Here is a 56,112-nt window from a genome sequence, read left to right as displayed (position 1 = left end):
TCTCATTTGTGCCAAGAACTGATAATTTATCTCAAAGAGAAAAATTAGCGCGGGTTATCATCAGGTTAACCCGCCATTTTCTCACTTTAGCGGCAAATCACCCGGGCGATGTCCTTCGAGTTGGTCAGCGCACGCACTTCGCCGAACAGTTCGGTGGCCTCGGCATACTCTTTGCGTAAATACCCCAGCCACTGTTTGATGCGCGCCACGTGATACAGGCCGGTGTCGCCCTGCTTTTCCAGATGAACGTATTTTTGCAGCAGTTGCACCACCTGCGGCCACGCCATGCGCGGTTCGTTGTATTTCACCACCCGGCTCAAGTTCGGCACATTTAATGCACCGCGCCCCAGCATCACCGCATCACAGCCGGTGGTTTGCAGGCAGTCTTGTGCGCTTTGGTAGTCCCAGATTTCGCCGTTGGCGATCACCGGAATGGTCAGCCGCTGGCGGATCTCACCAATCGCCGCCCAGTTAATACGCTCCGCCTTGTAACCGTCCTCTTTGGTACGGCCGTGTACCGCCAATTCTGTAGCACCCGCCTGCTGCACCGCATCGGCGATTTCAAAACTGCGACTGTCGCTATCCCAGCCCAGCCGTATTTTTACCGTCACCGGCAAATGAGTAGGCACCGCTGCGCGCATGGCCTTGGCGCCCTGGTAAATCAGCTCCGGGTCTTTGAGCAGCGTAGCCCCACCGCCGCTGCCGTTAACCAGCTTGGACGGGCAACCGCAGTTGAGATCGACACCGTAAGAACCCAGTTCCACCGCGCGAGCGGCATTTTCTGCCAGCCACTGCGGGTATTGACCGAGCAATTGGATACGCACCAGCGTGCCAGACGGCGTACGACTGGCGTGATGCAGTTCAGGGCACAGGCGATAGAAAGACTTGGCAGGCAGCAGTTGATCAACCACGCGCAGGAATTCGGTGATGCACAGGTCGTAGTCGTTCACTTCGGTGAGCAGTTCACGCACCAAAGAATCGAGAACGCCCTCCATCGGAGCCAATAATACGCGCATGTTCACCCCTGCTAAAAAAGACGCGCAATGATACGGGGGAATGCCCGCAGCAGACAAGCATCTCGGGGGAATAAAACCGCGCTACGCCAATTGACGCAGCGGAACACCGGCGATAAACGCCTCGATGTTTTCGATCGCTTCGCGGAAATAGATTTGATAGTTGCTGTCGGCCACATAACCCAGATGCGGCGTCGCCAACACGTTGGGCAGTTGGCGGAAGATGTCGTCGCTCGGCAAGGGTTCAATCTCAAACACGTCCAGCCCGGCACCGGCGATCTGCCCTTGCTGCAATGCGTCAATCAACGCGCTGCGATCGACAATCGCCGCACGCGAGGTATTGATCAGATAAGCGGTTTTCTTCATCGCCTGCAGCTCTGGCCGGCCCACCAGCCCACGGCTACGCTCACTGAGCACCAGATGAACCGAAACAAAGTCGCTCTGTTCGAACAGCGCCTGTTTGGATGCTGCCAGCGTCACCCCCACCTCGGCGGCCCTTTCTGCCGTCAGGTTTTGACTCCAGGCCAGCACCCGCATACCAAACGCCTGCGCCACCACCGCCATTTGGCTGCCAATCTTGCCCAACCCCAGCAGGCCCAGCGTCTTGCCCTGCAGGGTCACGCCAACCGCTTGCTGCCAGGGGCCGTTATTCCGCAGGCCATGATTTTCCACCAGTAAATGTTTTGCCAACCCCAGCAGCAGTGCCCAGGCCAGCTCCATCGGTGCTGCTGAGCCGCTGGCGGTACCGCAGACAATAACCCCGCGCTGTGCCGCCGCCGCCAAATCAATAGAGGCATTGCGCATGCCCGAGGTGATCAACAGTTTTAGCTGAGGCAAACGCGCCAGTAGCGAGGCGGTGATTGGCGTGCGTTCACGCATAATCACCAAAATATCGCAGTCCTGCAGATGCACGGCCAGTTCCGCTTCATCACTAAAATGTTGACCGATGCTGAACACCTCAACCCGATCGCCAAGGGCAGACCAGTCGGCCATGCTGAGCGCGACCTGCTGATAATCATCAAGAATGGCACATTTTAGTTTCATCTTCGGCTCCGGGATTAGGCAAAATCAGTCGGCACGCACGTCAACCAGCACCGGGCAATCGGCGTTCTCAATCACCAGGGCGCTGTGCGACCCATTCAACAAACGTCTAAAGGGGGAAAGATGGCGTCGCCCCATAATAATCATCGTCGCATTCAGCTCTTTCGCCTGGGCAACTATGGTTTCTGCCGGTTCACCGGCCACCACCCGCCCACGCGCATTAACCCCTGCCGCCTGCAGTTCGCTCAGTGCCCGGTGCACCACGGTCGCGGCGGCCTGTTGTTCATCCTGCGCGCAACCGAAATCTGCCGGATCTTCACCCGCTTCAATTTCAAACGGCCCCGTCATGGAATAGCTAAGATCGACACAACAAAGCACCACTAGCGCCGCCTGTTGCGCCAATGCCTGTTCGGCAGCCAGTGAAATGACCTTACGAGCATTAGCGGAATTATCAACCGCAACCAACAGCGTTTTCATTATCTTCTCCGGTTAATCTCGCGACGCCACCTTGCCAATCTCATCGATCAACGCGTCTTTACACTTAAGGATCTCCTCGCGGAAGCGAGCTTCATTCTTGGCCAAACGGGTGCTGGGCACTAACAAACTGATGGAGAAACGCCCCAGAATGGTGTCGATAGCCACCGCCATGGTAGAGACGCCTTCCAATGTTTCTTCCCGATCGAAGGACAGGCCGGTACGGCGTATTTCGGTCAGATGCTGCAGCAGTGCCGGAAAATCACGCACCGTCAGATCCGTCACCGCCCTATAGGCCTCACCCAGTAAATCCCGGGCCGCATCATCGCTGTTCAACGCCAGCAGCGCTCGCCCACCGGAGGTGCTGTACAGCGGCAGATTCATGCCGATGCGTGGCACCACTCGCAGCTCACGATCCGCCACAATGTAGTGCACTACCGCCAGTTGCAAACCGCTGGCGCGCCCCAGCGATACCGTCTCGCCGGTGGCGTCACATAAAGCCTGCAACCAGGGGGTCGCAATCGACACCATTTCGGTATGCACGCTGGCAATCAGCCGCAGCAACGACGGCCCGAGGCGCACACCACCGGCACCGCCGCGCACCAATTGCACGGAGTCCAGCGCGTTGACGATACGTTGCACGGTGGAGCGCGGCAGATCGACCGCCAGCGCTATCTCACCCAGGCTCATGCCATTGGGCTTGGCGCCCAGCGCATCGAGGATTTTAGCCGCACGGGTAATGACCTGAATACCGCCGGTTTTTTCATCATCACAACATGTTGAGGGTTCGGACATGGAAGGCTCTTTTCCTTGCTTTTGACCACACTGTAACATTTTTTCCGGTCAGGCGGCACGATGTACCACATTGCAATACAGTGCATCACAATGTAGCATGCGTCACAATGTATCGCTATGCAATACAGTGCATCGTAAGTTTCGTTTCTGGAGTCATACTATGAATGCTCAGCCTGCGCCTGCCGTCGCTGCGCCGCATCCTTTTACCCTGCGTCTGGCTGTGGGGTTGGTGGGTGTGCTGATTGCCGCCCTGACCTCAGGACTCAATGATCGCATCAGCGATTTGGCGCTGGCGGATATCCGCGCGGCTATCGGTATCGGTTTCGACCAGGGGAGCTGGATCACCTCGGCCTATCAGGCCGCGGAAGTGTCGGCCATGATGGTGGCCCCCTGGTTTGCCGTGACCTTTTCGCTACGCCGTTTCGCCCTGGTGATGATCGGCGGTTTTGCCGCCGTCGGCGTACTCCAGCCGTTAACTGCTGATCCCACGCTGTTTATTGCTCTGCGGGTGGTGCAAGGCCTGTTTGGCGGGGCATTGCCGCCGTTGCTGATGACGGTGGCGCTGCGTTTTCTGCCCCCGACCATCAAACTTTACGGGCTGGCCGCCTATGCGCTCACCGCCACCTTTGGCCCCAATGTCGCGGCACCGCTGGCGGCGCTGTGGACCGACAGTCTGGGTTGGCAGTTTGTCTTTTGGCAGGCGATCCCGCTGTGTCTGATAGCCTCCTTACTGATCGGCTGGGGGTTGCCGCAGGATCCCTTGCGGCTGGAGCGTTTCCGCCAGATCGATCTGTTCGGCATGCTGACCGGTTGCAGCGGTATTGCGCTGTTGATCCTTTCGCTGACTCAGGGTGAGCGACTCGACTGGTTCAATTCCCCCTTGATTAGCCTGATGCTGCCGGTTTCCATTGCGTTGCTGGTGACGTTTTTAATCAACGAATGGTTCCATCCGTTGCCACTGTTAAAACTGCAATTACTGCGGCGCATCAATCTTTCTTATAGCCTGCTGACGCTGGCTGGCGTGCTGTTGCTGGCGTTGTCAGGCTCAATGCTGCCGTCGTTTTACTTTTCGCAGGTGGAGGGTTTTCGCACCGTACAATTTGCGCCGCTGGCGTTAGCCGTCGGCCTGCCGCAGTTGGTGATAGCCCCGTTAATCGCCGCCCTGTTGAACCTGCGCTGGATAGACGCCCGTTGGGTGCTGACTATCGGTGCCGCGCTAATCGCCGTCTCCTGCCTGCTGGGAATGCAATTGACCGACGATTGGGCACGAGAAAACTTCTGGCTGATCCAAGGCCTGCAGGCATTTGGCCAGCCGATGATGATTTTACCGGTGTTAATGACCTCTACCAGCGTGATCCTGCCACCGGAAGGGCCTTTTGCCTCGGCAATGTTTAACACCGTGCGCGGTTTTTCCGCCGTGGCGGCGGGCAGCCTGGTTGAGAATTTTATTAGCCACCGGGAGCAATTTCACTCTCATGTGCTGGTTGACCGGCTGGGCAATCGCCCGTGGCTGATGACGGCAGAGAGCTCAGAACACGCCAGCGGGGCTATGCCGCTGTTACCGGACGGCTCGGTCAGTTCAGCGGAAAATCTCGGGCATTTTTCGACGCTGGTAAAGCACCAGGCGGTGATCCTCAGTATCAGTGACGCCTACCTGCTGATTATTGGCTGCGCGCTACTTTTGGTGTTGCTGACCGCCTGGTTGCCGAAGCGTGTCTATCCGCCGCAAACGCTCTTACCTCTAGTTCCAAAAACATCAGGATCATAACCATGAGCTTCACCCCTGCAAAACGAACCTTAACCCTGGCGTTGCTGCTGTTAATCCTGCTGGCGATCGCTTTTTTTGTCCGCTCATCGCTCAATCGCCACCATTTACGTACCGATGATGCGGTCGTAAGCGCCGATTACACGCTGGTGGCCCCCAAGATTTCCGGCTATATCCGTAGCGTCAACGTCAGTGACAACCAGCAGGTAAAAGCCGGTGAAGTTCTGGCCACCCTCGACGATCGGGATTACCGCGTGGCGCTGGAAACGGCGCAGGCCAATCTGCAGATTAGCCAGGCCAAATTGTCCAGTATTCAGGCGCAGCTGGATCAACAGCAGGCCAATATTGCCCAGCAGGAAGCCGGCGTCAGCGCCAGCCAGGCCACGCTCAACTACGCCGGGCAGAACGCCGATCGCTATCGCCGGTTGCTGAAAACCGGCACCGCCACCGCTGATGAGCAGCAGAAATCGGCCTCCGTGATGCAGACCGCCGCCGCACAGCTAAAGCAGAATCAGGCGGCGGTGGTTTCGGCACGTAAAGAAGTCGGGGTGTTGCAGGCCAGCCGCAAACAGGCCGAAGCGAATATTGCCGCCTCGCAGGCCAGCGTTGATCAGGCGCGTCTGAACCTTTCCTATACCCAGATTATTGCGCCGATTGCCGGCAGCGTCGGCCAGCGGGCGGTACGCCAGGGTGCCTGGGTCTCCGCCGGTACGCGTCTGCTGGCGGTGGTGCCGCTACAACAGAGCTACGTGGTCGCCAATTTCCTGGAAACCCAGTTAGCCAACGTGTCTGCCGGCCAGCCGGTATCCATCACCGTCGATGCGCTGCCCGGCGTGACGCTGCGCGGCCACGTTGACAGCATCGCCCCGGCCACCGGCTCGACCTTTGCCGCCATCAGCGCCGATAACGCCACCGGCAACTACACCAAAGTGGTGCAACGCCTGCCGGTGAAGATCCTGCTGGAACCCAACCAGCCGGAACTGGCGCGGCTGCGCGTTGGCATGTCGGTGGTGCCGGAGCTTGAGATGCGCTGATTTTTACGTATAAAAAAGGCCACCCTAAAGGTGGCCTCAGACGGCTGACAAAGTCATTTGTAGCTAAAAGTACTGTTTTAGGTACTAACAAAAACAAAGGATTAAGTCTTCTGCTTTACGCCAAACATCCGAAAACCACGTTTTTCGGGTGTTTGTCACCAAACTAAGGCCACCCTAAAGGTGGCCTCAGACGGCTGACAACAGCGCAATTTATTCAGCCGGGCGGCTGCGCGGACGGCGCGGAGCACCTGAACGCGGCTTGCTATCACCCTGCGGACGCGCACTGCCGCCACCGCGGTTTTCACGCTGACCGCCATTGCCGCCACCGTTGCCACTGCGCTGGCCGCCACCGTTACCGTTACCGGAGCGTTGACCACCGCCGTTGCCGCGTGGCGCACCGCGTCCACCAGCCTGACGGCCGTTGATGATCGGCTCGGCCTTGATGCTCGGATCCGGCTCATAGCCTGGCAGGGCAATACGCGGGATCTCACGTTTGAGCAGGCGTTCGATATCACGCAGCAGTTTGTGTTCATCCACGCACACCAGCGAGATCGCCTCACCGGTACGTTCAGCACGACCGGTACGGCCGATGCGGTGTACGTAGTCTTCCGGCACGTTAGGCAACTCGTAGTTCACCACGTGTGGCAACTGGTCGATGTCCAGACCGCGTGCCGCGATGTCGGTAGCGACCAATACGCGGATTTTGCCGTCTTTAAAATCGGCCAATGCGCGGGTACGAGCGCCCTGGCTTTTGTTGCCGTGGATAGCGGCGGCAGTGATGCCGTCTTTGTTCAGCTGTTCAGCCAGGTGGTTGGCGCCGTGTTTGGTGCGGTTAAACACCAAGACTTGCTTCCAGTCACCTTCGCCGATCATCTGGGACAGCAGTTCCCGCTTACGCTTCTTATCAACGAAGTGCACGCTTTGCTCAATCTGCTCGGACGCGGTGTTGCGCCGCGCCACTTCAACCGATGCCGGGTTGTGCAACAGTTTGTTGGCCAGCCCTTTGATGTCGTCGGAGAAGGTTGCAGAGAACAGCAGGTTCTGACGCTTGGCAGGCAGTTTGGCCAGCACGCGGCGGATATCATGGATAAAGCCCATATCCAGCATGCGGTCTGCTTCGTCCAGCACCAGAATTTCAATTTTGGACAGGTCAACCGCACGCTGGTGTTCCAGATCCAGCAGGCGACCCGGTGTTGCCACCAGCACGTCGACGCCGCCGCGCAGTTTCATCATCTGCGGGTTGATGCTCACGCCACCAAATACCACCAGCGAACGCAGACGCAGGTATTTGCTGTAGGATTCGACGTTTTCGCCGATCTGCGCAGCCAGTTCACGGGTAGGCGTCAGGATCAACGCACGTACCGGACGGCGACCTTTGACCGCATGGTCATGCTTACTCAGCAGCTGTAGCAGCGGCAGGGTAAAGCCAGCGGTTTTACCGGTACCGGTCTGGGCGCTGGCCATCAGGTCACGACCTTCCAATACGACAGGAATAGCCTGGCGCTGAATTGGCGTAGGTTCGCGATAGCCCTGTTCTTCAACAGCGCGCAGAATTTCAGCACTTAAGCCGAGGGTTTCAAATGACATAAAGAGAAAAACTCCAGATCCCCCCTAACCTAACAGTGTTCGGTGCAGTTTCCTGGGAGGATTATCAGACGGGACATTTTGCATGACCACGAGGGATTGGCACAAACTGCAGTGCACCAAGCGGGCGAGTGTAGCAGAAGTCGAACAAGAAAACGCAAATTAAGTGACGCAGAGCACAATATGCCGACAATTCAGCCAAATCCGAAAAGATACCCTTAAATAAACCGCGGTTACTGATTGCATTTCGTGCAATCTGGCATAAAGTTAATCATATGATTGATTAACTTTTATGAGCGCCATCAATAATGCCAAATAATCAGACTGCCGGCCGGGCACGGGGCGAGCAAGCGCGTCAGCAGTTGATCGCCGCCGCCATCGAAATGTTCGGTGAATACGGCATTCAGGGGGCCACCACCCGCGATATTGCCCAGCGTGCCGGGCACAATATCGCCGCCATCACCTACTACTTCAATTCCAAAGAAGGCCTGTATCTGGCCGTCGCCCAGTGGATTGCCGATTTTATCCAGCAGGCGTTTCGCCCGCTGGCCGAAGAGATTGACCGCTTCTGGCAACTCCCGGAAGCCGAACGTCTACCGGAGCATTACCTCGAACATCTGAAACGCGGCCTGCTGGCGTTCAGCGATCTGATGACTCAACCGCAGACGCTGAACCTGAGCAAAATCATGTCGCGCGAGCAGCTCTCCCCCACCGATGCCTATCCGCTGATCCACCAACAGGTGGTGGCGCCGCTGCATAACAAGCTTTGCCGCCTGCTGGCGGCCTACACCGGCATCGATCCGCAGTCGACCAAAATTGTGCTGCATACCCACGCGCTGATCGGCGAAGTGTTGTCGTTTCGCGTGGCACGGGAAACCGTTCGCCGACAGGCTGGCTGGCAGCAGATCGGCGCCGTCGAAGCGGAACAAATCAGCGAGGTGCTGGCTGAACACATTGAGATTCTGGTTAATGGGCTGCGCCAACGCCATGGCGCGTAAACCCTATAGCTTTCAAGTTGCAGCTAGGCGGCCAGCTCGCTCATCCCCAGGCGCTTACTCAAGTAAGTAACTGGGGTGAGCGACAAATCTGTCGGGAACAGATTTGAACGCTGCTTGCAGCGGCCCTGAAAGGGCAAGGACCATGGATGGGCCTTGTAAGCAGGTAACAACGCTGCAACTTGAAAGATGACGGGTATAAATTCAGGCAGGGAGAGTTATGAATAAGAAACGCAGTGCCTTTTTGGTGGCGGTTGTTGTGCTGATCGCCGCGGCCGTTTACGGGGTCTGGTATTACCAACAGCATCAGGATAAACCGCTGACGCTGTACGGTAACGTGGATATTCGCACGGTGAATTTGGGCTTCCGCGTCGATGGCCGTCTGGCGTCGCTGACGGTGGATGAAGGCGATACCCTGCAACCGGGGCAATTACTCGGCAAACTGGACGACGCGCCCTACATCAACGCGCTACAGCAGGCGCAGGCTAACGTCGGCAGTGCTAAAGCCAAGTTGGCGCTGCTGATGGCCGGTTACCGCGCCGAAGAAATAGCCCAGGTACGTTCGGAAATGGCGCAGCGCCTGTCCGCCTTTAGCTATGCCGATAGCTTCCTGAAGCGTCAGCAGGGCCTGTGGGCGAAAAATGCCACCTCAGCCGACGCATTGGAAGATGCCCGAACCTCACGCAATCAGGCGCAGGCCAACCTACAGGCGTCGAAGGACAAGCTGGCGCAATACCTGAGCGGTAATCGCCCGCAAGAAATAGAAGAGGCCAAAGCCAATCTGGCGCAAAGCGAGGCCGCACTGGCGCAGGCCAAGCTTAACCTGCACGACACCACTTTAGTTTCCCCGTCGGCCGGCACGGTGCTGACGCGTGCGGTCGAGCCGGGCACCATGCTCGGCGCCGGTGGCACAGTGTTCACTTTGTCGCTGACCCATCCGGTGTGGGTGCGTGCCTATGTGAATGAAACCAGTCTGAGTAAAGCGACACCCGGTACCGAACTGGAAATTTATACCGATGGCCGGCCAGACAAGCCGTATCACGGCAAAATCGGCTTTGTCTCGCCAACCGCTGAATTCACGCCGAAGAGCGTCGAAACCCCGGACCTGCGTACCGACCTGGTGTACCGCCTGCGGGTGATAGTGACCGACGCCGATGACGCGCTGCGCCAGGGGATGCCGGTCACCGTTCGCTTTGCCCAACCTTGAGGGAGCGGTGATGGAACAGGTCATTGAGCTTGAAGCGTTGGAAAAGCGTTTCCCGTCACTGGCAAAACCGGCTGTCGCCAGCCTGACTACCCGGCTGACCAGCGGCGCGGTCACCGGGCTGGTTGGCCCGGACGGTGCAGGTAAAACCACCCTGCTGCGGATGCTGGCCGGGCTGCTCAAACCCAGCAGCGGTACGCTGCGCGTCGCCGGGTTGGATCCGATCGCTCAGGATCGTCAGTTGCATGCCATTCTCGGCTACATGCCGCAAAAGTTTGGTCTGTATGAAGATCTGACGGTGATGGAAAATCTGACCCTGTACGCCGATCTGCGCGGCGTCACCGGCGATCTCCGCAAGCAGACGTTCGATCGCTTGCTGACATTCACCGATCTCACCCGTTTCACCACCCGACTGGCAGGCAAACTTTCCGGCGGCATGAAGCAAAAACTCGGGCTGGCCTGTACGCTGGTCGGCCAACCGCAGGTGCTGTTGCTCGATGAGCCGGGGGTCGGCGTCGATCCTATCTCGCGTCGCGAGCTGTGGCGCATGGTGCATGAACTGGCCAACGACGGCATGTTGATCCTGTGGAGCACCTCTTATCTGGACGAAGCCGAACAGTGCCGTGAAGTGCTGCTGCTTAACGAAGGGGAACTGCTGTTCAGCGGCGCACCGAAAGATCTTACCCAGAGAATGGCCGGGCGCACGGTGCTGATCGCGCCACCGGCCGGTAGCCACCGCGCCCTGCTGCAACGGGCGATCTGCCTGCCGGCGGTCACCGACGGTGTGATCCAGGGGAAATACCTGCGGCTGATCCTCAAGCAAGGCGAAGATCATCGCCAGCTACTGCAGGCATTGGATCTGCCGGATGCTGAACTGAGCGAAGCGGAACCGCGCTTTGAAGATGCGTTTATCGATCTGCTCGGCGGCGGGCCAAACAGTAAATCGGCGCTGGCGGAGATCATGCCAACCGTCGAGGGAGAAAGCACGGAAACGGTGATCGAAGCGCAAGGGCTGACCAAGAAATTCGGCGACTTTGCCGCCACCGACCACGTTGACTTCAAAGTGCAGCGCGGGGAAATTTTCGGCCTGCTCGGCCCGAACGGTGCCGGTAAATCCACCACCTTTAAAATGATGTGCGGGTTGCTGGTACCCACCGAAGGCAAGGCGCTGGTGCTGGGTATGGATTTGAAAACCAGCTCCGGCAAGGCACGCCAGCATTTGGGTTATATGGCGCAGAAATTCTCGCTGTACGGCAACCTGACGGTGGCGCAAAACCTCAAGTTTTTCTCCGGCGTTTATGGCCTGAGCGGCAAGGCGCAGCGCGATAAAATCAGCGAGATGTCCAACGCCTTCAACTTTGGCCCGATCCTCAACCAGACGCCGGACTCGCTGCCACTGGGCTTCAAACAGCGGCTGGCGCTGGCCTGCGCGCTGATGCACGAGCCGGATATTCTGTTTCTCGACGAACCGACCTCGGGCGTCGATCCCCTGACTCGGCGCGAATTCTGGCTGCATATCAACGGCATGGTGGATAAAGGCGTGACGGTAATGGTCACCACCCACTTTATGGACGAGGCGGAATACTGCGACCGTATCGGGCTGGTGTATCGCGGTAAGATCATCGCCGCCGGCACGCCGGACGATCTCAAGCACCAGGTCGCCAGCAGCGATAACCCCAATCCATCAATGGAACAGGCGTTTATCGAACTGGTGCAGGGTTACGATCAGGAGGAAAAAGCATGAACAGTCAAACCGCCACCCGCGACGACAGTGGTTTTTCCTGGCGACGACTGCGCGCGCTGTGCCTGAAAGAAACGCGGCAAATTCTGCGCGATCCAAGCAGCGGGCTGATCGCCTTTGTCATTCCCCTGATGCTGCTGTTTATCTTTGGCTACGGCATCAACCTGGACTCCAGCAAACTGAGGCTGGGCATCTTGATGGAACAGCAGAGCGAAGAGGCGCGTGATTTGGCCAACGCCTTTGCCGGTTCGCCCTATATCGAGCCGACCATCAGCGACAACCGTCAGCAGTTGATCCAACTGATGCAGGCCGGACGCATCCGCGGGCTGGTGGTGATCCCCAACGATTTTGCCCAACGTATGGGGCGGCCGCACGACAGCGCACCGATTCAAATTATCACCGACGGCAGCGAGCCGAACACCGCCAACTTTGTTCAGGGCTATACCCAGGGGGTGTGGCAAGTGTGGCAACAACAGCGCGCCACCGACCACGGGCGCGAGGAAAAACCCTTAATCGACGTGCAAATGCGCTATTGGTTCAACCCGGCGGCCATCAGCCGGCACTACATCATTCCCGGCGCTATCACCATTATCATGACGGTGATCGGCGCTATCCTCACCTCATTGGTGATTGCCCGCGAGTGGGAGCGCGGCACCATGGAGGCGTTACTTTCCACCCAGGTGACGCGTACTGAGCTGCTGCTGTCCAAACTGGTGCCCTACTATTTCCTCGGCATGATCGCCATGGTGTTATGCATGGCGGTATCGGTGTGGGTGCTCGGCGTGCCCTATCGCGGTTCGCTGCTGATTTTATTCGTTATCAGCAGCCTGTTCCTGGCCAGTACGCTCGGCATGGGGCTGCTGATTTCGACCATTACCCGCAACCAGTTTAACGCAGCGATGGTGGCGCTGAACGCCGCTTTTCTGCCATCGATCATGCTGTCCGGCTTTATCTTCCAGATCGACAGCATGCCGGCCATCGTACGCGCCGTAACCTATATCATTCCGGCGCGTTATTTCGTCAGCACGCTGCAAACGCTGTTCCTGGCGGGCAACGTCGGTACGGTGTTGATGATTAACCTGCTGTTCCTGATCGCTTCGGCGGTGGTGTTTATCGGCCTGACGGCCTGGAAAACCCAGCGGCGGCTGGATTAAGGGGAAAGACGATGTTTCACCGTCTCTGGACGTTAATCATAAAAGAAATGCAGTCGCTGCTGCGCGATCCGCAGACCCGCGCCATTCTTATTTTGCCGGTTATTCTGCAGGTGCTGCTGTTCCCGTTCGCCGCCACGCTGGAGGTGACCAACGCCACCATCGCGGTGTACAGCGAAGACAGCGGCCATGCCTCGGTCGAACTGACCCAGCGCTTTGCCAAAGCTAAGGCCTTCTCGCATGTGTTGCTGTTGCGCAGCCCACAAGAAATACAAACCACCATCGACAACCAAAAAGCGCTGCTGCTGATCCGCTTCCCGGCCCAGTTCTCGCGTGATATCGCGAGCGGCAATACGGCCCCGCTGCAACTGTTGCTTGACGGACGCAACTCCAACAGCGCCCAAATCGCCGCCAACTACGTGCAGCAGATTGTGCAGGACTATCAGAATGAGCTGATCGGTAACCGTGCCAAACCCAACAACAGCGAACTGGTAATACGCAACTGGTATAACCCGAATCTGGATTACAAGTGGTTCGTGGTGCCGTCGCTGATCGCCATGATCACCACCATTGGCGTGCTGATTGTCACCTCGTTGTCGGTGGCGCGAGAACGTGAACAGGGCACGCTGGAGCAGTTGTTGGTGTCACCGCTGACCACCTGGCAGATTTTTATCGGCAAGGCGGTACCGGCGCTGATCGTCGCTACCTTCCAGGCCAGCATCGTGTTGCTGATTGGTATCTTTATCTATCAGATCCCGTTCGCCGGTTCGCTGCTGCTGTTCTATGGCACCATGCTGATTTACGGGCTGTCTTTGGTCGGGTTCGGCCTGCTGATTTCGTCGCTGTGCGCCACTCAGCAACAGGCGTTTATCGGCGTTTTCGTGTTTATGATGCCGGCGATCCTGCTTTCCGGCTATGTCTCGCCGGTAGAAAATATGCCGGTGTGGCTGCAAAACCTCACCTGGGTGAATCCCATCCGCCACTTTACCGACATCACCAAACAGATCTACCTGAAGGACGCCAGCTTCGGCATCATCTGGCACAGCCTGTGGCCGCTGCTGGCAATCACCGCCACCACCGGCAGCGCCGCCTATGCCATGTTCCGCCGTAAAATTGCATAAAAAAAGGGCTCAGCATGCTGAGCCCCTACAAGTCATATAGATTCTTATCTGCGGTTGCCGAAAATTCGCAGCAACATCAGGAACAGGTTGATGAAATCAAGGTACAGCGTCAGCGCGCCAACGATGGCGTACTTGCGGAAACTGTCTTTGTCATCGGCGTTCAACTGTTCGCCCATCGCTTTCAGTTTTTGGGTGTCGTACGCCGTCAGGCCAACAAACACCACCACCCCGATATAGGTAATCGCCCACATCAGCGCGGAGCTTTTCAGCCAGATGTTGACCAGCGAAGCCAGCACGATACCGATCAGCGCCATAAACAGCATGCTGCCGAAACCGCTCAGGTCACGCTTGGTGGTGTAGCCGTACAGGCTCATGGCACCGAACATGCCGGCGGTCACCACGAAGGTACTGGCGATCGAGCTGTAGGTATAGGCGATGAAAATGCTGGAAAGCGTCAACCCGGTCAGCGCCGAATACAGCATAAACAGCGAGGTGGCGACCGTGCCACTGAGACGATTGACCATGCCGGAAATCACGAACACCAGACCCAGCTGCGCGATAATCAGGCCGAAGAAGGTGATCTGGCTGGAGAAGATAAAGTTAAGGATCGCGGGCGTGTTGGCCGCGTACCAGGATACAAACGCCGTCAACAGCATGCCACAGGTCATCCAGCCGTATACCTGCGCCATATAAGCCTGAATGCCGCTGTTGGCACGTTCGACGATTGAACCATTAGAGCGTGGATATCGGTCCATGACGGTTACCTTTTGCGTGTGGAACAAGATTTGAGTCCCATTTTGCGAGACTCGGCCTGCTATAAGCCTACCACATAAAACCTAACCTGAAAGTTGCAAAGGTATTGATATATTTCTGCTGTTTACCGATTATTTAGCCGCTTTATGCCAGCGTTCCGCCGCCTGACGATCGCTGTCGCGCGCGTCAACCCAGCGGTCGCCCTGGCCAACGGCTTCGCGTTTCCAGAACGGGGCGCGGGTTTTCAGGTAGTCCATGATGAACTCGCTGGCCTCAAACGCCATGCTGCGGTGCGCGCTGGTCACGCCGACAAACACAATCTCATCGCCAGGGAACAGCTCACCCACGCGGTGGATCACCGTCGCGCGCTGCAATGGCCAGCGGCTGCGTGCTTCGTCCACGATTTCCGCCAGCGCTTTTTCGGTCATGCCCGGGTAATGTTCCAGCGTCAGCGCACTGACGTTATCGCCCAGATTATGGTTACGTACCTTGCCGGTAAAGGTCACCACGGCACCGTCATCGTCGCACTGCGCCAGCCACTGGTATTCTTCGCCGACGTTGAACGGCGCTTCCCCCACGCGGATACGGGTATTTTCCACCATTAACCCCCGGTTACCGGTGGAAAGAAAGCGACTTCATCACCAGCACGCAGCGGATGTTCCGCCGCCACCAGGGATTGGTTTACCGCCGTCAGCAACTTGCCTGACTCCAGTGCCAGCGCCCAGCGATCGCCACGTTCGCACAGCGCCTTACGCAGCGCCTCTACCGTTGGATAATCCGCCGGCATTGACAGATCGCTGGTGCCAACCAGCTCGCGTACCTGGGCAAAAAACAGAATGTTAATCATAGTTCCACCTTAAAATCACCGGATTTACCGCCGCTTTTCGCCAGCAGCCGCACCGGGCCGATCACCATGTCTTTTTGTACCGCCTTGCACATGTCGTAAATGGTCAATGCGGCCACCGAAGCGGCGGTCAAGGCTTCCATTTCGACGCCGGTCTTGCCGGTCAGCCGGCAGCAGGTTTCAATCCGCACCCGGCTGTGTTCCGGCTGCGCTTCCAATTGCACTTCGACCTTGCTCAGCATCAGCGGGTGACACAGCGGGATCAGCTCCCAGGTGCGTTTCGCCGCCTGAATACCGGCAATGCGCGCCGTGGCAAACACATCACCCTTGTGATGGCTACCCTCGATAATCATCGCCAGCGTGGTCGGTAGCATTTCAACAAAGGCCTCGGCGCGCGCCTCGCGCACCGTCTCTGCCTTGGCGGAAACGTCGACCATATGGGCTTCGCCCGCGGCGTTAATGTGAGTCAGCTGCGTCATAGTTTTTATTTCTTCAAATGTGGCAGGAAGTTGCACGGGCGGTGACGCGCGTCCAACTGCTCTTCAATAATGCGTTCCCAGGCGGTGCGGCAGGCACGAGTCGAGCCAGGCATGGCAAAAATCACCGTCTGATTGGCCATTCCGGCCAGTGCACGCGACTGAATAGTGGCAGTGCCAATCTCTTCATAGGACACCATACGGAACAGTTCACCGAACCCTTCTACTTCACGATCGAACAGTGGCAGCAGCGCTTCCGGGGTGTTGTCCCTGGCGGTAAAACCGGTGCCCCCGGTGATCAGCACGGCCTGAACCTGCTCGTCGGCGATCCACGCGGAGATGCGTGCGCGGATTTGATATTTATCGTCTTTGACGATGGCGCGATCCACCACCTGATGCCCGGCCTCAAGCACCGCTTCCTGCAGATACTGGCCCGAGGTGTCTTCCGCTTCACCGCGACTGTCCGAAACGGTCAGAATAGCGATATGCGCCGGAATGAATTCACTGCTGGCATGACTCATTGCTTGCTCCCGTGCAATTGGAAAAATTTATCCGCCGATAAACGACAAATTCTGCGTGATGCCACTGTTGCCCTGGTGCAGGAAGTGGGTCTGCTTTTTGGTCCGCAGCCCGCCCTGAATGCGATCCTTCAACTCTTCAAGCTGGCCGTCATCCGCCAGCAGATCGCGCAGGTTAATGCCCTGCTCACCGAACAGGCACAGGTGCAGATTACCGATGGCGGAAACCCGCAGCCGGTTGCAGCTGGCACAGAAATCTTTTTCGTACGGCATGATTAAACCCACCTCACCCTGGTAATCCGGGTGGCTAAACACCTGCGCCGGGCCGTCGCTGCGGCCGCGCGGTTGCAGTTGCCAACCCTGCTGTTCCAGTTGGGAACGGATCACTTCACCAGACACGTGGTGTTTGCGGAACAAGTCGCCACCCTCACCGGTTTCCATCAGCTCGATAAAACGCAGTTGGATCGGACGGTCTTTTATCCAGTGCAGGAAAGCGCCCAGTTGCTGATGGTTAACGTCACGCATCAGCACCGCGTTGACCTTGACCTTGCTGAATCCGGCGGTAAAGGCGGCGTCGATGCCCTCCATCACCTGGCGGAATTTGTCCTGGCCGGTAATGGCGTGAAATTGACGGGGGTCCAGGCTGTCGACGCTGACGTTGATCGCCGTCAGGCCGGCGTCGCGCCAGGCGGTAACGTCGCGCGCCAGCCGGTAGCCATTGGTGGTCACGGCAAGCTGGCGAACGGCCGGATTTTCACGCACGGCGGCAATGATCTCGGTAAAATCGCGACGCAGCGAAGGCTCACCGCCGGTCAGGCGCACCTTTTCGGTGCCCAGCTCGGCGAAAGCGCGGCTGACACGTCGGATCTCATCGAGCGACAAGAAGGTTTTCGGGCTGCCGTTAGGGCGATAGCCATCCGGCAAACAATAGGTGCAACGAAAGTTACACACGTCGGTGATCGACAGGCGCAAGTAATAGAATTTGCGCTCATAAGCATCAATGAGTTGCGGCACCATAACACCTTCCAAAGTCGGGAGATGCGAGCGTTTCCGCTCTGCACCCTGGTGGCTGACTTCGCCACGGCCCAAGCGCCATATTGTTCGCAAGAACAACGTAGGCCCAGAGGCTAGGAGTTTTGGTTTCAGTTCCCGCTGCCTGAGTAGCCGGAACGAAACCGTGGTTTTCTCCAGAATTCTAGCGCTAAACAAAGGCGATAGCCAACGCCCAATTTCGCTATATAATTGTGTATACAGCGTTTTTATGCGCTTCTGAATCGGGTAAACCATGATAAACGTCCTTTACGCAGACGAATTGACCGGAATCACGCAAATCACACTCTTTTTCGCGTTTTTACGCCAAATCCGCTACTTTATGCGGGCAGTTAAGCCCCTTTGTAAGGAAATTTATGCGTAATCGTACCCTGGCCGATCTCGATCGGGTGGTGGCATTAGGTGGTGGTCATGGTCTTGGCCGCGTGATGTCTTCCCTGTCGTCTTTAGGATCCCGTTTAACCGGTATTGTCACCACCACCGATAACGGCGGTTCCACTGGCCGTATTCGCCGCTCGGAAGGCGGCATTGCCTGGGGCGATACCCGTAACTGCCTGAATCAGTTGATCACCGAACCGAGCGTGGCCTCGGCGATGTTCGAGTACCGCTTTAGCGGCAATGGCGAACTTTCGGGGCATAACCTCGGTAACCTGATGTTGAAGGCGTTGGATCATCTCAGCGTGCGCCCACTGGAGGCGATCAATCTGGTACGCAGCTTGCTGAAGGTCGACGCGGCGCTGATCCCGATGTCTGAGCAGCCGGTGGATTTGATGGCACACGACCATGAAGGCAACCACGTCTATGGTGAAGTGAACGTCGATCAACTGACTGACATGCCGCAGGAACTGATGCTGTCACCGCGAGTCAACGCGACACGCGAAGCGCTGGATGCCATCGCACAGGCCGACGTGATCCTGATTGGGCCAGGCAGCTTCCTCACCAGCCTGATGCCGCTGCTGCTGCTCGATGACCTGACTCAAGCCTTGCGCCGCAGCAGTGCCAATATGATTTATATCGGCAATCTGGGGCGTGAGCTAAGCGTCGCGGCAGCCGCCCTGACGCTAAAAAACAAGCTGGAGCTGATGGAAGAGAAAATTGGCCGCCGGATGATCGACGCGCTGATTGTTGGGCCGACGGTAGATGCCAGCGAAGTACAGGATCGGGTGGTGATTAAACAACCGCTGGAAGCGACGGATATCCCTTACCGCCACGACCGTCAGTTGCTGCGCCAGGCGCTGGATCAGGCATTAATCGAGTTGGGTGCCCGCGGTTAAGGCTTTACTGGCCGCCGCGCAACCACGGATTATCGCTGGCGGCCTTCTCGACCATATCGATATAAAGATCTTCCACCTGCTTGCGCGCCCACGGCGTGCGGCGCAGAAACTTCAGGCTGGATTTAATGCTGGGATCGCTGCTGAAGCAGTTGATGCGAATGCGTTCAGCCAGCCCTGACCAGCCGTAGCTCTCCACCAGTTTATTTAAAAGTTGTTCCAGAGTGACGCCGTGCATCGGGTCTTTGGACTGGTGTTCGGTCATGGTCTGCGGCTCGTAGTTGTCAATTGGCCGCACACCATAATCAGCTTTGGCGGAGGCGACAAGGATTTTATGTTTGGCAGCGCCACCCTTGGCGGCGCCCCAACCGGTCACGAAATAGCGATAAACTGCTCGCGCAGCTGGTGGATCTCATCACGCAAGCCTGCCGCCAACTCGAACTCCAGATTCTGTGCGTGGGTATACATCTGCGCTTCCAGCTCGCAGATTTTTTGATCCAGGGCTTTTGGCGTGAGATTTTTGTATTGCCCAACGTTTTCCGCCGCCTTGCCCTTCCCTCGGCCCTTGCCGCGATTGCCCGGTTTGCCCAGCTGCAATACATCGGAAACTTTCTTGTTCAGGCCCTGCGGCACGATGCCATTTTCTTCGTTGAACGCCTGCTGTTTGGCGCGACGACGTTCGGTCTCGCTAATCGCCCTGGCCATCGAGTCGGTAATTCTGTCACCGTAGAGGATCGCTTTACCATTGAGGTTACGCGCCGCACGGCCAATGGTCTGGATTAACGAACGTTCGGAACGCAGGAAGCCTTCTTTATCTGCGTCCAGAATCGCCACCAGCGACACCTCAGGCATGTCCAGCCCCTCACGCAACAGGTTGATACCCACCAGCACGTCAAACTCACCCAGGCGCAGGTCACGAATGATTTCGACCCTTTCCACGGTATCGATGTCCGAGTGCAGATAGCGTACCCGCTCGCCGTGCTCTTCGAGATATTCGGTCAGGTCTTCCGCCATGCGTTTGGTCAGGGTGGTGACCAGTACGCGCTCGTTGATTGCCACCCGCTTGCGAATTTCAGACAGCAGGTCATCCACCTGGGTGGTCACCGGCCTGACTTCTATTAGTGGATCCAGCAAGCCGGTAGGGCGCACCACCTGATCGATAATATCGTCGCCGGACTTCTCCAGCTCATATTTGCCCGGCGTGGCAGACACGTAGATCGTCTGTGGGGCCAGCGCTTCGAACTCTTCAAAACGCATCGGGCGGTTGTCCAGCGCCGACGGCAGGCGGAAACCGTATTCCACCAGCGTCTCTTTGCGCGAACGGTCGCCCTTGTACATAGCGCCGATTTGCGGAATGGTGACGTGGGATTCATCGACCACCAGCAGGCCATCCGCCGGTAAATAATCAAACAGCGTCGGCGGTGGCTCGCCCTCTTTACGCCCGGACAGGTAGCGCGAGTAGTTTTCAATGCCGGAGCAGTAGCCCAGTTCGTTCATCATCTCCAGATCAAACTGGGTGCGCTGCGTCAGGCGCTGTTCTTCCAGCAGTTTGTTATTGGCCAACAGCACCTTGCGCCGTTCGGCCAGATCCACTTTGATCTCTTCCATCGCCTGCAGGATCCGCTCACGCGGTGTCACGTAGTGCGACTTCGGATAAATGGTAAAACGCTGGACCACCTGTTCGATCTGGCCGGTCAAAGGATCAAACAGCGAAAGCCGCTCGACCTCCTCATCAAACAGTTCAATACGCAGCGCCAGCTCGTCCGACTCCGCCGGGAAGACGTCGATCACCTCGCCACGCACGCGGAAGGTCGCGCGCTGGAAGGCCTGATCGTTACGGGCATATTGCAGCTCCGCCAAACGACGCAGGATCGAACGCTGATCGATGATCATGCCCTTGGTCAGGTGCAACATCATCTTCAAATACAGATCAGGATCGCCCAGACCGTAGATCGCCGAGACCGACGCCACCACGATCACATCGCGGCGCTCCAGCAATGCTTTGGTCGCGGAAAGACGCATCTGCTCGATGTGTTCGTTCACCGCAGCGTCTTTTTCGATAAAGGTGTCGGAGCTGGGTACGTAGGCTTCCGGCTGATAGTAGTCGTAGTAAGAGACAAAATACTCGACCGCATTCTCGGGAAAGAACTCTTTCATCTCACCGTACAGCTGCGCCGCCAGCGTTTTGTTAGGTGCCAGCACCATGGTGGGCCGGTTCAGATCGGCTATCACATTGGCGACGGTAAATGTCTTGCCCGACCCGGTAACGCCCAGCAGCGTCTGGTGTGCCAGGCCGTCTTCCAGGCCCTCTTCCAGCTTGCTGATGGCCTGCGGCTGATCGCCGGCCGGTTTGAATTCGGAATGCAGTTTGAAAACTTTACTCATGGACTCGGCTACCCTGTGGAGATGTGCGCGCTCAGGCGGCCATTGAGCTAATGCTCAATTGATGGCCTCTAATTATGGAAAGCCCCGGCGATTTTTGCCAGTGCCCATGATACTGGATATAAAACCAGCTTCAAGCGATTCGTCGCTTTAGCGTGCGTCAAATCAGGCTGAATGCACCGTCGGGGTTACAGCCGCGTGACATTTTTATTGTCAATAACAGATTTATCCCCAAAATCCGTCACGAATTAACTTATTGATAGCACTGCGGCCAAAAATCATACATAGAGACTTCATCAATACATTGGCCGCTTGATTTTAGTTAAAATATTGATAATTAATGATTTTACAAAAAAGACGAGATTGCGGACAAAGCGAACACAACCCGCGTCCGCTCTCGCTTTAAACCGGTTTTCTCAATCTAATGCACAAGGTTATCCACAGGAATGGTGGATAACTCTCACCACCCCGCCCCGGCTGGGAGTTGCAGAAAGAGCGCTTTTTGCCGTTTCTGTCCGCCAAGATGGCTTTTTTAGTTATTTTTTCACAATAATATCGCTTTGGTTATGCCGATTAATGCTAAAAAGCCCCATTGCCAAAAACGGATTTATCTCATTGCTGCCGTCACCTGATGCATCTTGCTACAACCGACGAAATAGTTTGCACCATAAGCATTCTTCGCAGCACTGGAAGAGTGCAAAAATCGTCCGCGTTAACTTTCCCCTCTATTTTCACTTGGTCCGCCAGCCCTGTCCTGGCGCGAAAAACCGTTAACAAGGCAATAACAATCCTGTTTTTAACGGTTTTATAAAGTTGGCCCAAGGGTTGCATTACCCTTGGGTGACAAAAGTACGATCGGGATAAATCTCCGGGATGGAATGGCGGAATTATCCGCTGTCATTTAGCGGACAGACGGAAGTAAAACAACCGCTCTTTACTCGATAAAGACCAAAGAGCGCGGGCAAGCCGACAATAACTGCGATTTTTGCCTATGTATCACTTGTTTTACCAGAATTTAAACTGCCTGGTAAAAGGCAGTCATTCGGCACTTTATTCTGGACATTAAAACACTCGGGAAAGAAACCGCTACTGTGAAAACGGTGGCAAGGAGTGGAATACGATTCTTTGAGGAGAATGCCGAATGTTGAGTTTAAGGTCAGTGAATCAGTTTTACGGGCAAACCCATACCCTGTGGGACATCAATCTGGAATTGCCGCGCGGCCAGTGCACGGTGCTTATCGGCCGTAACGGCGTGGGCAAGACCACGCTGGTGAACTGCATCATGGGCCATTTGCCGGTGGTTAGCGGCAGCATGACCTGGCAGTTGGCGGATGAACCGCCACAAAACCTGCTGCAGCAACCGGTGGAAACCCGCACCGCGCTGGGGATCAGCTATGTTCCGCAAGGACGGCAAATCTTTTCGCAGCTCAGCGTAGAGGAAAACCTGCAGGTAGCGCTGATGGCCGGCCGCGATAAAAACCGCCGCATTCCGCCTTTGATTTATAACCTGTTCCCCAACCTGCGAGAAATGCGCAGCCGCAGAGCCGGCGATTTGTGCGACGGTGAGCAGCAGCAACTGGCGATTGGTCGCGCTCTGGTGCTGGAGCCAGAGTTGCTGATCCTCGATGAACCCACCAGCGGTGTGCAGCCCACGATCGCGGCCGATATCGGTAACGTGATCCGTAAGCTTAACCGCGAACTGGGTATGACTATCCTGCTGGTGGAGCACAAGCTGCCGTTTGTCCGTCGCGTGGCGGACCGTTTTTGCCTGATGGACCAGGGCCGCAGCGTCGCCGATGGCACGCTGGAACAGTTGGACGAGGAATTGATTAATGCCTATCTGGCAGTTTGACTGGCAGGGGTGTGCAATATTGCACACCGCTCTCATGGCTTATCCCAGACTAACGCCTTCAGAACCGCACCACTCATTTCGCCTTGTGTTGTATCAGCGAAGACCAAACTCCGTTTGTTGGAAATGACCAAACGCTCCCTCCATATTCAACGGGTTTTCACAACCGTTAACTTGAACTGAGGGATAGACCATGGCCGATAACGATGCAAAATTTATCCAATATAGCGACCTGAACGGGAAGGTCTGGACTTTGCAAGATCGTCTTGATGTTGAGGGGATTTACGTCAAGTCTCGCGATGAACTGCTCAAGGCACAAACCTTTATTACAGGCACATTAAAAAGACCAACAATTGTAAAATTCACCGCGCCGTTTGAGGTGTGGACGGCTCCCAAGACCGATATCGATGTCGGCTACGTTTATATTGACGGCAACGGTGTAAATATCACCACCAATATCCCCAACGGGACTGAAAACGACCACAACTACTTCCTGCGCTGCTATACGTCGGCTGAAACACTGGATATCGGGATCCCCATTCGCCCTGCACCAATCTTAAAGAACTTTACCGTCAAGGGGATTGGGGCAACTCAGTCTGAAGTGCCCGGTCAAAAGACAGCATATAACTTTATAGATGGGATAGTGTTCCAATCACCGGAAAGCCTGTTGGGAAATTTTTCCGTTAATAACGTATATATTTCCGGTTTCTATTACGGCATGTATTTTGGCACCAACGCGTACATTGGGCATCACTATGGCTGTGAGATCGTCCGTTGCTATGAGTGCGTGCATATGCCAGCCGCTAAAACCACTAATGTGCCACCATCACAAACTGGTGATAAAGATCCTACCGATCATAACTTTGGGGAAGGGATCAACTTCTTCGGTGGCACTCTTGGCAACTCTCAGGGGTTGGCTATCGGCAGTCAGAACCAAAATGGCGCATTTCGTTTCTTCGGCACATCAATAGATTATGCGGGTGCGATTGTAAATGTAGAAGCTGGAAGCGTTGAGTTGCACGGCTGCCATATTGAGTTCGGTAATAGTAATAGCCCACTCTCTGATTCCCCCTTCCGCTGTAGCGCCAACCAGAATGCGTCATTACTCATTCAGGGTGGGGAGATCATTACGCTGCAAACCACTCTGGCCCAAGACTACTGTTTTTACGCCGAAGCAGGCAGTAGCGGAATTATCGTAGACAACGTTAAGTTCTATGGGGTGCGAACAGCGACCGGCCGTTATTTTGGCGGTACTGGCGACTTTGTGATTAAAAACAGTCGGCTGGATGGCGGCGGTGGCGGCAAAGGCATTCAAACTTTGACCACCGCCAATAATAACAAACTTAAAGACGGTAATTTCTCGTTTACGACCAAGCCGATAGGTTGGGAAGTTTCCGGTGGAAACGTTAGCAGCCCCTTTATCTCGGACGCCATTACCCTGACTATTGAGGCCGGCGCAGGCGTTAATGGCAGCAATGCGCTAAAAGTGACCAAACTGGGAAATACCAACTCCAGTGCCGGAGTGCGGGTAGTGGTTCCGGTATCGCAATATGAACAGTTGGGAGCCTGTTTTACCCTGAAAACGTTGAATGGGGGATCAGGGAATTTATTCGCCTCGCTGCGCTATGCCTGTATTCAGGAGGCGGAAAGTAACGGCGTATCGATCGTCGCTAAATCAGATGTGGCCGCCTGGGATGGCACTCTCAATGCCAGTGATTATGCCGAGTTTAAGGAATACCGTTTTAACGCCAACCGACGAAAAGTGCCGGTTTGGGCAACCCATGTCATTTTGTCTTTCAATTTGTATGCCTTAGCGAAAAACGGGGTACTTTACTTCGACAATGCTTGCATCACCGCCATGTAAAACAGCAAGTCAGGTTATCTCCGTCCACGGTGAGTCCGCGGACGGAGGATTTAACGCTCAAAGGGATAAAACGCTTAAATCCAGATAATGCCCCAGCGCCTGCCGTTCGGGTTCGGGCAAGTGTGGGATCTCACCGAGCAACGGTGCCGGTAACATACGGCGCAGCGTGGCCAGATATTCCTGATGACGGCGGCCCGGTGGGCTGACGTCATTGGCGATCCAGCCGACCAACGACAACCCCGCCTGTTTGACAGCCTGTGCAGTCAGCAGCGCATGGTTAATGCAACCCAGTTTAATGCCCACCACCAAAATCACCGGCAGTTGCTCCTGCTGTACCCAGTCGGCAAAGGTATGTTGCTCAGAAAGCGGCGTAAACCAGCCCCCGGCGCCTTCGACCAGCAGCCAGTCGGCCTTCTGTTCCAGGTGGCGTAATCCGGCGGAAAGTTGGGCCAGTTCGATCGGCCGCCCTTCATCGGCGCTGACAATATGCGGCGAGGTCGGTTCGGCGAAAACGTAAGGGTTTACTTCCTGGTAACTTAGCGCAACTGAACCGTTAGCCTGTAACGCCAATGCATCACCGTTACGCAAGCCTTCGGCGGTCATCTCACTGCCAGAAGCCACCGGTTTGTAACCAGCAGTGCGGTAACCCGCCAGATTCGCCGCCTGCAACAAGGCGCTGCTGGCCACGGTTTTGCCCACTTCGGTATCGGTACCGGTGACAAACCAACGCTTAATCACGATAAATCACTCCATAAACCAAATGATAACTGAGCGGAAACTGCCCGCGCCGGCAGGGGTAAGCCGCCTGCAAGGCCGCAAGCCGTCGGCGCGACAGCAGCCCGGCATCACGCCCCTGGTGCAAATGGGTCGCCCCGATCCCCTTGAGCGATCGCATCAGCGCCATCACATCCGGGTAATTCAGGGTTTGCCACTCCACTTCCAACTGGTGCCGATAGTCGGCGCAGGCTGCGCTAATCTGCGCCAGCGGCAGAAAATCATTCACATGGCGTTCGCCGTCCACCTGCTGCCAGGCGTCACCCAGTTCGCCCAGCGATCCTTGTGCCAGCGTAGAAAACAGGATCACACCGCCGGGGCGGGTAACCCGGTATAGCTCCGCCAAGGCGCGCGGCAGGTCACTACACCATTGCACTACCAGACTGCTGAAGCAGATATCCACGGCGGCGTCGGGCAAGGGCACATTTTCGATATCCCCCAGCAGATAATGATCCGCCGCCTGCTGCTGACGGGCAAACGCCAGCATGCCCGGTGCCAGATCCAGTGCAGTAACCTGTTTGCCGAGTTCGCGCCAGCGGTGGCTGAAATGGCCGGTGCCACAGCCCGCATCCAGCAGTTGTTCACCCCGGTGATCCCGTCCCATCCCCAGCAAGTGCTCACCAACATCACGCTGCAGCACCGCCGCCGCATCATAGCTGCCAGCGGCACGGCTGAAGGCCGAGGCTACCGCCTGCTTATTGATCGGTTCAAACGCTGACGTCATGCAATACCTCCAGCAGACGATCGATATCCTGCGGCTGATGTGCCGCCGTCAGGGTAATGCGCAAGCGCGCACCGCCCGGTGGCACCGTTGGCGGGCGGATAGCACTCACCCACAGGCCCTGTTCGCGCAGGTTTTGCGCCAGATCGAGCGCTCGTTGGTTATCGCCCACCAGCAAAGGTTGAATGGCGGTCACCGACTCCGTCAGGGTCAGCGACAACTGGGCCGCTCCCTGGCGGAAACGCTGAATGTTATCCTGCAGCCGGGCACGTAATTCGTCACCCTGCCGGATGCAATGCAACGCTGCCTGCAATGCGCTGGCCTGTGCCGGTGGCATCGCGGTGCTGTAAATCAAATGGCGGGCAAACTGCAGCAGATATTCGGCGGTGGGTTCATCGCACAATACCGCCGCACCGCTGAGGCCAAAGGCTTTGCCGAAAGTGACCACCAACAGTTCGGGCCGTACACCCTGCTGCCAGCAACTGCCGCGCCCCTGCTCGCCGTGCACGCCGATACCGTGGGCGTCATCGACCATCAGCCAGGCCCCCGCCGCGCGGGTCAAACGGTGCAGCTCCGCCAGTGGCGCACTGTCGCCGTCCATGCTGAATACCCCTTCGGTCACCGCCAACATTTGGCCGTCGCAGGGTTTGGCGAGCAAATCAGCCAGCGCCTGGGGCTGATTATGACGAAAACGACGCAACTGGGCCGGTGAGTGGGCAGCCGCCTCCAGCAAAGAAGCATGGCTGAGCCGGTCGGCTAAAATGCGATCCTCGGCCTGCATCAGAGCCGCCAGCAGCGCCTGGTTGGCGGCATAGCCAGAGATAAACAGCAACGCACGCGGGTAGCCAAGCCAGTCCGCCAGTTGCTGTTCCAGCACCTGGTGTGCCGTAGAAAAACCGGTAACGTGGCCAGAGCCACCGCTGCCGACCCCATACTGCTGCGCGCCCTGCTGCCAGGCGGCGATCACCTGGGCATTCTGGCTCAAGCCAAGGTAGTCATTGCCGGAGAAATTCAGGTAATGCTCGCCATTAAGCTGAATATGGCGGCCATTGCCACCCTGATTCACCTGACGGCGGCGGTAAGCGGCGCTCTGTTGCCGCTCCTCCAGCGCTTGTTCAATGCGTTGTTGCCAGCTCATTACAGTGCCGCGTTGTAAAACTCAGCGGTATCCGCCTGCATCAACTGCGCAGCCAGCGCCTGCTGTTGCTGGTTGTCGCCGTGCTCGGTTTCGGTCTGCTGCGGGTTCAGGCCCAGTTTGCGGAACAGTTGCAGGTCTTTGTCTTCTTCCGGGTTTGGCGTAGTCAGCAGTTTGCAGCCATAGAAGATCGAGTTGGCACCGGCCATAAAACACATCGCCTGAGTTTGCTCGTTCATCTGCTCACGGCCGGCGGACAGGCGCACGTAAGAAGCCGGCATCATGATGCGTGCCACCGCAATGGTGCGGATGAAGTCAAACGGATCGACGTCTTCGTTATCGGCCAGCGGCGTGCCTTTGACCTTCACCAGCATGTTGATCGGTACGCTCTCCGGCGGCGTCGGCAGATTGGCCAACTGCACCAGCAGCCCGGCACGGTCACGCACCGTTTCACCCAGCCCGACAATGCCGCCGGAACAGACTTTAATGCCCGCGCCGCGCACTTTACCCAGGGTATCCAGACGTTCCTGGTAGCTGCGAGTGGTGATGATATTGCCGTAGAATTCCGGCGAGGTGTCCAGGTTATGGTTGTAGTAATCCAGCCCGGCATCCGCCAGCCGTTCCGCCTGCGTACCATCCAGCGTGCCCAGCGTCATGCAGGTTTCCATGCCCATCGCCTTCACCCCTTGCACCATCTGCTGCAGGTAAGGCATATCGCGCTCGTGCGGGTTTTTCCACGCTGCCCCCATGCAGAAACGGGTCGATCCATTCGCCTTGGCCTTGCGTGCCGACTCCAGCACCTGCTCCACCTGCATCAACCGCTCCGACTCCAGGCCAGTTTTATAGCGCGAGCTTTGCGGGCAATACTTGCAGTCTTCCGGGCATGCGCCGGTCTTGATTGATAACAGCGTGCTCACCTGTACCTGACGCGGGTCAAAGTGCTGACGGTGAACCGTCTGGGCTTCAAATAACAATTCGAGCAAAGGTTTATCAAACAGGGTCTGGGCAAGACCCACTGTCCAGTGAATGCGATCGGCCATCACGGCGTCTCCAAAATGAAAAAAGTGTCGTCAGTTTAGATATTGTGGATATACTGTCAACCATTACGAATATGATTTGGTTTACAAGCATGTCTATCACTGCCTCTGACCTTGAGTTCGACCAACGCCATATCTGGCACCCGTACACCTCCATGAGCCACCCGCTCCCCTGTTACCCGGTAGAAGCCGCCAGCGGGGTTGAATTGCAGTTGGCCGACGGTCGGCGACTGATTGACGGCATGTCCTCCTGGTGGGCGGCAATTCACGGCTATAACCACCCGCAGCTAAACCAGGCTGCCACGCAACAGTTGGAAAAAATGTCGCACGTGATGTTCGGCGGCATTACCCATCCTGCGGCCATTGCCCTGTGCCGCCGTCTGGTGGCAATGACACCGGAGGCGTTGCAATGCGTGTTCCTGGCAGATTCCGGCTCGGTGGCGGTAGAGGTGTCGCTGAAGATGGCGCTGCAATACTGGCAGGCTCGCGGGGAAAGGCGACAACGCATTCTGACCCTGCGCCACGGTTATCACGGCGATACATTTGGCGCGATGTCGGTGTGCGATCCGGACAATTCGATGCACAGCCTTTATCAGGGTTATCTGGCGCCGCACCTGTTCGCCACCGCGCCGCAGTGCGGTTTCGACCAGGTCTGGGATGAAAATGATATTGCGCCGTTCGCCGCGCTGCTGGAGCAGCATGCCGGAGAAGTGGCTGCGGTGATCCTGGAGCCGGTAGTCCAGGGCGCAGGCGGCATGCGCATCTACCACCCGACCTATCTCAAGCGGGTGCGTGAGCTGTGCGATCGTCATCAGGTGCTGCTGATCGCCGACGAGATCGCCACCGGTTTCGGTCGCACTGGCAAGCTGTTTGCCTGTGAACATGCCGACGTGGTGCCGGATATTCTGTGCCTGGGCAAGGCGCTGACCGGCGGCTATATGACGCTATCCGCCACCCTGACCACGCGCCACGTGGCGGAAACCATCAGCAACGGGGCCGCCGGCTGCTTTATGCACGGACCAACCTTTATGGGCAACCCGCTGGCCTGTGCGGTGGCCAACGCCAGCCTGTCGCTGTTGGCGGAAAACCGCTGGCAGCAGCAGGTCGCCGCTATCGAAAGCCAGCTGAAACAGCAGTTATTACCGCTGAAGGCACTGCCTAAAGTGGCGGATGTGAGAGTACTGGGGGCGATTGGCGTAGTAGAAATGCGCGAGTCGGTGGATGTGGCGCAGCTACAGCGTGGTTTTGTCGAGCGCGGCGTGTGGATCCGGCCCTTCGGCAAACTGATTTATTTGATGCCGCCGTATATCATTGAACCTGAACAACTCAGCCGTTTGACCGCCGCCGTAGCGGCCGCAGTAGAGTAATTGCTTACCAATGCTGGTCCAGATAACGGGCCAGCCACACCAGGCACCCCACCCACAGCAAAATGATCATCACCGCCGCCATTCGGCCGGTTGGATTATCGATGCGCCGTTGCGCCTTCTCGCGAAACTCCACCATCAGCGGTTTGGGGATCAGCCGCACCGCCAGCATGATGCCCAGCGGCACGATAATCACATCGTCCAGATAGCCCAATACCGGAACAAAATCCGGGATTAAATCTATCGGCGACACCGCATAACCCGCCACCAGCAGGGCGACCAATTTGGCATACCAGGGCGTGCGCCGGTCGCGAGCTGCCAGCCACAAAGCATATATGTCGCGCTTGATACCCCTGGCCCAGCGGCGCAGCCAGCCAAACCACGGCGTGCGTTTTTTGAATGAAATCATGATTAGTTTATATCGAACTGTGAATGATAATTATCGCGAATGTAGCTTCACGGTTAATTATGGTAACCCATAGATAAGGCTACTGGCGAGATACAATGCTGCTTGTATTGTTGCGGCAAAACGGTCTAGCTTAGGGTTCTGCTTTTACCGACAACAGGGAGTCAGCATGACTTTTCGTTTGTACAGCAATGAGTTGCAGGACGGCGCAAAAATGCCGGAGCGTCAGGTGTTTAACGGCATGGGTTATCACGGCGATAATCTGTCACCGCATCTGGCCTGGGATGGCGTGCCGGAAGGCACCAAGAGCTTCGTGATTTCAGTTTACGATCCCGATGCCCCGACCGGCTCCGGCTGGTGGCACTGGGTGGTCGCCAATATCCCGGCGGCAACGCGTGAACTTCCGCCGGGCGCAGGCTCCGGCAAAGGTGGCTTACCGGCTGGGGCTATCCAGACTCGCACCGACTTTGGTTCCGCCGGTTACGGCGGCGCGGCGCCACCGCAGGGTGAAAGCCACCGCTATCACTTCACCGTGCATGCGCTGGACGTAGCAAGCATTGAGGTGGATGAAGGCTCCAGCGGCGCACTGGTTGGTTTTAACGTGCACTTCCATAGCCTCGGTAGCGCTACGCTGACGGTGAAGTACAGCTGATTTTTGGCAAACTAAGGGGCGAATGTATTCGCCCCTTAGTTTTATTTAGCCAGGATGCTTACCCACATCGGGCCTTTACCCACCGGGTACCTTGCCAGCGTGGTCAGCTTGCCGCTGGCCTGATCAATCTCATACACCCCGATATGACCGGACTTCTGGCCGGACGAAATCACAAAGCGGCCGCTGTGGTCAATATTGAAGCCGCGCGGCTGCTCTTCGGTCGGATGATAGCCGACCACCGACAAGGTACTGCCATCTTCGGACACGCTGAAAATAGTCAGGATACTGGCGGTACGGTCACTGGTGTACAGGAAGCGGCCGTTCGGCGTGATATGAATATCCGCCGCCCAGCGGGTACCGTTGAAATCGGCCGGCATGATATCCAGCGTTTGCACCAGAGTATATTTACCGCCGTTTTCGCTGATGGCGAACACGTCTACCGTGCCATCGAGCTCATTCACGCAGTAAGCATATTTGTCGTTATGGTGGAATGCCATATGACGCGGGCCTGCGCCGCTGGCCGTCGTCACGGCTTCCTGAGCGTGCGGCGTCAGTTCACCTTGCAGATCCAGATTAAACAGGCGGATGCGATCTTCTTTCAGGCAAGGCACCAGCAACAGTTGATTGGTCGGGTCGATATTGGCCGAATGCGGCGCGGTCAAACCGTCGATCTGCTGGATAGGCGCTACCACCACGCCGTCATGGCCGATAGGGCTGACGCTGGCGCAGTTGCCGCTGTAAGAAGCGGAAAACAGATAGCGCCCCTGCAAATCGGTAGAAATATGGGTTGGGCTACCTGGCAGCGGCGCCATACCGGCCTGTTGCAGTGTGCCGTCCGCCTCAATGCGATAGCTGACAATACCGAAAGCCGGGCGCACACCCACGTACAGATGCGTTCTGTCCGGGTGGATCGCCATCGGTTGCACCTGGCCCGGGGCCTCGACGGTCTGCAGCAACTCTAACGCACCCGCGTCGCTTAACTGCCACACGTGAATTTGTTGGCTTTCCGGGCTGGCGACATAAACGATTTGCTTCATGAATTCTCCTTGCATAGGGTAAAAGAGAAACCGGTTTCAGGTTTTTCGGTTTCCCCTAGCTTACCTCACATCCGTGACGCGTTGCAGATGAAATCTGTGCGGTTTTATCCGTTGCTTATCCGGTGTACCATCGGTTTAATTTTGTTGCTAACTATAATGAGATCCCTATGAGCTACCGCGTCATTGCCCTCGATCTGGATGGCACCTTGCTGGACAACCAAAAACGCATTTTACCGCAGTCGCTGGCAGCCCTGGCCCAGGCGCGTGCCGCCGGCGTCAAAGTAGTGGTAGTCACCGGTCGCCATCATGTGGCGATCCACCCGTTCTATCAGGCGCTGGAGATAGACACTCCCGCAATCTGCTGTAACGGCACCTATTTGTATGACTTCCAGCAGAAAAAAGTGCTGGCGGCCGATCCGCTGGAAAAAGCTCAGGCCAAGCTGGTGTTGCAGATGCTGAAACAAAGCGACATCCATGGCCTGATGTACGTGGACGACGCCATGCTGTATCAGGAGCCGAGCGGCCACGTCACCCGTTCATTGGCCTGGGCCGAAACCCTGCCGCCGGCACAGCGCCCAACGCTGTTGCAGGTTAACAGCCTGGTTCAGGCGGCCGATGAGGCACAATCAATCTGGAAGTTCGCCACCTCGCACGCCGATATTCCTGCACTGCGCCGCTTCGCCGAAACGGTAGAAAAAGAGCTGGGGCTGGCCTGCGAATGGTCGTGGCACGATCAGGTCGATATTGCCAAAGGCGGCAACAGCAAAGGGAAACGCCTGCAGCAATGGGTGGAGTCACAGGGTTTAAGCATGAGCCAGGTGGTGGCCTTCGGGGATAACTACAACGATCTCAGCATGCTGGAAGCGGTAGGCCTGGGTGTCGCCATGGGCAACGCCGATGACGCCATCAAACAACGCGCCGATCTGGTGATTGCCGATCACCTGCAGCCGGGCATTGCCGAAGTCATCCGCACTCGAGTCCTGGGTCAGTAATGCCATTGCCCTCCCTGCCGGGAGGGCCGAATTCAACGCGCCTCGCGGCTGATTGACACGCTTTTAACCTGCGCATACAGCCACTGCCCCGGCCGGATCGCCAGTTCGTCTCGTGCCCACGGCGTAATACGCGCCCAGAGCACGCTTTCTCCTACCGCCAGTTTCACCTCCACCTGCCCGTCAACCTCCAGGCACTCGGTCACCCTGGCCGGCAAGACGTTGCGGATACTGCTGTTGACCGGCGGCTGCAATACCAGCGAAACATCGGCCGCGTTGATGCGGATACGCAGTTGGGCACCCAGGGCGGCGTCGACGCCGCTGACCCACAAACGTTGGTCGCCCAACGCCAACGCCGTCATCGCATAACGCGGGGGATGTTCAATCACGCTGACGCGCAGCACGCTGCTCTGATCCTCTCGCTGCAACCAGGGCCGCAACGCGCTGCTGGCCCACACCTCCTCCAGCCCGCCGAACGCCCTCACCTGGCCGTTATCCAGCACCATCACCTGCTCCGCCAGGCGCAGAATTTCGTCCATGCTGTGGCTGACGTAGAGAATGGGGATATTAACGTCCTGCGCCAACCGTTCCAGATAGGGCAACAGCTCGCGCTTGCGCGGCAGGTCCAGCGAGGCCAGCGGCTCGTCCATCAAAAGCAACTCCGGCGCGGTCAGCAGGGCGCGACCAATCGCCACCCGCTGTTTTTCACCGCCGGACAGCGTCAACGGCAGACGATTAAGCAACGGACCGATGCCCAGCAGCTCGACAATACTGTCAAACTGCGCGCGCATACAGGCCGCCATACCGTATTGCAGGTTGCCGCGCACCCGGTAATGCGGGAACAGACGCGCGTCCTGAAACACATAGCCAATACGACGTTTTTCCGGCGGCAGGCACAGGCCACGTTCGGTATCCACCAGCGTGCGGCCATTGAGCACGATCCGCCCCTGTTGCAAGCGCGTCAGGCCGCCGATGGCGTTGATTAGGGAGGTTTTACCGGCGCCGGACAGGCCAAAAATCGCGGTAATGCCCTGAGCAGGCAGATCGGCGCGCACATTGAGGTTCAGATCGCCAAGGCGTTGGGAAAAATCCAGCTCCAACATTTATACGCCCATCCGTTTGCGTCCCCAGCGGGCCAGCCACTCGGAAACCATCAGTGAAACCAGTGACAGCACAATAGCAATCACGCACAGGCGTGCGGCGGCGGATTCCGCCCCCGGCGTTTCAATCAGGGTATACATTGCCGACGGGATGGTGCGCGTCTCGCCGGGAATATTGGAAACAAAGGTAATGGTGGCACCGAACTCACCCAGCGAACGGGCAAAACCCAGCACCACGCCGACGATCAATCCCGGTAACGAAAGCGGCAAGGTAATGGTGAAAAACACCCGCCATGGGTTGGCGCCAAGAGTACGGGCAGCCTGTTCCAGACGGGTATCTACCGCCTCCAGCGCCAGCCGGATGGCGCGTACCATCAGCGGAAACGCCATCACTGCGGAAGCCAGGGCTGCACCGCGCCAGCTAAAGCTGAAACTGAAACCGAACCAGTCATACAGCCATTCACCGACCGCGCCGCGCCGCCCCATGGAGATCAGCAATAAATAGCCCACCACCACCGGCGGCAGCACCAGCGGCAGGTGAATAATACCGTCCAGCAGCGACTTGCCGGGAAACTGACAGCGGACCAACACCCAGGCCATCAGAATGCCAAAAGGTAAGCTGAACACCACCGCCACGCAGGACACTTTCAGGCTCAGCTCAACCGCCTGCCACTCGTACTCGCTCAAAATCATTTACGCGGGGAGAATCCATAATGTTTGAAAATAGCCGCCGCTTCCGGGCTCTTCAGGTAGCTGTAGAACGCGCTGACGGCCGGTGTCTGATGGCCTTTAACGATAGCCATCGGGTATTCAACCGGTTTGTGGCTGTCTTCCGGGAAAATAGCCACTACGCTGACTTTATCACTGGCCACCGCGTCTGAGCCATAAACAATGCCCAGCGGCGCTTCACCACGCTCTACCAGCGTCATGGCACTGCGTACGTTGTTGGCACGCGCCAGTTTAGGCTCCAGGGCAGCCCAGGCCCCCAGATTTTGCATTGCTTCCTTGGCATAGATACCGGCCGGTACGTGATCCGGGTCGCCCACCGACAGCCGGCCGCCATTGAGTAATTTCGTCCAGTCTGTCTGCTTATCGAGCGTGATTTTAGCCTGTTTGGCATCTTTGGCGGCGATCAGCACCAATTCGTTACCCAATAAGGTATAGCGGGTATCTTTAACCATCTGCTGTTTGTCGATGGCATAATCCATCCACTGCTGATCGGCGGAGATGAACAAATCGGCCGGAGCGCCCTGCTCTATCTGGCGTGCCAGCGTGGAAGAGGAAGCGAATGAAGAAACGACCTGAACATCCTTGCCCTTCTGATACTGGGTCGCGATGTCCTGCAAGGCATTAGTCAACGACGCTGCCGCAAAAACGGTCACTTTTTCCGCCGCAGAAGCCTGCATAACCATACCGGACATCAATACGATACCGCCGACCCACTTGGTCCATTGCTGTTTCATTGTTTTCTCCGCAAGTTAACGTGCATTATCACTCTTCGTTATATAAAAAATAATATAACGTCACGCAGAAGCTTGTCATGCGGTTTATCGGCACGGTGGGAGATAACTTGAGAAACACCCACCGAACGATGCCGGCGGGTATATACCCGTCATCTTTCAAGCTGCAGCGTTGTTATCTGCACTTGCTCCCCCCAGTAACTTACTCGAGTAAGCGCCTGGGGATGAGCAAGCTGGCCGCCTAGCTGCAACTTGAAAGCTATAGGGTATTAATAGAGGAAAGGTGGTGCTAGGTGCGGTTCTCTTTAGAATGACCCACTTTGGAGAAGACGTTGAACACCTCACCCAAACCGTAGATCAAACCGAGGATGATGGCCATGACAATCGGCACCATCACTACGGCGAACAGCAAACTTATCAATAATTCCATCATGGTAGCCTCACTTAACTGCCATTGAGCGGTAATGAACACCGCCACGTAATCTTTACTTTAAACCAAAATACACACTAAAACGTGGTTATTTTAAAGACCGTACGAAATTTGTAACCGGCCAAACGTGCCATTTGTGCCGAACGGCCTAATCCTTACGATCAATGAACACTACTGGGCAGGGTAATAGATCAGTGGTGCAACATACTTCTCGACCGTCGCCAGCCGAGCCTCCACACCATATACCTGGTCAATAACCTCCGGCGTCAACACCTCCCTCGGTGAGCCAAATGCGTGCATATTCCCCTGCTTTAACAGCATCAGACGGTCACAGTAACAGGCCGCCAAATTCAGGTCGTGCAGTGACACCACCACGCTGATACCCAGACGTCGCAGTAAGGCCATAAACTGTTGCTGGTGAGCAATATCAAGATGATTGGCAGGCTCATCCAGCAGCAACCACGGGGTTTGCTGTGCCAGTGCCCGCGCCAAATGAACCCGCTGTTGCTCGCCACCGGACAATTGATGCCATTCCCGTTCGGCAAGCCGCGAAATGCCCACTTGCTCCATCGCCAGCCCGGCAATGCGGTAGTCTTCTGCACTAAACCCCACCCAGCGGCTGGCGTAAACCAGGCGCCCGAGCAGCACCACGTCTTTAACCGGTATAGCAAACGCACCCGGCCCGGACTGTTCGAGGAAAGTCATCCTTTTAGCGCGTTCACGCCCTGACAGGCTGGCAATGTCGGTATCTTGCAGATAAACCCGCCCGTGCGCCGGAGGGATCAATCCCGCCAACAGCTTAAGTAAGGTGGATTTTCCGCTGCCGTTGACGCCAAGCACGCCGGTAATTTCGCCGGGACGGGCATGGAAGCTAAGGTTATCCAATATCCTTTTCTCCGGTGTAGACCAGCCCAACCGTTCGGCACGCAGCCCCGGTAAACCCTTTTCAGCCGTCATGCGTTTATTTTCCGATACAGCAATGCCAGAAAAACCGGTACGCCCAACAATGCCGTCAATACCCCCACCGGCAGCTCACGCGGCGCGAACAGGGTTCTGGCCAGGGTATCTGCCGCTACGGCAAACAGTGCGCCGCACAATGCGCTGGCCGGCAGCAGTACCCGATGGCGTGGCCCAACCAACAGCCTGGCGACATGCGGCACCGTCAGGCCGATAAACCCCACCGCGCCGCTGAACGCGACAATAACGGCAGTCAGCGCCATAGTGATGGCATACAACAACAGCTTCAGCGGTGCCACCGCCACCCCCAAAGAGGCTGCCGTCAGGCCGCCGAAGGCCAGGGCATCCAGTTCCCCCGCTCTCATCCAGCAAACCAGCAACGCCAGCGCCAGCAGCAGCGCAACCAAACCGACCTGCGGCCAGCGAGCGTCACTGAAGGATCCCAACAGCCAGAACATCACGCCGCGGGTGGCATTGGCATCCGCCTGCCACAGGGTAATCAGCGAGGTCAGGGCTGAAAGCAACTGCGTGACAGCCACCCCAGCCAGAATAAACAGCGTTGATTCCGCCTGCAGGGAACGCCCGGCAAGCAGCAAAACCAGCGCAAATGCCCCGGCCGCCCCGAGAAACGCCCCACCGGGTACCGACAGCAGGCCACCACCCAGTCCCAACACCAGAACCAACACCGCCCCCACCCCGGCCCCAGAGGAAATCCCCAGCACCCAGGGATCGGCCAACGGGTTACGCGTCAGTGACTGCAGAATAGTGCCGGCCAGTGCCAGCCCGGCCCCCGCCACCGCCGCCAGTAAGGCTCTCGGCATTCTCAGTGACCAAATGATTCGTTGATAAACCTCGGTGTTTTCCTGGGCATTAGCGCCACCGGGGTCAGATAAAATATGCCACGCGTCATGCAGCGATATTGGTGCCGGTCCGTACAGCGAAGCGCCCAGCAAAAACAGCGGCAACGCCAGGAGCAGCAATAACAGCCAGCCCCCGGAGCGCCCCGGCAGCAAGGTAAAATGGCGGCGTACAGACCCGTCCATGCTATTTCCAGCCTGCAATCACGTAGTCATCCAGCAACTGCCAGACCGGCCCCGCCTCGGTGAAACCCGCCTGTATCAAGCTGGCAACCTGAAAGTCCAGCGCGGTCGCCGGGGGGATCGGCCGCCCGGCAAACAGGTTCTCACGCGCTTGTCGATATTGCGCCAGTTCCGGCAACTGCTGCACTTTGGCAAACCACCGATCCCAATCCTCAACACCGTTCTGCCAGGCCCGTTGTTGCGTCTGTTCGTCGTGCCGTTCAGCCAACGCTTTACTGCGCAGGTGCCGATGATCGTAACGCTGATGATCGGCGTTCAGAAAAATGCCGCCGTCAGGCAACAGTTCAGCGATATTGCGGTACAAAACCCCCAAATGCTCCGGCATGAGCCAGTGCAGCGCAGTGCTGGAAACCACCGCCTGCGGTGCCGGATCGTCGAGCGATGAAAGACACGCGGGATCGGCAAGATCGGCCTGAATGATACGGATCCTGTCACCGTATTGCGCCAGTGCACCCCGCGCAATAGCCAGCAATAACGGATCGAGATCCACCGCCGTTACTCTGGCCTGTGGAAAGCGCTGAAGAATTCGCAGGCTAAGCGAACCTGGCCCACAGGCCAGATCCAGCACCTGAAAATCCTGGCCCATCGAGAGCTCCAGCACGTCGAGCTGGGCATTGAAACGCGCCTCCCGCTCGGCAATGTAAGCGCCCTGTTGTTGATCCCACGAGGTCAGCAGTGAAGAGAATGATAACGAGGACATATCAGGGTTCCTTATTGGGAGTGGGTAAACGTAAAGCCTGCTGCTGCAGACCCATTATTAAACGGTGCAAGGACGCAACCGTGCGGGCTGAGGGATCCAGGTCATAGCCGGGCAAAATCACATAGTTTTTTTGCCGCACGGCACGCAGGGTGGCGGTCAGTGGGTGATGCTCTAAAAAATGGATTTTGTCTTTTGCGCTATCGCCGAGCCCGCCACGAGGCAAATCGCCAAGCACAATCAGGTCGGGATCGCGGGCAGCAATGGTTTCCCAGGAAACGGTGGGCCAAAGCTCGGGCAGGTCGCCAAACAGGTTTTCGCTGCCCACCTGCTTGGTCAGCAATGCCGGTGCGCCGCAACATCCCGCCACATAAGGGGTTTGAGTGTCGGCATACCACCAGAGTATTCGTCGATGAGGGAGCGATGCCGCCTGCTGCCCCAGATCGCGCAGTTGAATTTGCAGCTGCTGAATTAAGGTTTCGGCATCGCGGGAAACATTAAAAATGCGGGCGATATCCCGCAGTTCGGCAAAAATGCCGTTAAAACTGGCCGATGAGCTTGCAGCACTTTGCTGACCTCCGCAGACATTGGGCGAGAGATAGGTGGCGATCCCCCACTCTGCCAACCGATCGCGGCTGGGCGTTTCCGGGCTGTTGAACCAGTAATAGCTAGCCGAATAGATAAAATCCGGGTTCAACAACAGCAAGGGCTCCGCCGACGGTGGCGCAGTGGCCGACAGTTGGCTCAGTACCTTGCCCCATCCCGCAGGCGTCGGTGAAGGGGCCGTATCCCGCGCATAGTCATAGCCGATAACCCCGACAATGCGCTGAGCCAACCCCAGAGCCAGCAGGTTTTCCAGCGCGGGGTTGGCGTACACCAGTATACGTTTCGGTACCGCCGGGTAATGGTGTTGTTGGCCACAGTTGTTGAACACAACAGCCCCGGCCTGCACCAGCGCACTAAACAGCAGCCCCAGTACCAGCAGCAGGTGAATTATCGGCTGCATGGCGCTATCAGAACCTCACCGAAATAAAGCTTTCATAAGTCCGCGACGGCGCAATCAGCACCTGATCCGGGTAGGTCCGCTGGTAAGCATAGAGTTGATTGGTGGCGTTTCTGATGCGTACCCCCACGTCGACCACCGGCGTGAGCTGATAGTCTGCAGCCAGATCTAGCGTGGTATAGGCCGGCATTTTGCGTTGGTTGGCATCGTCGTTATAACTGCTGCCCACGTAGCGCAGCGATGACGTGAGCCCCAGTTGCTGGGTCGGTTTGTAACGTGCGGTGAGGTTAGCGGTCCAGTCGGGGATGTAAGCCGGACGGTTGCCGTTATAGCTGCCTACCGGGCTACCACCGCGATATTCGTCATAGCGGGCGTGGGTATAGGCCGCATTGGCAGCCAGCTCCCATTGCCAGCTGGGACGTAGCATCAGGCTTAACTCTACGCCGCGCGAAGTTTGTCGCCCGACCGCATTCAGCGTATCCGGCTGCTGCGCATTGGGCACGAACAGGTTGTCCTTGCGCAGCTCGTACAGTGCCAGCGTGGCCTCTCCCTTGTTATCCCAAAACTGCCCCTTGGCACCGATTTCCCATTGGCGTACCCGGGTGAGCGGCAGGCTGGTTTGCGCCGGGCTTAAAAAGAACAGGTCGTTGCCAGGCTCCTGGCCGGTGGTGTAGTTGGCATAGATATTGAGATTGTCGGTTAACGCGTAGCTGGGGCCCAGGCTCCAGACACTGAAGACGTAGGTGTGCTCATGGGTTTCCTCTTGTGGGCTCTGGAAATGCCAATCCATCTGCATGTGGTTGTAACGTAGCTGCCCCAGCAGGGTTAAGCGGTCAGTAAGGCTAAAACGGTCTTCCAGAAATCCAGCGTACTGGTTTTGCGTGACGTGGCGAACCGGGGTGCGCTGGCGGTCCGTTCCCTGTGAAAAATCTTCTCTGACCGGAGCCAGCAAAGGCACCTTTTCAGAGCCGGGAAAGCCGTTGGAGTAGTACTGAAAGCGCCGTTTGCTCACATCAACGCCAACCACCAGCCGGTTGTCAAAACCGCCCAGCGGCCGGTCGAACACCAGGGAGCTGCGGTTGCCGATCAGGTCATCATCGTGGGCCAATGCCCCGAAAGAATCGCGGTTGACGTAACCGGGCTGAGTCGCCGCCGAGGCTCGAAAGCGTTCTACATTGCGCCACTCACGAAAACCACTGTAGTAGTAGAACTGGTTATGCAACTCGATTTCCGGCGTGGTGTACCAATCCAGACTGGCCTGGAACGAGGTCGCGTTGCTCTGGATCCGGCTGTCGGTCAGGTTGTTGTAGTTAATATCGCGCAGCTCTCGGGCAATCTGCCCTTCCACCAGCGGCGTGCCGTAGTAAGGATTGGTGGTGCGGTTAAGCATGCGATCCAGGCTCAACGTCAGCAAGGCATTCTCCGTCAGCTTAAGCAGCAAGGCGCCGGACACCCGTTTCTGTTTGTCGCGCTCATATTGCACATTGGTGCCGCTGTCGCTACCGCTAACATCCAGCCGATAAGCCGCCACGTCATCCAACAGCGTTCCCCCGGAGCCAAAGTGCAGGCGCTGGCTGTTGTAACTCGACAGCCCGTAGTCGAGCTCAACGGGCTGACGGCTGAAGGTCGGCTGGCGCGAGATCAGATTGACGCTGCCGCCGGCGGCGCTCAGGCCATTCAGCACCGAGCCGGGGCCACGCAGAACCTCTACGCCGTCGTAGTGGGATGGGTCCGCTAACTGGAGGGTACTACCGGGAGTTTCGACACCGTTATACAACCAGGATACCGGCCGAAAACCACGGAGCGAAAAGTCATTGCTGAGCGTCGGCGAGGCCACACCTGACATACCGGGCGCATGCTCAACCACTTCGGCCAGCGTCCGGTCCCCACGCTGCTCAATAGCCTGCTTGCTGATAACATCGACACTGCGCGGCGTTTCCTGGCGGGTCAAGCCCAGGCGTGAAGCCGTCTGGGTGACGACATTCAACCCGCCATAGGGGCTTTGCGGCTGGGTTGATGCCTCAACGGTAACGCTGTCTTCGCAGCGCGGTGAGTTTCCGGTTTTATTGCAGTCTGCGCTGGCCTGTACGGTACCCGACAGGCTGAAAAACAAAGCCGAGGCCAAATAATAAGGTGGTTTTTTGGGCGTGACGAAACGCCGACGTGCAGCACTCATTTACAGCATCCCTGTGGTGAAATAAAAACCCGGCACGGCCGAAGACCGTTATTGTATTTTTGTTATGTTATAACATATCAATAATCAGGTGCCAGTTTTTATTGTCCCTGTGTAACCGCGCCTATCACGGTTGGCGACGCATCATTTGGCGCTTTCGCCACAAATCAGCGACAATAACCCTTTTGCAGCCGACAGGACGTGTTATGCAGGCCGAAATTCTTCTTACTCTAAAACTCCAGCAAAAACTGTTCGCCGATCCGCGCCGTATCGCGCTGCTTAAGCAGGTCCGACACACCGGCTCCATCAGTCAGGGGGCTAAATTGGCAGGCATCAGCTATAAGAGCGCCTGGGATGCGATTAACGAAATGAACCAGTTGGCGGAGCAAACGGTGGTGGAGCGCGCTACCGGCGGCAAAGGTGGCGGCGGTGCTCAGGTAACCCATTATGGTGAACGGCTGATCCAGCTTTACGACCTGCTGGGGCAGATCCAGCAAAAAGCCTTCGACGTACTGCAGCAAGACAACCTGCCACTCGACAGCCTGCTGGCGGCCATCTCACGCTTTTCGCTGCAAACCAGCGCGCGCAACCAATTTTTCGGTACGGTGATCGAACGCGACCATCAGCAAGTGCAGCAACATCTGGATATTTTACTGAACGACGGCAAAACCCGCCTCAGTGCAGCCATTACCCAACAAAGCGCCGATCGACTGCAGCTCTCGCCCGGTAAGGAAGTGCTGGCGCTGATTAAAGCCCCGTGGGTAAAGCTGAACACCGATCCGGCACTGGCCGGCGCGGCGGACAACTCGCTGGCAGGCGTAGTGGCCAGCATCCAGCCAGGTGCCGATCACAGCGAAGTTTTGGTCACGCTCACCGGGGGCGAAACCCTGTGCGCTACCATAACCAACGCAGAACTACAGCAGCTTAAACTGCAGCCCGGCAGTGCGGTGTATGCCTTGTTCAACGCCGATCGGGTGATTGTCGCCACGTTGTGTTAAACGCAACGTAACGTTGCATTTTTGCCGATTGACATCACTCTGCAATGCGCCTATTTCTAAACAAAATAATTGCATAAAAAGGAACAGGTGATGTCGTCGTTGCACATTTCGCAAGGTTCATTCCGCTTAAGCGATACCCGCACCCTGACGCTGGATGCGCTGGATATTCAGGCCGGCGACAGCTGGGCCTTTGTCGGCGCCAACGGCAGCGGTAAATCTGCGCTGGCTCGCGCACTGGCCAATGAGCTGGTGTTATTGAGCGGCGAGCGGCGCAGCGATTTCCGCCATGCGGTACGTATCTCTTTCGAACAGTTGCAAAAACTGGTCAGCGACGAATGGCAACGCAACAATACCGACCTGCTTAGCCCTGGCGAAGAAGATACCGGCCGCACCGTGGCGGAAATCATTCAGGAAGAGCTCAAGGACCCAGCCCGCTGCGCGCAATTGGCCGAACAGTTCGGCATCACCCCGCTGTTGTCACGTCGCTTCAAATATCTTTCTACCGGCGAAACACGCAAAACCTTGCTGTGTCGGGCGCTGATGCCGCAACCCGACCTGCTGATCCTCGATGAGCCTTTTGACGGGCTGGATGTCAATTCACGCGCCCAATTGGCTGCGCTGCTGAGCGACCTTTCAGGGCATGGCTATACCCTGGTGCTGGTACTCAACCGTTTTGACGAGGTGCCGGACTTTATCCGTCAGGTGGGTGTATTGGCGGACTGTACTTTGGCCAGCCAGGGAACGCGGCAGCAGGTGATGGCCGACGCACTGGTCGCTCAACTGGCCCACAGTGAAAACCTGGATGGCCTGGCGCTGCCGGAAACCGAAGATCCCGCGCAAAAAACCACGCTGCCGGCAGACCAGCCGCTCATCATCCTGCGTGATGGCGTGGTCAGTTATAACGATCAACCGATCCTCAATCATCTCGACTGGCAGGTTAACCCCGGCGAGCACTGGCAGATCGTCGGCCCGAACGGCGCCGGTAAATCCACCCTGCTCAGCCTGATCACCGGCGATCATCCCCAAGGATACAGTAACGATCTCACCCTGTTCGGCCGCCGTCGCGGCAGCGGGGAAACCATCTGGGATATCAAACGCCATATCGGCTACGTCAGCAGCAGCCTGCACCTGGACTACCGCGTCAGTGCCAGCGTGCGTACCGTTATCCTGTCCGGTTTCTTCGATTCGATAGGCATTTATCAGGCGGTGTCCGATCGCCAGCGGCAATTGGCCGACCAATGGCTGGCACTGCTGGGGCTGGGTGGCTCAAAGGGAGAAGCGCCGTTCCATAGTCTGTCCTGGGGGCAGCAGCGGTTGGCATTGATTGCCCGCGCACTGGTCAAGCACCCGGCGCTGCTGATCCTCGACGAACCGCTACAGGGGTTGGATCCGCTCAATCGCCAGCTGGTACGCCGTTTTGTCGACGTGTTGATCGGTCAGGGCGCAACCCAGCTGTTGTTTGTTTCGCACCATGCAGAGGACGCGCCACAGAGTATTACCCACCGTCTGAGCTTTGTGCCTGACGGCGACGGCTATAGCTACCAGCACGATACGCTGAACTGAAAAATCCGGATGGGGGGCTTTGCCACTCATCCGATGACATATCCGGCAACACTTCCCCGGTAACACATCCCATTTGGCCTTTTATCATAAGGGGAAAGGATTCGTTTCTGGAGACACTATGTCCGCCGCACTGATTATTATCGATCTTATCGACGATTTGATTGGCCCCAAAGGGCGTGCAAATCATTGCCGTGAACAGGTGATCGCGCAAAATCTGATTGCCAACACCAATGCCGCTGCGGCTTACGCTCGGGTACGTAAAATTCCGGTGATTTGGGTACGCATCGGTTTTGCCGATGACTATCACGATATTCCCGCCCACTCTCCGCTGTTCAACCACCTAAAACAGATCGGCGCGCTGCGTTTAAGCAGTGTAGGTTGCCAGTGGGAGCAGGATTTGCAGGTATTACCTGCGGATTTTCAGTTCGAAAAGAACGGTGTTTGCGCCTTTGCCGGTAACAATTTGTTAGCCTGGCTGCAGCAGCATCACTGCCATCATTTGTTGCTGGGCGGCGTCAGTACCCCGCTGGCAATCGAGAGCACCGCCAGACAGGCGCACGACGCCGGTTTTCAGGTCAGCATCTTGCAGGACTTGTGCGCCGCACCGACTCTGGAGATGCACCAGCAGAGCCTGGATATTCTGCAGAATCTGGCGGAAATCACTCGTTCATCGGCCTGGATGAAGGGCTGAACGCACTATTTCACCCACTGCACCGACCTTTACTGTCATTTCACTGTGCTACTATCCAAAATAGTGCCCAACTCACCGATCATCAGCACACCGATAAAGCAATGATTGCCTTCGGTAATGGGCACCGTGTGCATATTTTAAAGGGACATAGTTATGTGGGGCGTACTGGCTACGGCGTTATTCTTTTTGCCATTTAACCGGCTTATTGCCTGGGTAATTTTGGCCGCATCGGCAGGAATGGGGATGTACCATGGAGTACTGACCCCGCTCAGCCTGGCGTGTTTATTAGGTATTGTCGCTCTTGCAGGATTGCGACACCATTTTCGTGCTCAGCGCAATCTGGCGGTTGCACTCGAAGTACTGGTGGTTGCAAGCTGTGTGGCGTTATTCCTGCATTGGGTGCCGGGGTTCCATAACCAGTTGATGATTGACGGTGATAAAGCCGGCCCGTTGAGCGCGCCGTTCACCATGTATTACAACTTCGACAAGGCGCTGGTGCCTTTCCTGCTGTTTGCCTGTTTGCCAACGTTGTTTACGGCGCAAACCGGTAAAAGCGCTAACAAACCCGGTTGGATCGCGCTGATTATCAGCGTCCCGGCCTTGCTGCTGTTGGCGGTGGCGCTCGGCGGCCTGAAGATTGAATTGCATGCCCCAGCCTGGATCCTGGCGTTTATCATGGCCAACCTGTTCTTTGTCTGTATGGCCGAAGAAGCGCTGTTCCGTGGCTATCTGCAGCAACGTCTCAGCCAGTGGTTAGGGGCCTGGCCGGCATTGATTATCGCCGCACTGATCTTCGGCGCAGCGCACCTGGCCGGCGGTATGCTGATGGTGGCTTTCGCTACGCTTGCCGGGCTGATTTACGGTCTGGCGTGGATGTGGAGCGGCCGCCTGTGGGTGCCGATTCTGTTCCACTTCGGGCTTAATCTGACCCATCTGCTGCTGTTCACTTACCCGCTGTACCAACACCCCTGATCCTCAGAACCGGCAGGCAAATCCCTGCCGGTTCTGCCGCTGAAAGCGCTATCACTCGCCCCTGATTGTTACTTTTCCTGCTTTCTTTCCCCTGCCGTCCTGGCGGTATTCTTGCTTGTGTCACGCCGTGTAAACGATTCCATTTTTCGCTCTGGATCACCTTTTTACTCCAAAGGACATGCTATATTTTTGGCCATAGTTATCCATTTACATGAGTCAAAAGGGCGTTAGCGGCAGGTGAAAGCGATTACACACAGCCGCAGCGACCAAGAAAAAGGAACCGTCATGACGGATTTTAATCCCATCGATCATCCCCACCGCCGCTACAACCCGCTGACCGGTCAATGGGTATTGGTATCACCGCATCGCGCCAAACGCCCCTGGCAGGGCCAGCAAGAAGCCGCACAGCTTGAAACACTGCCGCAGCACGATCCGGACTGCTTCCTCTGCCCGGGGAATACCCGCGTCACCGGTGATAAGAACCCGGATTATCAAAACACCTATGTGTTCACCAATGACTTTGCCGCGCTGATGACGGACACCCCGCTAGCGCCGGAGAGTCAGGATCCCTTAATGCGTTGCCAGAGCGCACGCGGCACCAGCCGGGTGATCTGCTTCTCCCCCGATCACAGCAAAACCCTGCCGGAGCTAACGCTGCCGGCCCTGGAAAGCGTGATCGCCGCCTGGCAGGAACAGACCGCCGATCTGGGACGCCGCTATCCGTGGGTGCAGGTATTTGAAAATAAAGGCGCGGCGATGGGCTGCTCCAACCCGCATCCGCATGGCCAGGTTTGGGCCAACAGTTTCCTGCCCAATGAAGCTGAGCATGAAGATCGCCTGCAGCACGAGTATTTCCAGCAGCACCAATCCTCATTGCTGCTGGACTACGTGCAGCGCGAACAGGCTGACGGCAGCCGCACGGTAGTGGAAACCGAACATTGGCTGGCGGTCGTCCCCTACTGGGCTGCCTGGCCGTTTGAGACGCTGTTACTGCCGAAAACCGCAGTGCAACGCATTACCGATCTTGACGCCGCACAGAGCAGCGATTTGGCGCTGGCACTGAAAAAGCTCACCAGCCGTTACGACAACCTTTTCCAATGTTCCTTCCCCTACTCCATGGGCTGGCACGGCGCGCCGTTCAATGATGCGGATAACCGCCACTGGCAGCTGCATGCCCATTTCTATCCGCCACTGCTGCGTTCCGCCACGGTGCGTAAATTTATGGTGGGTTATGAGTTGCTGGCGGAAACCCAGCGTGATTTGACCGCAGAACAGGCCGCAGAACGTCTGCGTGCCGTTAGCGATATTCATTACCGTGAAGCCGGAGCCAAAAAATGAGTTTGAAGAACCTTACCCACGCCCTGTTTACCGAACGTTTTGGCTACGCGCCCACGCTGACTATTCAGGCCCCTGGCCGGGTGAATTTGATCGGCGAACACACCGACTATAACGACGGTTTTGTGCTGCCGTGCGCCATTGACTATCAGACGGTGATCGCCTGCGCCAAACGCGACGACCGTCAGATCCGGGTGATCGCCGCCGATTACGAAGGTCAGCAGGATCAATTCTCTCTCGACAGCCCGATCGTCAGCCATCCGGATCAACGTTGGTCCGATTATGTACGCGGAGTGATCAAGCACCTGCAGCAGCGTAATACCGATTTTGGCGGCGCGGATCTGGTGATTTCCGGTAATGTGCCGCAGGGCGCCGGTCTCAGTTCTTCTGCCTCGCTGGAAGTTGCCGTTGGCCAGGCCATGCAGGCGCTGTATGCCCTGCCGCTGGATGGCGTAGCACTGGCGCTCAATGGTCAGGAAGCGGAAAACCAGTTCGTCGGCTGCAACTGCGGGATTATGGATCAGTTGATTTCCGCACTCGGTGAAAAAGACCATGCGTTGCTGATCGATTGCCGCACATTGGAGACCCGGGCGGTATCAGTCCCGGAAGATATTGCCGTGGTGATCATCAATTCCAATGTGAAGCGCGGGTTGGTGGACAGCGAATACAACACTCGTCGCGAGCAGTGTGAAGAGGCCGCACGCTTCTTCGGCGTCAAGGCGCTGCGCGACGTCAGCCCGGATCTGTTTTTCCCTATCCAGCATGAACTGGATCCGATCGTCGCCAAACGAGCGCGCCACGTGATCAGCGAAAACGATCGAACCCTGGCCGCTGCCGATGCGCTGGCCGCCGGTGATATGAAACTGATGGGCAAATTGATGGCAGAGTCGCACGCCTCAATGCGCGATGACTTTGAAATTACCGTACCGCCGATTGACCGGCTGGTAGAGATCGTTAAATCGGTTATCGGCGATCGCGGCGGTGTGCGCATGACCGGTGGCGGCTTTGGCGGCTGCATTGTGGCCTTGATGCCGCTGGCGCTGGTAGAACCGGTTCGCGCAGCCGTGGCACGCGAATATCCGTTGCAGACCAACGGGCTGAAAGAAACCTTTTACGTCTGCAAAGCGTCAGAGGGGGCCGGTACATGCTAAGCGACAGCCAGACGCTGGCTCCGGACGGCCAGCCTTATCAGTTAACCCAGTTGAAAAACGCCGGCGGGATGACCGTCACGCTGATGGATTGGGGCGCTACCTGGCTTTCCGCCGTACTGCCGCTGAAATCAGGCAAAACGCGTGAACTGCTGCTGGGTTGCCAAACACCGGCGGATTATCTGCAGCAGGCAGCCTATCTGGGGGCTACCGTCGGCCGCTATGCCAACCGCATCGCTAACGCCAGCCTGTTGATTGATGGCAAGCCGCATCCGCTGGTGGCCAATCAGGGGGAACACCAGTTACACGGTGGGCCGGAAGGCTTCAACACCCGTCGCTGGCGGATTGTTCAGCAGGATGAACAGCAGGTGAGTTACGCGCTGCATTCGCCAGACGGCGACCAGGGGTTTCCCGGTAACCTCGACGTGCAGGTCAACTACCGCCTCACCGCCGATAATCGCCTGGAAATCAGCTATCAGGCGCGGACCGACAGCGCCTGCCCGGTCAACCTGACCAATCACGCCTACTTCAACCTGGACGGGGCCGGCACCGATGCCCGTCACCAGCGGCTGCAACTGTTTGCCGACCGCTATCTGCCGGTCGACAGCGAGGGTATCCCCAGCGCCTCCCTTACCCCGGTGGAAGGCAGTGGCATGGACTTCCGTCGCCCGAAAACCCTGCTGCAGGATTTTTTGAGCGATCGCGACCAGCAACGGGTAAAAGGCTACGACCATGCCTATCTGCTGCACCGTACCTGTGGCGCACTGGATTGCCCGGCGGCTCACCTGTGGTCGGCCGATGGCCAGGTGCAAATGAGCGTGTTCACCAGCGCACCGGCGTTGCAACTCTACAGCGGCAATTATCTGGGCGGCACCCCGGCACGTGATGGCGGCAGATATGCCAATTACGCCGGGGTAGCGCTGGAAAGCGAGTTTTTGCCAGACAGCCCTAACCATCCGGAATGGCCACAGCCCGACTGTTGGTTGCAGCCGGGGCAGCAATATCTCAGCGCCACCCATTATCAGTTTTATCCTATTTGACCCGCTACGCCCCTTGCCAAGCGGCAGGGGGCCGTTTGTTATAAATGCTTACCTTTTTACCCCTCCGCGCCGCAGGCCGCTGCCTTTCCTTATTCCAAAGTGCACACTAGAATCAGGCTACGGTGATAAGCACAATACCTTGTGTAAAATCACAAATTTCGGCCACCCCGGCCGGTCAATAGCTGAAGGAACACCTATGCGTCTGATTACTGCACTTCCATTACTGGCGGGTTTACTGCTGAGCACCAACCTGATGGCTGCCGAAACTGCAGCAAAAACCCCGTCACCGGCGCAGGCTGCACAGCAGAAACGCATGACCGATTGTAATCAACAGGCCTCTGGCAAAGCGCTGAAAGGCGCGGACCGCTCCACCTTTATGAGCACCTGCCTGAAATCCGAAGGCACCGCTGCGACCAAAACCTTAACCCCGCAGCAGCAGAAAATGAAAACCTGTAACGCCGACGCCAAGACCAAAAGCCTGACTGGCGACGCACGTAAAACCTTCATGAGCACTTGCCTGAAAAAATCGGTCTGATCCCCTGCTCCTACGGCACGGCTGAATTCCCTTTAGCCGTGCTGCCTTCCCTTTCGGCGCCCGCCTGAACGATTCAGCTTTTCCTCGGCACAGCACTTACTTTGCGGCAAGAAATTGGCTATGGTTAAACACTATCGATTGCCGAGCCACCGGCCGCGGCAATATAATGATTTTCGTTATCATTGAAATGTCAGATTATTAAGGAGTTAAGCTATGGCTGTAACTAAGCTGGTTCTGGTGCGTCACGGCGAAAGCCAGTGGAACAACGAAAACCGCTTCACCGGTTGGTATGATGTTGATTTGTCTGAGAAAGGCCGCACCGAAGCGAAAGCTGCTGGCGAACTGTTGAAAAACGAAGGTTTCGCTTTTGACTTTGCTTACACTTCCGTACTCAAGCGTGCTATCCACACCCTGTGGAACATTCTGGACGAACTGGATCAAGCCTGGCTGCCGACTGAAAAATCCTGGAAACTGAACGAACGTCACTACGGCGCGTTGCAGGGTCTGAACAAGGCTGAAACCGCAGAAAAATACGGTGACGAGCAGGTTAAGCAATGGCGTCGCGGTTTTGCCGTAACCCCACCAGAGCTGACCAAAGATGACGAGCGCTACCCAGGCCACGACCCACGTTACTCTGCGCTGACCGAGCAAGAGCTGCCGCTGACCGAAAGCCTGGCGCTGACCATCGATCGCGTGATCCCTTACTGGGATGAAGAAATCCTGCCACGTATCAAAAGCGGCGAGCGCGTTATCGTTGCTGCTCACGGCAACTCCCTGCGTGCGCTGGTGAAATACCTGGATAACCTGAGCGAAGACGAGATCCTCGAACTGAACATCCCAACCGGCGTGCCGTTGGTGTATGAGTTCGACGAGAACTTCAAGCCAATCAAACGTTACTACCTGGGCAATGCCGACGAGATCGCTGCTAAAGCGGCCGCCGTGGCAAACCAGGGTAAAGCGAAGTAATCTTCACCCGTTGAAGACTAAAAAGCCCCCGGTTTTGGCCGAGGGCTTTTTTTATGGCGCAAAGTGGGGCTTTACTTGTTGCGACGCACTTTCACTGCTTCCGCCAGTTCACGCAGTACAGTTTCGGTGTCTGACCAGCCGATGCAGGCGTCGGTGACGCTCTTGCCGTAAACCAGCGGATCGCCGCTTTCCAGGTTCTGGTTGCCTTCCACCAGATGGCTTTCGATCATCACGCCCATAATCGCCTTTTCACCGCCGGCAATCTGTTGGCAGACGTCTGCGTTCACTTCCAGCTGCTTTTTGAACTGCTTGCTGCTATTGGCGTGGCTAAAATCGATCATCACCTGTGCAGGCAGACCCGCTTTCAGCAGGCCTTCTTTGACTTGTTTCACGTGTGCCGCGCTGTAGTTCGGCTCTTTGCCGCCGCGCAGAATGATGTGACAATCGCCGTTACCGCTGGTGTTAACAATGGCCGAGTGGCCCCATTTGGTTACCGACAGGAAACAGTGCGGCGCGCTGGCGGCGTTGATGGCATCAATCGCCACCTTAATGGTGCCATCGGTGCCGTTTTTGAAGCCAACCGGGCAAGACAGGCCGGAAGACAGTTCGCGGTGCACCTGAGATTCCGTGGTGCGTGCGCCGATCGCGCCCCAGCTCATCAGATCTGCCAGATACTGCGGGGTGATCATGTCGAGGAATTCGCCGGCAGCCGGCAGGCCAGAATCATTGATATCCAGCAGCAGCTTACGCGCCAAACGCAGGCCGTCGTTGATCTGGAAGCTATTATCCATCTGCGGATCGTTGATCAAACCCTTCCAGCCCACGGTAGTACGCGGTTTTTCAAAATAAACGCGCATCACCACTTCCAGCTCACCGCTCAGTTCCTGACGCAGCGCCAGCAGGCGACCGGCGTACTCTTTGGCGGCTTTGGTATCGTGGATCGAGCAAGGGCCGATCACCACCAACAGGCGATCGTCGCTGCCGCGAAGGATCTGATGAATGGCATTGCGTGCCTGTGACACCGTCTCTGCTGCACGTTCAGTGGCCGGAAACTTTTCTAACAGGGCCACCGGTGGCAGGAGTTCCTTAATTTCTTTAATACGTAAATCGTCATTTAGGTAATTCATCACTTTTCCATTCGGTATCGAGAGGCGTTATTTCGCAGAGCGTAGATCTGACCAATTTAGCCTGTGAGGATAACGCTGTAAATCACCTTTGCCGCCTGCAGAATGAACGTCCTGATTAACAGTAGATTGTGCTGTTTCATCAGCAGAGCACAGTGGCTCCTTTTTGGTTATGCTAACGGCCAGGATCCGTTACTCGAGCCAAGCCATGCCCTCATTGTTATTAGTTGATGACCACCCGGTGGTTCATGTCGCACTGGAAGCGGCGCTAATCAAGTCTTCCCGCTCCTATGTTCTACAGGCGGTAGAGGATGACGTACAGGCGCTGGCCCAGTTGGCCGCAGCCGACTTTGCACTGGTGATCCTCGATATCGGCCTGCCGCAGGTAGACGGCCTGCAACTGCTGAAAAAGATTCGCCGCCATTACCCGCAGCAGTCGATCCTGATTTATACCGCCCAGGAAGAAGAGATTTATGCCCGTATGGCCTATGCGGCCGGTGCCAACGGCTTTGTTCACAAGGGCAGCCGACTGGAACAACTGGTGCTGGCGATTGAAACCGTGCTGGGCGGGGAACTGAGCTTTCCCGCCGCCGCGATGGCAGAAGAAACCCAGCCGACAGAAGGCTCGCTACTGACGCCAAAAGAACTGCAGGTTCTCGGGCTGCTCAGTAAAGGGTTGTCCAACCTACAAATTGCCGAGATGCTGAGCATCAGCAACAAAACCGTCAGCACCCACAAGAAGAATATTTTGCGCAAGACTGGCGCCAGTAACCTGCTGGAGCTGGTGGCGGTGTTTAAAGAGCTGACGCCATGATGCGTGGAGTCCTGTTGCTGTTAACCCTGCTGCTGAGCCTCGGCAACGTCACACAGGCAGCGCAGCCGGTGAGTTATCGGTTGGTCAGCAACCTGAATATCCCGCTCGATATGTTGATCGCCAGTGAGAAAAACCCCTGGCGCGATGCCACTTTGCGTGTCGGCATCATCAGTGAAAATACCAGCCCCTATAACATCATTGTGGATGACGATTTGTACGGTTTGAACGCCGACTATCTTGGTTATGTTCAGCAGGTTACCGGCATTCACTTTCAGATTTACGGTTTTGCCGATCTGGCGCAGCTAGAGCAGGCGCTGCATGACGGGACTATCGATCTGGTGTACGGCATTCCGCAAAACGAAGCCCTGCACGGCCTGAAAATTTCGCAGCCTTATTACGTCAGTAATCTGCGTGTGCTGCGGGATCGCAGCAATGACCGCCAGGTGATGCTCAATTCCGCCAACGCGCGGGTGGCTATCAGCACCCTGACCGATATGCAGGCCGGTCAAGCGTTGCAGGCGGTGTCCTCTCACGTGCAGCGTTATGACAATAACCTGCAGGCGGTGTATGCCTTGCTCAACGGCAGCAGCGACTACTTTATTGCCGACGAAGCCAGCGCCAGTTTTATCATTGACCAGTTACAGCTCGGCCAGCTTTATCAGATTGAAAGTACCGTCAACCTCGGGAATCTGTCATTCGTCTTCGCCTCTGCCAACCCGACGCTGATCGACACCCTCAACGTCGCCATCGCCGATACCCCGATGGAGTTTATGAATGCCATACAGCGTCGCTGGAGTAAAAAAATCCCCAGCTATCTCGATACCGGCAACGCCGATCTGACCCAGATGGAAAAACACTGGGTATCGACCCATCCCACCGTTTATTACGCCGCCATCGAGAATAATTTTCCGTTCGCCTACCGGGGTTCCGGCGGGCAGGCGCGTGGATACGCAATCGACATTCTGAATATCATCGCGCAGAACACCGGACTGCGCTTTATGCCGCTCTGGGCGCGCAACCCCGAGCAGGCCGACCAATTGGTACAATCCGGTCAGGCCAGCTTCCGCACCGCACTGCCGTTGTCACGGGGCGTAAAAGCCCGCTACAGCGCCAGCATGCCGATCCACCGTTCACTGTGGGGAGTTTATGTCGGTCAGCACGATAACGGCATTTCCACCTGGAGCGATCTGACCGGTAAACGCATCGGCGTGCTGCAGGGGGATTTGGCGCAGGCGCTGGTGCCCGCCAGCGAAGAGTTGATCCATTTTGCCGACAGCAAGGCCATGTATGACGCCCTGGCCAACGGCCAGCTGGATGCGCTGGTGGATAATGTGATCTCGGCAAACTTTGTCGCCCTGTCACGTTATTCCGGTGCGATAAAACTGGCGTTCGCGGCCAATAACATCGCCTACCCGGTGGCATTCGGCGTGCGGCAGGATCAGCCACTGCTGCTGGCTATCCTCGATAAAAATCTGATGCAGATCCCGTCCGAAACGCTGCAATCGCTGCGCGATGAATGGATTGTCGATCGCAGCAACCTGATTGATGCCGTAAATGAAAACCGCATGCAGCCGCAAACCACCTGGCTGCTGGCGCTGTTGGCGGCAGCGATCCTGCTGCTGGTGGGGCTGACCCTGCGGCGCTTCATCCTGCAGCGTAGGGAAAAACGTGAGCGTGAGGTCATCGAGCTGGCTCGTCAGCATGCCGAAGCCGAGAACCGCATGAAGAGCAAGTTCCTGGCCACCGTCAGCCATGAACTGCGTACGCCAATGCACGCCATTCTTGGCCTGCTGGAACTGGAGCTTAAACGTCAGCCGACGCCGGAGGGCTTACCGGTGATTTACAGTTCGGCGTCGTCTTTGCTTAACCTGCTCAATGACCTGCAAGATCACGCGCGGCTGGAAACCGGTTCGTTGACGCTGGTCGCCCGGAGCGTGGCGCTGCAACCCTGGATAGCCCACATCAACGCCCTGTATCAACCGCTGATCGGCGAACGCCCGGTGACGCTAAACGTCAGTGCGGCCGACAACCTGCCCGCCGCTGTTCTCATTGATGGTGAGCGTTTACTTCAGGTGGCTAACAATCTGATAAACAATGCAATTAAGTTCACGCCACACGGCACCATTCAGGTGAATATCGGTTGGCATGAGCAGGTTCCACCGCAGGGGGAACTGTGGCTGACGGTGGCCGACAGCGGCTGTGGTATCGCCGCCGATGAGATAGATAAACTGTTCCAACCGTTCTATCGCGCACGCGGTGCACAGCGCGTATCCGTTCAGGGGACCGGGTTGGGGCTGTCTATCTGTAAAGAGATTATCGAACAAATGGGTGGTCGAATTGCGTTGCAATCGCAACCCGGCCTCGGCACTCAGGTGACACTGTCCGTGCCGGTAAGCCAGGTCGCTGTCGATCCCACGACTCAGCAGGCCGACACACCACTCATTCTGCCGCCGCCAACCCTGCGCGTAGCCCTGATCGACGATCACCCCACCAACCTGCTGTTGATGGAGCGGCAACTGCGCCACTTCGGCCTGCAGCCGACGTTATTCGAGCAAGGCCATAAGCTGTTGAAGGCCCACCGTCGGCAGCCGTTCGACCTGCTGTTTATCGATTACAATATGCCGCGTCCGGACGGCCTGACGCTGGCGAGGCTGATACGCCGCGACGAGCAACGCCATCAGCGCCCGGCCTGCCAGATCATTCTCTGCTCGGCCGACGTGCAGGAATTTACCCGCATCCCGCCGGGCCTGGTGGCGATAGATCGCTTTTTAACCAAGCCAATTGCTCTGGCCGCAATAGCCCAGACGCTACCGCAGCAACCCCAGGCGCTGGAGCGGCAGTTAGTCCTTACTGACCTGCAGCAAACCCTGGTTGATATGGCCGGTAATGAGCGACCGATGATCCTGCGTTTGGCAACAACGCTGCAGACGACGCTGCGGCAGGACCGGCAACGGCTTGAGCAGGCG

54 protein-coding genes and 1 riboswitch (2 of these 55 running past the window's edge) are annotated in these 56,112 nt (G+C 57.0%); of the genes, 25 read left to right on the top strand and 29 right to left on the bottom strand.

All coding sequences use genetic code 11. From position 1 onward, the window contains the following. A protein-coding gene (locus tag ACSOSI_RS06865) for a hypothetical protein (protein ID WP_218215652.1) crosses the window boundary here: on the top strand, positions 1-22 show its final stretch. Its footprint begins 443 nt before the window's first position; the window shows 22 of its 465 coding nt (coding positions 444-465); the start codon falls outside the window, past its left edge; it ends in the stop codon at positions 20-22. Between the two features lie 64 nt (positions 23-86). Here ACSOSI_RS06865 and dusC read toward each other — a convergent pair whose 3' ends face one another. From dusC to ACSOSI_RS06845, 4 genes are all read right to left on the bottom strand, one after another. Beyond that, a complete protein-coding gene (dusC, locus tag ACSOSI_RS06860; protein WP_218215651.1) occupies positions 87-1,016 on the bottom strand; it encodes a tRNA dihydrouridine(16) synthase DusC in 930 nt (309 codons plus the stop codon). An 81-nt stretch (positions 1,017-1,097) separates the two neighbouring features. Then, complete coding sequence (locus tag ACSOSI_RS06855; protein WP_476706743.1) at positions 1,098-2,057, bottom strand: D-2-hydroxyacid dehydrogenase family protein; 960 nt, start codon at positions 2,055-2,057, stop codon at positions 1,098-1,100. A 24-nt stretch (positions 2,058-2,081) separates the two neighbouring features. Then, positions 2,082-2,531 (bottom strand): universal stress protein, encoded by a 450-nt coding sequence (locus tag ACSOSI_RS06850; protein WP_476706742.1) that lies wholly within the window; start codon positions 2,529-2,531, stop codon positions 2,082-2,084. A gap of 12 nt (positions 2,532-2,543) precedes the next feature. Further along, positions 2,544-3,323 (bottom strand): IclR family transcriptional regulator, encoded by a 780-nt coding sequence (locus tag ACSOSI_RS06845; RefSeq protein WP_012005768.1) that lies wholly within the window; start codon positions 3,321-3,323, stop codon positions 2,544-2,546. A gap of 160 nt (positions 3,324-3,483) precedes the next feature. Here ACSOSI_RS06845 and ACSOSI_RS06840 point away from each other — a divergent pair, with 160 nt between their 5' ends. Together ACSOSI_RS06840 and ACSOSI_RS06835 are read left to right on the top strand one after the other, a co-directional pair. Then, positions 3,484-5,091, top strand: a complete 1,608-nt coding sequence (locus ACSOSI_RS06840) for an MFS transporter (protein ID WP_135344529.1) — start codon at positions 3,484-3,486, stop codon at positions 5,089-5,091. Between the two features lie 2 nt (positions 5,092-5,093). Continuing rightward, on the top strand, positions 5,094-6,122 hold the full coding sequence (locus tag ACSOSI_RS06835; protein WP_012005766.1) for an HlyD family secretion protein: 1,029 nt from the start codon (positions 5,094-5,096) through the stop codon (positions 6,120-6,122). A gap of 210 nt (positions 6,123-6,332) precedes the next feature. On the opposite strand, the gene rhlE is transcribed toward ACSOSI_RS06835, so the two are convergent. Next, positions 6,333-7,709, bottom strand: coding sequence for an ATP-dependent RNA helicase RhlE (gene rhlE, locus ACSOSI_RS06830; RefSeq protein ID WP_476706741.1), 1,377 nt, complete (start codon positions 7,707-7,709; stop codon positions 6,333-6,335). Between the two features lie 305 nt (positions 7,710-8,014). Here rhlE and ACSOSI_RS06825 point away from each other — a divergent pair, with 305 nt between their 5' ends. From ACSOSI_RS06825 to ACSOSI_RS06805, 5 genes are all read left to right on the top strand, one after another. After that, positions 8,015-8,704 (top strand): transcriptional regulator, encoded by a 690-nt coding sequence (locus tag ACSOSI_RS06825; RefSeq protein WP_476706740.1) that lies wholly within the window; start codon positions 8,015-8,017, stop codon positions 8,702-8,704. 217 nt (positions 8,705-8,921) lie between these two features. Continuing rightward, positions 8,922-9,908, top strand: a complete 987-nt coding sequence (hlyD, locus tag ACSOSI_RS06820) for a secretion protein HlyD (protein ID WP_476706739.1) — start codon at positions 8,922-8,924, stop codon at positions 9,906-9,908. A gap of 10 nt (positions 9,909-9,918) precedes the next feature. Then, on the top strand, positions 9,919-11,649 hold the full coding sequence (locus tag ACSOSI_RS06815; protein WP_017891985.1) for an ATP-binding cassette domain-containing protein: 1,731 nt from the start codon (positions 9,919-9,921) through the stop codon (positions 11,647-11,649). Next, positions 11,646-12,800, top strand: coding sequence for an ABC transporter permease (locus tag ACSOSI_RS06810; RefSeq protein ID WP_476706738.1), 1,155 nt, complete (start codon positions 11,646-11,648; stop codon positions 12,798-12,800). The genes ACSOSI_RS06815 and ACSOSI_RS06810 overlap by 4 nt, the downstream gene beginning before the upstream one ends. Positions 12,801-12,811: 11 nt before the next feature. Then, positions 12,812-13,918 (top strand): ABC transporter permease, encoded by a 1,107-nt coding sequence (locus ACSOSI_RS06805; protein WP_012005760.1) that lies wholly within the window; start codon positions 12,812-12,814, stop codon positions 13,916-13,918. A gap of 44 nt (positions 13,919-13,962) precedes the next feature. On the opposite strand, the gene ACSOSI_RS06800 is transcribed toward ACSOSI_RS06805, so the two are convergent. The 6 genes from ACSOSI_RS06800 to moaA form a co-directional block, all read right to left on the bottom strand. Further along, on the bottom strand, positions 13,963-14,673 hold the full coding sequence (locus ACSOSI_RS06800) for a Bax inhibitor-1/YccA family protein (RefSeq protein ID WP_012005759.1): 711 nt from the start codon (positions 14,671-14,673) through the stop codon (positions 13,963-13,965). Between the two features lie 129 nt (positions 14,674-14,802). Continuing rightward, entirely contained in the window at positions 14,803-15,270 is a 468-nt protein-coding gene (gene moaE, locus ACSOSI_RS06795; RefSeq protein ID WP_261431341.1) for a molybdopterin synthase catalytic subunit MoaE, read from the bottom strand. 2 nt (positions 15,271-15,272) lie between these two features. After that, positions 15,273-15,518 (bottom strand): molybdopterin synthase sulfur carrier subunit, encoded by a 246-nt coding sequence (moaD, locus tag ACSOSI_RS06790; RefSeq protein ID WP_261130700.1) that lies wholly within the window; start codon positions 15,516-15,518, stop codon positions 15,273-15,275. Further along, the gene (gene moaC, locus ACSOSI_RS06785; protein ID WP_012005756.1) at positions 15,515-15,994 is read right to left on the bottom strand and encodes a cyclic pyranopterin monophosphate synthase MoaC; all 480 of its coding nucleotides are present in this window, start codon (positions 15,992-15,994) and stop codon (positions 15,515-15,517) included. Before moaC ends, moaD begins: the two co-directional genes overlap by 4 nt. Before the next feature lie 5 nt (positions 15,995-15,999). Continuing rightward, the gene (gene moaB / locus ACSOSI_RS06780; RefSeq protein ID WP_115183035.1) at positions 16,000-16,512 is read right to left on the bottom strand and encodes a molybdenum cofactor biosynthesis protein B; all 513 of its coding nucleotides are present in this window, start codon (positions 16,510-16,512) and stop codon (positions 16,000-16,002) included. 27 nt (positions 16,513-16,539) lie between these two features. Continuing rightward, on the bottom strand, positions 16,540-17,526 hold the full coding sequence (moaA, locus tag ACSOSI_RS06775; protein WP_261422504.1) for a GTP 3',8-cyclase MoaA: 987 nt from the start codon (positions 17,524-17,526) through the stop codon (positions 16,540-16,542). After that, a riboswitch (molybdenum cofactor riboswitch) is annotated at positions 17,513-17,655 on the bottom strand. (Overlaps the previous gene by 14 nt.) A 260-nt stretch (positions 17,656-17,915) precedes the next feature. Here moaA and yvcK point away from each other — a divergent pair. Then, the gene (gene yvcK / locus ACSOSI_RS06770; protein ID WP_012005753.1) at positions 17,916-18,833 is read left to right on the top strand and encodes a uridine diphosphate-N-acetylglucosamine-binding protein YvcK; all 918 of its coding nucleotides are present in this window, start codon (positions 17,916-17,918) and stop codon (positions 18,831-18,833) included. Positions 18,834-18,837: 4 nt separating this feature from the next. Here yvcK and ACSOSI_RS06765 read toward each other — a convergent pair whose 3' ends face one another. Together ACSOSI_RS06765 and uvrB are read right to left on the bottom strand one after the other, a co-directional pair. Beyond that, positions 18,838-19,095, bottom strand: a complete 258-nt coding sequence (locus ACSOSI_RS06765; protein WP_012005752.1) for a VF530 family protein — start codon at positions 19,093-19,095, stop codon at positions 18,838-18,840. A 107-nt stretch (positions 19,096-19,202) separates the two neighbouring features. Beyond that, positions 19,203-21,215: an excinuclease ABC subunit UvrB gene (uvrB, locus tag ACSOSI_RS06760; protein ID WP_476706737.1), complete on the bottom strand. Its 2,013-nt coding sequence runs from the start codon at positions 21,213-21,215 to the stop codon at positions 19,203-19,205. A 1,138-nt stretch (positions 21,216-22,353) separates the two neighbouring features. On the opposite strand from uvrB, the gene ACSOSI_RS06755 reads away from it, so the two are divergent. Beyond that, entirely contained in the window at positions 22,354-23,064 is a 711-nt protein-coding gene (locus tag ACSOSI_RS06755) for an ATP-binding cassette domain-containing protein (protein WP_012005750.1), read from the top strand. Between the two features lie 190 nt (positions 23,065-23,254). Then, positions 23,255-24,925 carry a hypothetical protein gene (locus ACSOSI_RS06750; protein ID WP_476706736.1) on the top strand — a complete coding sequence of 557 codons (1,671 nt, stop codon included), beginning with the start codon at positions 23,255-23,257 and terminating at the stop codon, positions 24,923-24,925. Positions 24,926-24,982: 57 nt separating this feature from the next. On the opposite strand, the gene bioD is transcribed toward ACSOSI_RS06750, so the two are convergent. Genes bioD through bioB form a run of 4 tightly spaced genes read right to left on the bottom strand, consistent with a single transcriptional unit; the run spans position 24,983 to position 28,595 of the window. Further along, entirely contained in the window at positions 24,983-25,663 is a 681-nt protein-coding gene (gene bioD / locus ACSOSI_RS06745; RefSeq protein WP_476706735.1) for a dethiobiotin synthase, read from the bottom strand. Then, positions 25,656-26,423: a malonyl-ACP O-methyltransferase BioC gene (gene bioC / locus ACSOSI_RS06740; RefSeq protein ID WP_476706734.1), complete on the bottom strand. Its 768-nt coding sequence runs from the start codon at positions 26,421-26,423 to the stop codon at positions 25,656-25,658. The genes bioD and bioC overlap by 8 nt, the downstream gene beginning before the upstream one ends. Next, positions 26,407-27,558: an 8-amino-7-oxononanoate synthase gene (gene bioF, locus ACSOSI_RS06735; RefSeq protein WP_135344538.1), complete on the bottom strand. Its 1,152-nt coding sequence runs from the start codon at positions 27,556-27,558 to the stop codon at positions 26,407-26,409. The genes bioC and bioF overlap by 17 nt, the downstream gene beginning before the upstream one ends. Then, positions 27,558-28,595, bottom strand: coding sequence for a biotin synthase BioB (gene bioB / locus ACSOSI_RS06730; RefSeq protein WP_012005745.1), 1,038 nt, complete (start codon positions 28,593-28,595; stop codon positions 27,558-27,560). Before bioB ends, bioF begins: the two co-directional genes overlap by 1 nt. Before the next feature lie 89 nt (positions 28,596-28,684). Between bioB and bioA the strand changes: the two genes are divergently transcribed. Further along, complete coding sequence (gene bioA, locus ACSOSI_RS06725) at positions 28,685-29,959, top strand: adenosylmethionine--8-amino-7-oxononanoate transaminase (RefSeq protein ID WP_259187806.1); 1,275 nt, start codon at positions 28,685-28,687, stop codon at positions 29,957-29,959. Between the two features lie 4 nt (positions 29,960-29,963). Here the strand turns inward: bioA and ACSOSI_RS06720 are convergent, their stop codons facing one another. Next, positions 29,964-30,365, bottom strand: a complete 402-nt coding sequence (locus ACSOSI_RS06720) for a YkvA family protein (RefSeq protein WP_017891968.1) — start codon at positions 30,363-30,365, stop codon at positions 29,964-29,966. A 166-nt stretch (positions 30,366-30,531) separates the two neighbouring features. Between ACSOSI_RS06720 and ACSOSI_RS06715 the strand changes: the two genes are divergently transcribed. Further along, on the top strand, positions 30,532-31,014 hold the full coding sequence (locus ACSOSI_RS06715; RefSeq protein WP_012005742.1) for a kinase inhibitor: 483 nt from the start codon (positions 30,532-30,534) through the stop codon (positions 31,012-31,014). A gap of 41 nt (positions 31,015-31,055) precedes the next feature. On the opposite strand, the gene pgl is transcribed toward ACSOSI_RS06715, so the two are convergent. Continuing rightward, positions 31,056-32,051, bottom strand: a complete 996-nt coding sequence (gene pgl / locus ACSOSI_RS06710) for a 6-phosphogluconolactonase (protein WP_112364330.1) — start codon at positions 32,049-32,051, stop codon at positions 31,056-31,058. A gap of 167 nt (positions 32,052-32,218) precedes the next feature. On the opposite strand from pgl, the gene ACSOSI_RS06705 reads away from it, so the two are divergent. Then, positions 32,219-33,043, top strand: coding sequence for a pyridoxal phosphatase (locus ACSOSI_RS06705; RefSeq protein ID WP_012005740.1), 825 nt, complete (start codon positions 32,219-32,221; stop codon positions 33,041-33,043). A 32-nt stretch (positions 33,044-33,075) separates the two neighbouring features. On the opposite strand, the gene modC is transcribed toward ACSOSI_RS06705, so the two are convergent. From modC to ACSOSI_RS06660, 9 genes are all read right to left on the bottom strand, one after another. Next, positions 33,076-34,143 carry a molybdenum ABC transporter ATP-binding protein ModC gene (gene modC / locus ACSOSI_RS06700; RefSeq protein ID WP_476706733.1) on the bottom strand — a complete coding sequence of 356 codons (1,068 nt, stop codon included), beginning with the start codon at positions 34,141-34,143 and terminating at the stop codon, positions 33,076-33,078. Next, a complete protein-coding gene (gene modB / locus ACSOSI_RS06695; protein ID WP_012005738.1) occupies positions 34,144-34,833 on the bottom strand; it encodes a molybdate ABC transporter permease subunit in 690 nt (229 codons plus the stop codon). It lies immediately after the preceding gene. Further along, positions 34,830-35,603 (bottom strand): molybdate ABC transporter substrate-binding protein, encoded by a 774-nt coding sequence (modA, locus tag ACSOSI_RS06690; RefSeq protein WP_476706732.1) that lies wholly within the window; start codon positions 35,601-35,603, stop codon positions 34,830-34,832. The genes modB and modA overlap by 4 nt, the downstream gene beginning before the upstream one ends. A gap of 286 nt (positions 35,604-35,889) precedes the next feature. After that, positions 35,890-36,033 carry an AcrZ family multidrug efflux pump-associated protein gene (locus tag ACSOSI_RS06685; protein WP_012005736.1) on the bottom strand — a complete coding sequence of 48 codons (144 nt, stop codon included), beginning with the start codon at positions 36,031-36,033 and terminating at the stop codon, positions 35,890-35,892. A 168-nt stretch (positions 36,034-36,201) separates the two neighbouring features. Continuing rightward, positions 36,202-36,987, bottom strand: coding sequence for an ABC transporter ATP-binding protein (locus tag ACSOSI_RS06680; protein ID WP_476706731.1), 786 nt, complete (start codon positions 36,985-36,987; stop codon positions 36,202-36,204). Continuing rightward, the gene (locus ACSOSI_RS06675; protein ID WP_261408340.1) at positions 36,984-38,030 is read right to left on the bottom strand and encodes a FecCD family ABC transporter permease; all 1,047 of its coding nucleotides are present in this window, start codon (positions 38,028-38,030) and stop codon (positions 36,984-36,986) included. Before ACSOSI_RS06675 ends, ACSOSI_RS06680 begins: the two co-directional genes overlap by 4 nt. Position 38,031: 1 nt before the next feature. Beyond that, positions 38,032-38,787 (bottom strand): class I SAM-dependent methyltransferase, encoded by a 756-nt coding sequence (locus ACSOSI_RS06670; protein WP_476706730.1) that lies wholly within the window; start codon positions 38,785-38,787, stop codon positions 38,032-38,034. Between the two features lies 1 nt (position 38,788). Next, entirely contained in the window at positions 38,789-39,790 is a 1,002-nt protein-coding gene (locus ACSOSI_RS06665) for an ABC transporter substrate-binding protein (RefSeq protein WP_476706729.1), read from the bottom strand. Positions 39,791-39,797: 7 nt separating this feature from the next. Beyond that, complete coding sequence (locus tag ACSOSI_RS06660) at positions 39,798-41,963, bottom strand: TonB-dependent receptor (protein WP_476706728.1); 2,166 nt, start codon at positions 41,961-41,963, stop codon at positions 39,798-39,800. A 203-nt stretch (positions 41,964-42,166) separates the two neighbouring features. On the opposite strand from ACSOSI_RS06660, the gene modE reads away from it, so the two are divergent. The 9 genes from modE (at position 42,167) to gpmA (ending at position 51,208) form a co-directional block, all read left to right on the top strand. Then, the gene (gene modE, locus ACSOSI_RS06655) at positions 42,167-42,958 is read left to right on the top strand and encodes a molybdenum-dependent transcriptional regulator (protein ID WP_012005730.1); all 792 of its coding nucleotides are present in this window, start codon (positions 42,167-42,169) and stop codon (positions 42,956-42,958) included. 90 nt (positions 42,959-43,048) lie between these two features. Next, complete coding sequence (modF, locus tag ACSOSI_RS06650) at positions 43,049-44,521, top strand: molybdate ABC transporter ATP-binding protein ModF (protein ID WP_476706727.1); 1,473 nt, start codon at positions 43,049-43,051, stop codon at positions 44,519-44,521. 118 nt (positions 44,522-44,639) lie between these two features. Next, positions 44,640-45,212 (top strand): cysteine hydrolase family protein, encoded by a 573-nt coding sequence (locus tag ACSOSI_RS06645; RefSeq protein ID WP_476706726.1) that lies wholly within the window; start codon positions 44,640-44,642, stop codon positions 45,210-45,212. A 153-nt stretch (positions 45,213-45,365) separates the two neighbouring features. Beyond that, on the top strand, positions 45,366-46,184 hold the full coding sequence (locus ACSOSI_RS06640; protein ID WP_017891953.1) for a CPBP family intramembrane glutamic endopeptidase: 819 nt from the start codon (positions 45,366-45,368) through the stop codon (positions 46,182-46,184). A gap of 285 nt (positions 46,185-46,469) precedes the next feature. After that, positions 46,470-47,522 (top strand): galactose-1-phosphate uridylyltransferase, encoded by a 1,053-nt coding sequence (gene galT, locus ACSOSI_RS06635; RefSeq protein WP_476706725.1) that lies wholly within the window; start codon positions 46,470-46,472, stop codon positions 47,520-47,522. After that, complete coding sequence (galK, locus tag ACSOSI_RS06630; protein ID WP_476706724.1) at positions 47,519-48,670, top strand: galactokinase; 1,152 nt, start codon at positions 47,519-47,521, stop codon at positions 48,668-48,670. The genes galT and galK overlap by 4 nt, the downstream gene beginning before the upstream one ends. Beyond that, positions 48,664-49,707, top strand: a complete 1,044-nt coding sequence (galM, locus tag ACSOSI_RS06625; RefSeq protein WP_476706723.1) for a galactose-1-epimerase — start codon at positions 48,664-48,666, stop codon at positions 49,705-49,707. Before galK ends, galM begins: the two co-directional genes overlap by 7 nt. Before the next feature lie 196 nt (positions 49,708-49,903). Continuing rightward, positions 49,904-50,242 (top strand): PsiF family protein, encoded by a 339-nt coding sequence (locus tag ACSOSI_RS06620; RefSeq protein ID WP_218215613.1) that lies wholly within the window; start codon positions 49,904-49,906, stop codon positions 50,240-50,242. 213 nt (positions 50,243-50,455) lie between these two features. Then, positions 50,456-51,208, top strand: coding sequence for a 2,3-diphosphoglycerate-dependent phosphoglycerate mutase (gene gpmA / locus ACSOSI_RS06615; RefSeq protein ID WP_012005722.1), 753 nt, complete (start codon positions 50,456-50,458; stop codon positions 51,206-51,208). 71 nt (positions 51,209-51,279) lie between these two features. Here the strand turns inward: gpmA and aroG are convergent, their stop codons facing one another. Next, positions 51,280-52,335, bottom strand: a complete 1,056-nt coding sequence (gene aroG, locus ACSOSI_RS06610; RefSeq protein ID WP_476706722.1) for a 3-deoxy-7-phosphoheptulonate synthase AroG — start codon at positions 52,333-52,335, stop codon at positions 51,280-51,282. A gap of 205 nt (positions 52,336-52,540) precedes the next feature. Between aroG and ACSOSI_RS06605 the strand changes: the two genes are divergently transcribed. After that, positions 52,541-53,146, top strand: coding sequence for a response regulator (locus ACSOSI_RS06605; RefSeq protein ID WP_476706721.1), 606 nt, complete (start codon positions 52,541-52,543; stop codon positions 53,144-53,146). Further along, positions 53,143-56,112: the 5' portion of an ATP-binding protein gene (locus ACSOSI_RS06600; protein ID WP_476706720.1), read on the top strand. Its footprint extends 243 nt past the window's final position; only the first 2,970 of its 3,213 coding nucleotides appear in the window; it begins with the start codon at positions 53,143-53,145; the stop codon falls past the right edge of the window. The genes ACSOSI_RS06605 and ACSOSI_RS06600 overlap by 4 nt, the downstream gene beginning before the upstream one ends.

The organism is Serratia sp. AR11, from assembly GCF_056376275.1.
The sequence above is the reverse complement of the archived record's forward strand: the minus strand, read 5'-3'. Positions and strand labels throughout refer to the sequence as shown.

What these genes read in the sequence shown, in the direction of transcription:
- dusC (WP_218215651.1), bottom strand. Translation starts at nt 1,016, where the DNA reads ATGCGCGTATTATTGGCTCCGATGGAGGGCGTTCTCGATTCTTTGGTG.
- ACSOSI_RS06855 (WP_476706743.1), bottom strand. Translation starts at nt 2,057, where the DNA reads ATGAAACTAAAATGTGCCATTCTTGATGATTATCAGCAGGTCGCGCTC.
- ACSOSI_RS06850 (WP_476706742.1), bottom strand. Translation starts at nt 2,531, where the DNA reads ATGAAAACGCTGTTGGTTGCGGTTGATAATTCCGCTAATGCTCGTAAG.
- ACSOSI_RS06845 (WP_012005768.1), bottom strand. Translation starts at nt 3,323, where the DNA reads ATGTCCGAACCCTCAACATGTTGTGATGATGAAAAAACCGGCGGTATT.
- ACSOSI_RS06840 (WP_135344529.1), top strand. Translation starts at nt 3,484, where the DNA reads ATGAATGCTCAGCCTGCGCCTGCCGTCGCTGCGCCGCATCCTTTTACC.
- ACSOSI_RS06835 (WP_012005766.1), top strand. Translation starts at nt 5,094, where the DNA reads ATGAGCTTCACCCCTGCAAAACGAACCTTAACCCTGGCGTTGCTGCTG.
- rhlE (WP_476706741.1), bottom strand. Translation starts at nt 7,709, where the DNA reads ATGTCATTTGAAACCCTCGGCTTAAGTGCTGAAATTCTGCGCGCTGTT.
- ACSOSI_RS06825 (WP_476706740.1), top strand. Translation starts at nt 8,015, where the DNA reads ATGCCAAATAATCAGACTGCCGGCCGGGCACGGGGCGAGCAAGCGCGT.
- hlyD (WP_476706739.1), top strand. Translation starts at nt 8,922, where the DNA reads ATGAATAAGAAACGCAGTGCCTTTTTGGTGGCGGTTGTTGTGCTGATC.
- ACSOSI_RS06815 (WP_017891985.1), top strand. Translation starts at nt 9,919, where the DNA reads ATGGAACAGGTCATTGAGCTTGAAGCGTTGGAAAAGCGTTTCCCGTCA.
- ACSOSI_RS06810 (WP_476706738.1), top strand. Translation starts at nt 11,646, where the DNA reads ATGAACAGTCAAACCGCCACCCGCGACGACAGTGGTTTTTCCTGGCGA.
- ACSOSI_RS06805 (WP_012005760.1), top strand. Translation starts at nt 12,812, where the DNA reads ATGTTTCACCGTCTCTGGACGTTAATCATAAAAGAAATGCAGTCGCTG.
- ACSOSI_RS06800 (WP_012005759.1), bottom strand. Translation starts at nt 14,673, where the DNA reads ATGGACCGATATCCACGCTCTAATGGTTCAATCGTCGAACGTGCCAAC.
- moaD (WP_261130700.1), bottom strand. Translation starts at nt 15,518, where the DNA reads ATGATTAACATTCTGTTTTTTGCCCAGGTACGCGAGCTGGTTGGCACC.
- moaC (WP_012005756.1), bottom strand. Translation starts at nt 15,994, where the DNA reads ATGACGCAGCTGACTCACATTAACGCCGCGGGCGAAGCCCATATGGTC.
- moaB (WP_115183035.1), bottom strand. Translation starts at nt 16,512, where the DNA reads ATGAGTCATGCCAGCAGTGAATTCATTCCGGCGCATATCGCTATTCTG.
- moaA (WP_261422504.1), bottom strand. Translation starts at nt 17,526, where the DNA reads ATGGTGCCGCAACTCATTGATGCTTATGAGCGCAAATTCTATTACTTG.
- yvcK (WP_012005753.1), top strand. Translation starts at nt 17,916, where the DNA reads ATGCGTAATCGTACCCTGGCCGATCTCGATCGGGTGGTGGCATTAGGT.
- ACSOSI_RS06765 (WP_012005752.1), bottom strand. Translation starts at nt 19,095, where the DNA reads ATGACCGAACACCAGTCCAAAGACCCGATGCACGGCGTCACTCTGGAA.
- uvrB (WP_476706737.1), bottom strand. Translation starts at nt 21,215, where the DNA reads ATGAGTAAAGTTTTCAAACTGCATTCCGAATTCAAACCGGCCGGCGAT.
- ACSOSI_RS06755 (WP_012005750.1), top strand. Translation starts at nt 22,354, where the DNA reads ATGTTGAGTTTAAGGTCAGTGAATCAGTTTTACGGGCAAACCCATACC.
- ACSOSI_RS06750 (WP_476706736.1), top strand. Translation starts at nt 23,255, where the DNA reads ATGGCCGATAACGATGCAAAATTTATCCAATATAGCGACCTGAACGGG.
- bioC (WP_476706734.1), bottom strand. Translation starts at nt 26,423, where the DNA reads ATGACGTCAGCGTTTGAACCGATCAATAAGCAGGCGGTAGCCTCGGCC.
- bioF (WP_135344538.1), bottom strand. Translation starts at nt 27,558, where the DNA reads ATGAGCTGGCAACAACGCATTGAACAAGCGCTGGAGGAGCGGCAACAG.
- bioB (WP_012005745.1), bottom strand. Translation starts at nt 28,595, where the DNA reads ATGGCCGATCGCATTCACTGGACAGTGGGTCTTGCCCAGACCCTGTTT.
- bioA (WP_259187806.1), top strand. Translation starts at nt 28,685, where the DNA reads ATGTCTATCACTGCCTCTGACCTTGAGTTCGACCAACGCCATATCTGG.
- ACSOSI_RS06720 (WP_017891968.1), bottom strand. Translation starts at nt 30,365, where the DNA reads ATGATTTCATTCAAAAAACGCACGCCGTGGTTTGGCTGGCTGCGCCGC.
- ACSOSI_RS06715 (WP_012005742.1), top strand. Translation starts at nt 30,532, where the DNA reads ATGACTTTTCGTTTGTACAGCAATGAGTTGCAGGACGGCGCAAAAATG.
- pgl (WP_112364330.1), bottom strand. Translation starts at nt 32,051, where the DNA reads ATGAAGCAAATCGTTTATGTCGCCAGCCCGGAAAGCCAACAAATTCAC.
- ACSOSI_RS06705 (WP_012005740.1), top strand. Translation starts at nt 32,219, where the DNA reads ATGAGCTACCGCGTCATTGCCCTCGATCTGGATGGCACCTTGCTGGAC.
- modC (WP_476706733.1), bottom strand. Translation starts at nt 34,143, where the DNA reads ATGTTGGAGCTGGATTTTTCCCAACGCCTTGGCGATCTGAACCTCAAT.
- modB (WP_012005738.1), bottom strand. Translation starts at nt 34,833, where the DNA reads ATGATTTTGAGCGAGTACGAGTGGCAGGCGGTTGAGCTGAGCCTGAAA.
- modA (WP_476706732.1), bottom strand. Translation starts at nt 35,603, where the DNA reads ATGAAACAGCAATGGACCAAGTGGGTCGGCGGTATCGTATTGATGTCC.
- ACSOSI_RS06685 (WP_012005736.1), bottom strand. Translation starts at nt 36,033, where the DNA reads ATGATGGAATTATTGATAAGTTTGCTGTTCGCCGTAGTGATGGTGCCG.
- ACSOSI_RS06680 (WP_476706731.1), bottom strand. Translation starts at nt 36,987, where the DNA reads ATGACGGCTGAAAAGGGTTTACCGGGGCTGCGTGCCGAACGGTTGGGC.
- ACSOSI_RS06675 (WP_261408340.1), bottom strand. Translation starts at nt 38,030, where the DNA reads ATGGACGGGTCTGTACGCCGCCATTTTACCTTGCTGCCGGGGCGCTCC.
- ACSOSI_RS06670 (WP_476706730.1), bottom strand. Translation starts at nt 38,787, where the DNA reads ATGTCCTCGTTATCATTCTCTTCACTGCTGACCTCGTGGGATCAACAA.
- ACSOSI_RS06665 (WP_476706729.1), bottom strand. Translation starts at nt 39,790, where the DNA reads ATGCAGCCGATAATTCACCTGCTGCTGGTACTGGGGCTGCTGTTTAGT.
- ACSOSI_RS06660 (WP_476706728.1), bottom strand. Translation starts at nt 41,963, where the DNA reads ATGAGTGCTGCACGTCGGCGTTTCGTCACGCCCAAAAAACCACCTTAT.
- modE (WP_012005730.1), top strand. Translation starts at nt 42,167, where the DNA reads ATGCAGGCCGAAATTCTTCTTACTCTAAAACTCCAGCAAAAACTGTTC.
- modF (WP_476706727.1), top strand. Translation starts at nt 43,049, where the DNA reads ATGTCGTCGTTGCACATTTCGCAAGGTTCATTCCGCTTAAGCGATACC.
- ACSOSI_RS06645 (WP_476706726.1), top strand. Translation starts at nt 44,640, where the DNA reads ATGTCCGCCGCACTGATTATTATCGATCTTATCGACGATTTGATTGGC.
- ACSOSI_RS06640 (WP_017891953.1), top strand. Translation starts at nt 45,366, where the DNA reads ATGTGGGGCGTACTGGCTACGGCGTTATTCTTTTTGCCATTTAACCGG.
- galT (WP_476706725.1), top strand. Translation starts at nt 46,470, where the DNA reads ATGACGGATTTTAATCCCATCGATCATCCCCACCGCCGCTACAACCCG.
- galK (WP_476706724.1), top strand. Translation starts at nt 47,519, where the DNA reads ATGAGTTTGAAGAACCTTACCCACGCCCTGTTTACCGAACGTTTTGGC.
- galM (WP_476706723.1), top strand. Translation starts at nt 48,664, where the DNA reads ATGCTAAGCGACAGCCAGACGCTGGCTCCGGACGGCCAGCCTTATCAG.
- ACSOSI_RS06620 (WP_218215613.1), top strand. Translation starts at nt 49,904, where the DNA reads ATGCGTCTGATTACTGCACTTCCATTACTGGCGGGTTTACTGCTGAGC.
- gpmA (WP_012005722.1), top strand. Translation starts at nt 50,456, where the DNA reads ATGGCTGTAACTAAGCTGGTTCTGGTGCGTCACGGCGAAAGCCAGTGG.
- aroG (WP_476706722.1), bottom strand. Translation starts at nt 52,335, where the DNA reads ATGAATTACCTAAATGACGATTTACGTATTAAAGAAATTAAGGAACTC.
- ACSOSI_RS06605 (WP_476706721.1), top strand. Translation starts at nt 52,541, where the DNA reads ATGCCCTCATTGTTATTAGTTGATGACCACCCGGTGGTTCATGTCGCA.